We start from the raw sequence: 56,220 nt of genomic DNA on the forward strand, positions 1-56,220 counted from the left end.
GCGGGCGAGCGCCGCCTTGTCAAGCGCCGTCACCACGTCGCGGGCGGCGGCGAAGGAACGTTCGGTCCGGCTCAAGAGATAGCCGATGACCTCCTCGCCGACGGCAAGCTGGCAATCGTTGAAAAGCTTTACAAGAACGGCGGCAAAAAGCTGGTCATCGGGTGGGGCCAACCATACGGCCGGCAGCGCCAGCAGGCGCGAGCGGAGATCGGCGAGGCCGATCCGCCACCGCGCCGGCGGCTCACGGTCGGTCAGCAGCAGGTGCCCCTTCCGTTCGACAAGCGCGTTGTGGAGATGGAGAAGGGCCGTCTCGTCCGCCGCCGCGGCATCCTCGACGACGCAGGCCCGCCCTTCAGCCAGAATAGCCCGTGGTTCCGCCAGCGAGAGCCCGGCGGCCCGAAAGAACACCCCGTTTGCGCGCGCCAGCCAAACCTGGGCGAGATGCGTCTTGCCCGAGCCCGGCGGCCCGTAAAGAAAGAGGCCGGTTCCCGGCCAGTCCGGCCAGCGGTCGATCCAGTCAACCGCCGTCTTGTTCGAAGGGGCGACCAGGAAATCCTCATTGCCGAGCGCCGGCCGGTGGCCAAGGTCGAGAGGAAGCTGCCGTTCCGGCCTCATTCGCCTGACCCGTCGCCGTCCGCACTTCGGTAATACGCGCTTGCCAGATAGCGCCGAATTCCAAAGCGCGCCATGACGCCAAGGATCGCCGCGATCGGTATCGCCAGCAGCACGCCCAGAAACCCGGCCACCGCCCCCCCCGCCAGCAGGGCAAAAATGACCCATACCGGGTGCAGCCCGATACGCTCGCCGACCAGTCTCGGCGTCAGGAAATTCCCTTCGATCCCCTGGCCCAGCAGGAAGATGCCGGCCACGATGGCGACCGGAAGCCAATCGGAAAACTGGAGTAACGCGAGGGCAATCCCGACCGCGAATCCGATCAGCATGCCAAAATAGGGAATGAACGAGATGAGGCCGGTGCCGATCCCGACGAGAAGGCCGAAATCAAGACCGGCCAGCGCCAGCCCGACCCCGTAAAAGACGGCAAGCAGCAGGCAAACGATGGCCTGGCCGCGGACAAAGCCGGAAAGCGTGCGATCAATCTCGCAAAGTTGTTCGCGGATCACCCCGGCGTGCGCCCGCGGCAACCAATCGTTGACGCGGTTGATAAGCTTGTCCCAATCGCGCAAGAGATAAAAAATAACGATGGGGGTGAGCAGGGCGAGCGAGACCAGGTTGAAGACCGCAAGGCCCCCACTCCACAACCCCTCGGCGATCTGCCCCATCCAAGCCAGCGCCTGCCCCGTTTCGGCGCCGGCCGCGGCCTTGATTTCCGCGACCAGTTCCGGCGAAAGCCCGGCCAGAAGATCGGTGAGCGCGGGCACCAGCCTTTCCCGGATTTCCTGCAAATAGCCGGGTGCGCGTTCGGCAAACGCCGTGACCTGGTCCGCCAGCACCGGCCAGAAAAGCAGGAAGAAAGCCAGCAGGGCAAGGTAGAAGGCGGCCATGGCAAAGACCGTGGCAAGGGTGCGCGACCGCAGGACTCTTTCGAGGCGATCCGCCATCGGGTCCAGGAAATACGCGGCCGCCAAGCCGACGACGAAAGGCAGCAAGATATCGCGGAAAAGATAGAGCAGACCGACGAAAAGAAGCAGGCCAATGCCCCAAAAACGCAACGACCGTTCCATGCCGGCTAACCCTCCAACTCGGCCGCGCGTTTCGACCAGACGACAAGGTAACAGCCACCCGAAAAGACGACCGTCGCCGCGACAAAGTAAACAAGGGCGGTGGTCGCCGTGGCAAGCGGGATTCCCAGGCTAAGCCCGGCCAGGACGACGCCGGCCAGCAGAATCTGGGCAAGCGTGTTGAGCTTGCCGCTCATCAAGGGCTGCATTTCAAGTCTACCGGTAAGGCCCAGAAACAGCGCGGCGCCGCCGACGATCATGAGGTCGCGGAAGATGGTAAAAACGACCAGCCACATCGGGAGATAGCCGGCCAGGCCAAGGGTGACATAGACTCCCATCAGAAGCGCCTTGTCGGCAAGGGGATCGAGATAGGACCCGACTACCGAACGGGAATTGAACCGTTTGGCGATGTAGCCATCGACGCCGTCCGAAACGCTCGCGACGAGAAACAACCAGAAGGCCGGCCCGTAGTTGCCGTCGAGCAAAAGCCACAGCATCAACGGAACGACCAGAAGCCTGAGCAGGCTGATGGCGTTGGGCAGCGTGGCGGCTTCCTTCATCCCCTCAGGCATCTTCGCGTTTCATGGCTCGCCCTTCGTCGCATCTTCGAGCTTCAGGAGGAGGACGTGCTCTCCCCGATAGGATTGGAAGGAAAGCACCAGGTCGCTTTGCAGAAGCGCCCTTTGCAGCTGCATGCCCCCTCCTTGGAAACGGAGCCGCGCCTGCGCCTCTTCGCGGGAAAGATAGACAAGCCGGCTTTCAAGGACGGAGGGAATGCGCCCGAGGCGCTTTTCGATCGCCAGCCAATCCTCCAATCCCTGCAACGGGATAACGACCGTCACCTCGCCCTCTTCCCCCGATTGCAGGAGATTGTCAAGCTTCCAGCTCTCCTCGATCCGCTGCACGGTCTCTTCCACCGCCTGGCGGAACAAACTTTCAAGCGTCGCGTTGGCGGCACCGGTGAAACTCGCCACGTAGACATCGCCCCACGCCCCCGCCCCATAACGGCTCAGGCTTAAATAGGCGGCCGGCAAACCGAGGTCGTTTCGGACCGTCGAGCGCACCTGGGCAACGAGGGTCGCCGTGGCGTTATAGCGCCGCGCAATCGTGTCCAACTGATCTTGCTCGCCAAGCGCCGCTTGGGTCGCGTCAATCGTTGTGACGTCCTCAAGATCGCCAAGCGGCAGGACAAACGGCACAAGCCCGTCGCGCGGTGTCAGGGCGGCCCAGGCGTCCCGCCACGGGTTTGGATCCCGCCAAAGGGTCCGCTCTTCGCTGGAATCAAGCACCGGCAATACAAGGACAGGCTTGCTGCGGGTCGTCGCATAGGGAACGTCAAGCGTTTGGAGAAATTTTAGAAATTCGTCGCCCTTGAAGCGAACCGTCAGCTTGGCGAGGTAACGAATACCGGAGGTTTTTTCATCCCGCACTTCGAAAGCATGAATGAAATTGGAAATGTCCTCCGGCTTTAAATGGGGAAGACGCGGGATATCCTGCCGCAAGGCCAACCGATGGAACAGCCGGACAAACGCCTCGTACTGACCCTCGGCCAAGGCAATTTTGCGGGCCTCGTCGGCGGTACGCGCGGTCGCGTCCACGGCCACATCTTCCACCGTGAATACGTCCGCCGCCGCCGCGGGCACGGCCCCTGCCGCGACGGCAAAACCAAGGGCGAATGCGGCCATCAAGGCAACCGCACGGCACCACATCAAGCAAAGGGCCATTGCAAACCGTCGGCGATCAAGTATCTTCAACGTCACGGGGTGAGCTTGGACCTATATTATTACCACCACTACTACCACGGGCGGAAAGGCCATTAACAGCCGCACGTACAAAGAGGCGGGCGTCGACATCGAAGCCGGCGCCGCGCTCGTTGAAGCCATCAAGCCGCTGGCGCGCCGCACCGCGCGGCCCGGCATGCTTGGCGGCTTGGGCGGATTCGGCGGGTTGTTCGACCCGGCGGCGGCTGGCTTTCGCGACCCCATCTTGGTTGCTTCGACGGACGGCGTCGGCACCAAGCTCAAGCTTGCCATCGCAACCGGCCGCCACGAAACGATCGGGATCGATCTTGTGGCGATGTGCGTCAACGATATCGTCGTGCAGGGCGCGGAACCGCTTTTCTTTCTCGATTATTTCGCCACCGGCAAGCTCCGCCTCGACATCGCCGAACGCGTGCTAACCGGCATCGCGGAAGGGTGCCGGGAGGCCGGCTGCGTGCTGCTCGGAGGCGAAACCGCCGAGATGCCCGGTATGTACGGAGGGGCGGATTACGATCTCGCCGGTTTTGCGGTCGGCGCCGTCGAGCGCGACCGGCTGCTCACCGGTGAAAACGTGGCGGAAGGCGATATTCTCCTTGGTCTTTTGTCGAGCGGGCTTCATTCGAACGGCTATTCCCTTGTCCGCCGGATCGTCGAGGAGGCGGGGCTCGGTTACGACGCCAAAGCCCCCTTCGACCCCGACAGAACCCTTGGCGAAGCGCTTTTGCAGCCGACCCGTATCTATGTGAAAAGCGTCCTTGGCGCGCTCGGCTTGGGAAAACTCAAGGCGCTGGCCCACATCACCGGCGGCGGTCTCCTCGAGAACCTGCCGCGCGTCCTGCCCGAGAACCTGCGCGCCGAGGTCGACGCCGCGGCCTGGCCCTATCCGGCGGTCTTCCGCTGGCTTGCCGAGCAAGGCCGCGTGACGACGCACGAGATGGCGCGCACCTTCAATTGCGGGGTCGGCATGGTGGCGGTCGTGGCGCCGGAAGACGCCGCGCGGCTGGAAAATCACTTCCGAGAGGAAGGGGAAACCGTCCATCGCATCGGCCGCATCACGAAAGGCCGGGGGCCGGCCACGGTCAAACTGGAGGGAACCGAAAAGGCATGGGGCGGGTAAAGGTCGGCGTTCTTATTTCCGGCCGCGGCAGCAACCTACAGGCCTTGATCAAGGCCTGCCGGGCCCCGGACTATCCGGCCGAGATCGTCCTTGTCCTTTCAAACGTCGCCGGGGCCGGAGGGCTTGCCCTTGCAAAAAAAGCCGGCATTCCCACCGCGGTGATCCCGCACAAAGACTTCGCCGCGCGCGCCGCCTTCGACGCCGCCCTCGACACGCGTCTTCGCGAATTCGGGGTTGAAATCGTATGTCTGGCCGGCTTTCTGCGCCTTCTGGGAAGGCAATTCACCGAGGATTGGCCGGACCGCATCCTGAATATCCACCCCTCCCTGTTGCCGGCCTTTCCCGGCCTGGACACCCATCGCAAGGCACTGGAAGCCGGGGTCAAGATCAGCGGCTGCACCGTCCATGTCGTGCGGCCGGAGCTCGACGACGGACCCATCCTCGTGCAGGCCGCCCTACCGGTCGCCGACGACGACACGCCCGAAACGCTGGCCGCCCGTGTCCTCAAACTCGAACACCGCTGCTACCCCCTTGCCCTTCGGCTGCTCGCTTCCGGCAAGGTCCACATCGCGGGAAAGGTGGCGCACGCCTCGGGAACGACGACGCCAAGAACAGGCTTTCTCAACCCGCAAGAACCGGCGAAACGGGACTAGGGTCGGCGGGGCGTCCCGCGCGTTCGGGGTGTTCCCAAACGGCATGATCTGCGCTATACCTGCGGCGCAATGCCCTTCCGGTACGTAGGGAAATAAGGAGAAGGAGAGGACGAGATGGCCAACAATTCCGACCTGCAAGCCCACCGCGATGTCTGGACCGGTTTCCTGAAATTGGTTTGGATTTCGGCGACTGTCACGGCTGGTGTCCTCGCCCTGATGGCGATTTTCCTGGTCTAAGACGGGAAGTCGTTTGCTTCCGCCGTTCTAGCCGACAATCTCATTGTCGCGAAAGAAGAACGCGATTTCCAGCTTCGCGTTCTCGAGCGAATCCGAGCCGTGCACCGAATTCGCCTCGATCGATTCGGCAAACGCCTTGCGGACGGTGCCCGGCTTTGCCTCCGCCGGGTTCGTAGCCCCCATGATCTCGCGGTTTCTCGTCACCGCGTTCTCGCCTTCGAGAACTTGCACGACGATCGGACCGGACATCATGAAGGCGCATAGGCTTTTGAAGAAGGGCCGCTCGGAATGCACGGCGTAAAACGCCTCGGCCCGCTCCTTGGTGAGCCGGAGGCGCTTCTGGGCGACGATCCGCAAGCCCCCCTCCTCAAACATCGCGTTGATTTTACCGGTCAGGTTGCGCCGCGTCGCGTCCGGCTTGAGGATGGAAAGTGTGCGTTCCGTCGCCATGATTATTCTACCCTTTCTTTTTTTCCCAGCCGCCCGCTGGCGTCTGCTGCCAATAAATAAGTTCGTGACCTTCGGTCTGGTAACGACGCCAGCGCTCGCGCGCCGCCGCAACCGCGGAGGGGTCTTGCCCATCGAAGAGATCAAGGCACCGTTCATACTCCCCAAGGCGCTCGGAACTCCTGCCGTCCGTCAGCACAAGGACGGAGGCTTGATTCGGATTCTCGTCCTCCGTCGTCAGCCACACCGGCTGGTCTTCCGCGTGCCCGTCCCGGCAGCTGCCGTGCGGGAGAAAGCCCCCCGGCGGCGCCACCCACAAGGCCGCGCTCAAGGCCTCGACGCGCTCTTCCGAACCGGCCAGCACGACAGCCCGCGTCCGACCGGCCGCTGCCTTTTCAAGCAGCTGCCCCAACGCCTGCTCCAGCGTGCTGCGTTGCAGGTGATAGAAATTGATCGCCGTCATCGCACCGGTCGCTATTTGCCTTCGTAGTTGTCGGCGACGAACCGGTTGAGCAGGCGCACGCCGAACCCGGTACCACCCTTCGGAACGGTCGGTTTCGGCTTGGCCGTCCACGTGACGCCGGCGATGTCGAGATGGGCCCAGGGAACGTTTTTGACAAAACGCTTCAGGAAAAGAGCCGCCGTGATACTGCCGGCGCCGCGATCGGAGCCGACGTTTTTCATATCGGCGATCTCGGATTTGATGTCTTCCTCGTAACTCGCCTCCAGCGGCAGGCGCCAGATGCGCTCGCCCTCGCGTTCGCCGGCGGCGGTCAATTGGGCGGCCAAGCCGTCGTCGGAGGCGAAAAGACCCGCCACCTCCGTTCCAAGGGCGACGATAACCGCACCGGTCAGCGTTGCGAGATCAACAATAACTCTCGGCTTGAAGCGGTCCTGGCAGTACCAAAGTGCATCCGCCAGGACAAGCCGGCCTTCCGCGTCCGTGTTGATGACCTCGATCGTCTGGCCCGACATCGAGGTTACGACGTCGCCCGGCCGCTGGGCGGTGCCCGACGGCATGTTCTCGACGAGACCGACGATACCGACCGCGTCTACGCGCGCCTTGCGCGCAGCCAACGCGTGGAAAAGCCCGAGCACGACGGCGGACCCACCCATGTCCCACTTCATGTCCTCCATGCGAGCGGCGGGCTTGATCGAAATGCCGCCGCTGTCGAAGGTGACGCCCTTGCCGACGAAGGCGATGGGGCGGTTTCCCTTGCCCCGCACCGGGGCCCCCTGCCAGCACAGGACGACAAGGCGAGGCTTGCGGGTGCTGCCTTGGGCAACGCCCAGAAGCGCCCCCATTCCGAGCTTGCGGATTTTCTTCTCGTCGAAAATCTCGACCTTGACGCCGAGACGGCGAAGCTTCGTCGCCTCCTTCGCCAAAGTTTCCGGGTAGAGGACGTTCGCAGGCTCCGATACGAGGTCGCGCGTAAAGAGGACTCCGTCGGCGACCTTGGCAAGGGGATCAAACCGGCGACGGGCCTGAGCGGCGCCCTTCACTCGGACGGAAAGCTGCTGCAGGGTTGCCGGCTTCCGATCCTCGCTTTCCTTCTTCTTCCAGTATTTGTCGAAACGGTACCCCCCGAGGCGCGCACCATAGGCGATCTCGGCGGCGATTTCCTGCGGTTTCAGCTTGCAGCCGGGCAACCGGTCAACCGCGATTGCGCCGCTTTCTTCCTGTGCCGCGTTCAGCTGGCCGACGATGTCGCCGCCAATTTTCTGGAAATCGAGTCCGGAAAGGTCCTCGGCGGCGCCCAACCCGACCAGCACGATCTGGCTGGCCTTGATGTTCGCGGGCGCCAGAAGCTTCAGGAATTTCCGGCGCTTGCCTGTAAAGCGCCCAAGCTTGATCGCGCGCGTAATCCCGCCGCCAGTTGCCTTGTCGAGGGCGTCCGCCGTCGGGCTCAGGCGATTGCCCTCCAGCACGCCGACGACGATGGCGCCGGATGCCGACAGCTGCGGCTCGGAAAAATCGATTTTCATGTATGGGCCCTTTCCTTTTCTTCCATCATAGGCCTTGGCGATCGCTTGGCCCCCCACTCTACCGATTCGAGGGACAAAGGAAAATCGTCCTTAGCCCGTGCAAATCCGGCCCCCGCAGGCCCGGATGCCAAAGCGCCAGCCCTTCCCTCGCCGCCCGGAAACCAGTAAGACGGTTAAAGATTGTCTGCCCGGTCGCGGGTGGCGAAACTATAATCTGGCTCGGAAAATGAAGAAAACGGCTTTTCTCTATGTTTTCCGGCAACTTGCCTGGGCGACGGCCCTCGTCTGCGCGGGCCTGACCTGCGTAATCTGGCTCACGCAGTCGCTTGGCTTCGTCGATCTCATCGTCAACCGCGGCCTCGAACTGACGGCGTTCGTTTCGCTGACATTGCACCTGCTGCCCACCTACCTTGTCATCGTCATCCCGATCGCGTTCTTCGCGGCTTCGCTGTTTATCTACAACAAGCTGACCATGGATAGCGAACTGATCGTCCTGCGTGCGGCCGGGTTTAGCCCGCGGAATCTGATGGCGCCGGCGTTCCTGTTGGCGGCAATACTTACTCTCGTTTGCTACAGCATCACGATCTACTTTCTGCCAACGTCCTTCCGGACGTTCAAGGACCTGCAATTCCTCTTCCGGCATAACTATTCCTCCATCCTGCTGAAGGAAGGCGTGTTCAATACGCTTGGCGACGGGCTAACCGTCTACGTACGGGAGCGGAGCGGAAACGGCGAGCTTTATGGAATCCTGATGCACGACAGCCGCAATCCGGTCCAGACCATAACAATCCTGGCCGAGCACGGAAAGTTTGTCCGCACGGACACCGGCCCCAAGCTCATCCTCGTGAATGGCAACCGCCAGGAGATCGATAAAAAGACGAGCCGCCTACAGCTTCTCTATTTCGATCGCTACACGGCCGACCTTGGAACTCTCGGTGAAGCGCCGGGCTATCGGTGGCGTGAGCCGCGCGAGCGCTATCTCCACGAACTGTTTTTCCCATCCGATTCGGCAGACGATCAGAACAACTGGGGCAAGCTGGTCGCCGAAGGGCATCAGCGCCTCGTCTCCCCCCTCTATAACTTCGTCTTCCTATACCTCGCATTGGCCGTGCTGCTTTCGGGAGACTTCAACCGCCGCGGACAGAGCGTCCGCATCCTCGCCGCCATCGGCCTTGCGGTCATGGTGGAGTTTTTCAGCATCGGCCTCAATAACCTTGCGGCGAAAATACCGACAACGATTCCGCTCATGTATCTTAACGTCCTCTTACCGACCATCATCGGCCACCACGTGCTGATGCGAGGCGGCTTGAAAATTCGCCTGTTTCCACCAGCCGCGCGCGGCGCGTCGGAAGTCCAGTAGGAGAGGCCGTGCAGCTTCCGACCACCCTCTCCCGTTACCTGGGCCGCCAATTCTTATTCGGCTTCCTTGCGATGCTCGGGCTGCTTGTCACGCTGGTCGTGATGGTGGACATCGTCGAGCTTCTTCGGCGCGCCGCCGCGCGGCCCTCCGTTCTAGGCATCGATATCTTCGAAATGACCCTTCTGAAAATACCGGAGATGGCGCAACAGCTTGCCCCCTTCGCCGTTCTTTTCGGCGGCATGTTCATCTTCTGGCGCCTGACGCGACATCACGAACTCATCGTCATCCGCGGCGCCGGTATCTCGGCCTGGCAGTTCCTGTTGCCGATTTTGCTGGTCGCCGTCTTCATTGGGGTTTTCAAAATCGCCGTCTTCAGCCCCCTCGCCTCCGCCATGCTTTCGCGCTATGAGTCGCTGGATAATAAGCTGTTGCGGGGCCGAGCCAGTTTGCTGGCACTTTCCCCGACCGGGCTTTGGCTGAGGCAAGCGGACGAAACCGGCCAATCCGTCGTCCATGCCCAACGGCTGTCCCAGCACGACATGACGCTTGAGGACGTCACCATCTTTCTTTTCGAAGGCACCGATCACTTTACCGGCCGGATCGACACCAAGAGCGCCCGCCTGGAAAATGGGCATTGGCAGCTGGAGCAAGCCTGGTTCACGGCGCCGGATCGGCCGGCGACCTTCCGGGGAAGCTATCAGGTGAAAACCGACCTTACGATCGAGAAGATCCAGGATAGCTTTGCCTCGCCGGAGACCCTCTCCTTCTGGGAACTGCCGGCCTTCATCCAGACGCTTGAGAAGGCCGGGTTCTCGGCGCGACGCCATCGCCTATACTGGCACTCCTTGCTGGCGGAACCCCTGCTGTTTTGCGCGATGGTGCTGATCGCGGCAACGTTCATGCTTCGGCGAAACCGCACGACGAACACGGCCACCTTGTTAACCATGGCGGCGATGGCCGGCTTTCTTCTCTATTTCCTTTCCGACATCGTTCATGCGCTTGGCCTGTCGGAAAAATTGCCCGTCATTCTCGCGGCTTGGACACCGGCCGGCGTCGCCACGCTGCTCGGTCTCACCATGCTGCTGCACCTCGAAGACGGCTAAGGGCATGCATGCGTGGAAAGCCTTCGGGCTGGCAGCCGGCTGTTGCCTTCTCGGTTCTCTGCCTGCGTTGTCCGCGCCTATGGCCGAATCGGCGGGGGATGACCCGCCGCTTCTGTTGCGCGCCGATGAGGTGCGCCATGACGAGGAGCACGGCGCCATCATCGCCCACGGGCACGTCGAAATCACCCAAGGTACACGCGTTCTCCTTGCCGACACCATCACGTACAACCAACGCGCCGACCTCATCACCGCCACCGGCAACGTGACGCTGCTGGAGCCGACCGGGGAGGTCGCCTTCGCCGACTACATGACGCTGACGAACGACATGCGGGAAGGCATCGTTCGACACTTGCGCATCCTGCTCGAGGACGATTCGAAGCTTGTCGCCGCTTCCGGAAACCGCACGAAAGGCGTCTTCACCGAGTTTCGGAAAGCCGTCTTTTCGCCCTGCGATCTTTGCAAGGAGGACCCGACGCGGGCACCCCTGTGGCAGTTGAGGGCGATGGAAGTCCGGCACGATCGGATCACCAAAGATATCGAATACAAGGACGCCTTTCTCGAAATATACGGTGTCCCGGTCGCCTATACGCCCTACCTTTCCCATCCCGACCCCAGCGTGAAGCGGCGAAGCGGCTTCCTGATGCCTTCTTTTGGAAGCTCGACCGAGCTCGGCCTCCGTACGCAGGTGCCCTATTATTTCGACATCGCGCCCGACAAGGACGCAACCCTTGCTCCGATTTTCACGTCAAAAGAAGGCGTCGTACTCGCTGGCGAATATCGCCAACGCTTTGAGCACGGCGAGGTCGAGATCGCCGGCAGCGTGACGGAAGCCGACGAACGGCAAAACGGCATCAAGGTCTCTGGCGAGAAAGAGATGCGCGGTCACGTGAAAAGCCGCGGGCGCTTCGATCTGGGCCCAACATGGCGGACCGGCTTCAACGCCTTCCGATCCTCGGACGACACGTACCTTCGGCGCTACAAGCTCGGCAACGATAGCACCCTGTTTGGCAACGAGAATACCTTGACGACCAACGCCTTCCTCGAAGGCTTTCGCCGACGCAATTACATAGGCGTGAACACCTACCTCTTTCAGGGACTCCGCGAGACGGACGATCCCAGCGCCACGCCGCTTATCCTGCCGATGATTGAATACAGCCACATCGGGGATCCGAATCGTCTGGGCGCGCGCTGGAGTTTGGATGCAAACCTGCTTAGCCTTACCCGCAAGGAAGGAACGGACAGCCAGCGCGCGTCCCTCCAGACAGGCTGGCAACTGCCCTACACAGCGCCGGCGGGCCATGTGACGACCGTTTCGGCCACCCTGCAAACGGATGGCTATTTCGTCAACGACGTCGCGGACCTTGCCGACCTCAACCGGGAAAGAGGAGACGGCTTTATCGGCCGCGCCTTTCCGCAACTTATGATCGACTGGCGCTATCCCTTCGTTCGGGAGGGAGAACAGCTTCACCATCTGGTGGAGCCGGTCTTTTCGATCGCCGTCGCGCCGAACGGAGGCAATCCCTCGAAGATTCCAAACGAAGACAGCCAGGACTTCGAATTCGACACAACGAATCTGCTGACCGGGAATCGCTTTGCCGGACTTGACCGTGTCGAAGGCGGCCAGCGCGTGAACTACGGCCTGCGGATGGGAGTGTTCGGCGACGGCGGCGGAAGCACGACCGTCTTCTTCGGTCAGAGCTACCGCCTCCGCCGAGACAGTACCTTCGCGGTGGGTTCCGGACTCGAAGACCACACTTCCGACTTCGTCGGCGAAGTGGCCGTGTCACCGCTTTCCGATCTCAACGTCCTTTACCGCACCCGGCTGGACAAAGACAGCCTGCGGGCGGAACGAAGCGAGGTCGAGTTCGGCGCCGGGCCGCCTGCCCTTCACGTTAGCGCGAACTATTTTTTCATCCGGGAATTGGCCACGAACCCGGAATTCGCCAACCGCGAGGAATTGACCACGGGGCTGAGTTCGCAATTCACGAAAAACTGGTCTTTTTCGGCCTTCAACCAACGGGATCTCGAGCTCAACAACACCATTTACTGGGGGCTGGGGGCCAACTACGTGGACGAATGCGTGACCCTTCAATTTACCTTCCTCCGCAGTTTCACCCAGGACCGGGACATCAAGCCGTCGGACACCTTTTTCCTGCGTATTATTCTCAAACACCTTGGCGGAACTAGCACTTGATCCGTATAATGGGTTCGTGAGGTTTTCCCCTTTGCTAGACGGCCGGTCGATCGCTATGTAAGGGCCTCTTGGATCGCAGAAAAGATCCCGAGCAAAGAACGGAATTCGGTATTCCATGAGATTTTTTTCGTTTGTCGTACTGCTGATCGCGCTGACGGTAAGTTTCGCGCGGGCAGAGGAAACCCGCCGCATCGCCGCCGTCGTCAACGAGGAGGCAATTTCCGACCTCGATTTGGACGCTCGGCTGCGGCTTATTGCCTTTACGGCGAATCTTCGCGAATCCACCGACGTTCTTCAGCGCATGGTGCCGGAGATTCTGCGCACCTTGATCGACGAAAGGCTGAAGATCCAAGAAGCCAGCCGCCTCGAGATTAAGGTTGAGGACGAGGAACTGGAAGCGGCGAAGCGGGGAATTGAAAGCCGGAACGGCATTCCCGAAGGCACCCTCGACGACGCCCTGCGCACCGAGGGCATCCCCCCCTCGACCATCGCCACGCAGATACGCGCATCGCTGGCGTGGGAAAAAATCGTCCGTAACCAACTTTACCCGCGGGTGTCCGTCAGTGAAGACGAGGTGGACGAACACATCGTCCGGCAAAAACAATACAAGGGGACGATAGAGTACCTTGTTTCGGACATTTTTATGGCGGTCGGCGAGGCGGCCGATGAAGACGCCGTCTTTCAGACCGTCAAACGGGTGGCGGAAGCATCGCGCACCGAGGGAAATTTTGAACGCTTCGCGCAAGAATTCTCCCAATCCATTACGGCGCTTTCCGGCGGCGACCTCGGGTGGGTCCGGGAAGGCCAGCTCGCAAACAAGATGAACGAGGCCCTGCATGGGATGAAGGGCGGGGATATCTCGGACCCTATCCGCACGGAGGACGGCTACCATATCCTTTGGCTTCGCGATCAGCGGCACGCGGGCGAGGCGGCGGGCAGCGATTCCGTAAGCCTGAGCCAGATCCTGTTTCCGCTGAAGCCCACCGCCCCTCAGGATGAGGTCGCCGCGGCGATGACAAAGGCGCAAAACGAACGGAAGAATTTGAGCGGCTGCGCGGCCATGAATCGGGCGGCCGAGCTGTTGAAGACCCCGATGTCCGGCCATATCGGGACGATGTCCGTTTCGGACCTGCCCTTTCCATTGCGCGAACCGGTCAGGCAGCTTCCTGTCGGACAACCAAGCGAGCCGCTTCAAACGGAGTCGGGCATTCATTTACTGATGGTCTGCGACCGCCCCGATTCCCAAGGACCCACGGAAGACCGTCAGCAGGTCCAGCTGAATCTGCTGTTGGAAAAACTCGACCTTCTCGCGCGGCGTTATCTCCGCGACCTTCGCCAGACGGCGTTTGTCGACGTCCGCTTATGACCGCAACGTCGAAACGCCTGCCGCTCGCGCTCACGATGGGAGAGCCGGCGGGTATCGGCGGCGAAATTGCGCTGAAGGCCTGGGCAAAACACCATCAAAGCTTGCCGCCGTTTTTTCTGCTCGACGACCCGGCCCGACTTAAGCGGCTCGCTGCCGACCTCCGTCTCGCGGTGGGCATCACCCCGATCGGAAGCCCGGCCGAGGCAAGCGCGGCTTTTGACCTGGGCCTGCCCGTCCTTCCTCTGACCGTCCCCGCGTCGGCGGCACCGGGAAAGCCGCAGCCGGAAAACGTCCCGGCCGTGCTCGAAGCAATCCGCCGGGCGGTCGCTTGCGTCGAGGAAGGCAGGGCCGCCGCCCTCGTCACCAACCCGATTCACAAGGCGACGCTTTCGGCGGCAGGCGTTCCCTACCCCGGCCACACGGAGTTCCTGGCCAAGCTTGCCAGCAGCCGGCACACCCCCGTCATGATGCTGGTGATCGAGGACCTTCGCGTCGTACCGGTCACGATTCACATCGCCCTCCGTGACGTGGCCGGGGCACTCACGACCGAGCGGATCGTTGCCTGCGGCAGAATCGTTGCGGACGCCCTCGTGCGCGACTTTGGCATCGCACGGCCGAGGCTTGCCGTCGCCGGCCTCAACCCCCACGCCGGCGAGAAGGGCAGCTTCGGTTCCGAAGAAATGACGGTCATCGCGCCGGCCATCGAGGCGCTCATCGGCCTTGGAATCGTGGCACGCGGGCCGTTTCCTGCCGACAGCCTGTTTCACGCCGGAGCGCGCCAGGCATATGACGCCGCACTTTGCATGTACCATGACCAGGCCCTGATTCCGCTCAAGACGATCGACTTCAAAGGCGGCGTCAATGTGACGCTCGGCCTTCCCTTCGTGCGAACCTCGCCCGATCACGGCACCGCCTTCGAGATCGCGGGCCAGGGAATCGCGGACGAGACGAGCCTTGTCGCGGCGCTGAAACTGGCCCGCGACATCGCGGACCGTCGAGCCATCGCCTGATATGTCCGGCGGCCTTTTCACGCGCCCGCCGCTTGGCGATGTGATCCGGCAATACGGTCTCGACGCCGACCGCCGTCTCGGCCAGCATTTTCTGCTCGACCCGAATTTGACGCGCAAGATTGCAAGGGCGGCCGGCGACTTGCACGCGTGCACCGTTATCGAAATCGGTCCCGGCCCGGGGGGGCTGACGCGCGCGTTGCTGGATGCCGGCGCCAAACGTGTCGTCGCGATCGAACTCGATCCGCGCTGCGTTGTGGCTCTCGAAGGTCTCGTTCGGGAAAGCGACGGCCGGCTTACGGTTCTCGAGGGGGACGCCCTCACGACCGAACTGGCCGGGCTGGCGCCGCCGCCCTGGCGCATCGTTGCCAACCTGCCCTATAACGTTTCCACGGCCCTGCTTCTGAAATGGCTCCATTCCGAGAACAAGCCAGAGGAAATGGTCCTCATGTTCCAGAAGGAGGTGGCGGCACGGCTTTCCGCGAAGCCGCGTACGAAGGCATACGGCCGGCTTTCCATTCTCGCCCAGTGGCTCATGGAAATTACCCCGCTTTTCGACATCGGCCCGAAGGCCTTCGTGCCGCCGCCGAAAGTTTCCTCGACCGTGCTTCGCTTCCACCTGCGAGGCAGCCCTCTGGCGCCGGCCGATATCGCTTTCTTAAGCCGGGTGACCCGAGCCGCCTTCGGCCAGCGGCGGAAAATGCTGCGGGCGAGTTTGAGGGGGTTGGGGGTGGAGACCGCCGACCTTCTCGCCGAGGCCGGGGTTTTGCCAACCGCCCGTGCCGAGGAGCTTTCAGTCGAAGAGTTCTGCGCACTCGCCCGGGCGCTGGCGAAACAAGCGGCTTAGCTTTTCCGCGATCGGCAGACGAAATCCGGAAGGTCGGTCTGGCGCGTCCGGCGCAGCCGTTCGGCTTTCAAGATTGCGTGAACGGCTTCCACGCTTTCTTCAAGGTTCTCGTTGACGATGAGGTAGTCGAACTCGTCCCAGTGGCTGATCTCGTCTTCCGCCCGGGCCATCCGCTTGCGGACGACGTCTTCCGCGTCCTGGGCCCGCGCCCGCAGCCGGTGATCGAGCGTCTCCATCGAAGGCGGCAGGATGAAGACGCTGACAAGATCGTCTCCGACAAGTTTTTTCAAAGCCCGATTGCCTTGCCAGTCGATGTCGAACAGAAGGTCGCGGCCGGCTTTCAGCGCGTTTTCCACCGCCACCTTCGGCGTACCGTAACGGTTGCCGAAGATTTTGGCGTGCTCGAGAAAGGCTCCTTCCCTTGCCTGACGATCGAAGGCCGTCTCGTCTATGAAATGGTAGTCCCTGCCTTCCTTTTCTTCGGGCCGCTTCGGCCGTGTCGTACAGGAAACCGACATCGCGATCCCGGAATCGCGCCCAAGCAGAGCGCGCGCGATCGTTGTCTTTCCCGCCCCGGAAGGCGAAGAGAGCACCAGCATCAATCCGCGACGGGGGATTTTCAACTCCGGCATGTCGGCTACATATCCGCAAACCCAGTCCTCCGGCAAGGGATTCATGGGCTCGGCGCGAACACCGCCGGAAAGGTGGAAAATGGGTTGATATTCCGCCAATTTTACGATTGCGAAGGCTTCTCGGAAGACGCATGATGGCGGGCTAAAGACGGATGCCCTGACAGAAAAAACCGCAGCGTCGGCGGAAGGCGCCGCAAAAAAAGTATCGCTCAAGAGAGGAAACACCCATGCAAATCACTGCCGCCGTTGCGCGCCAGCCCAACAAGCCCTTCACGGTCGAGAAAATCGAGCTTGACGAGAATATCCGGGACGACGAGGTGTTGGTTCGCGTCGTCGCCGCCGGCATGTGCCACACGGATATCGTCTGCCGGGACCAATACTACCCGGTCCCTCTTCCTTTCGTTCCCGGCCACGAAGGCGCCGGCGTCGTCGAGAAGGTCGGAAAGCGCGTGGCGAAGGTTGTGCCCGGCGATCACGTCGTCCTCACGTTCAACTTCTGCGGACACTGCCCGAGCTGCCAGGAAGGCGACCCCGGCTACTGCCACAACCTTTTCGGGTACAATTTCGGAGGCGCCCGCCCGAACGACGGATCGGGCACGCTGAAGAAGGGCGGCGAATTGATCCACGGTTATTTCTTCAGCCAATCCTCTTTCGGTGAACACGCGATCGCGACGGAACGCAACGTCGTGAAGGTCCGCAAGGACGCGCCGCTCGAACTCTTGGGCCCGCTCGGTTGCGGCATCCAGACCGGCGCCGGCGGCGTCATGAATTCGCTCCACCCGCGGGCCGGCACCAGCATCGCCGTCTTCGGCGCCGGCGGGGTGGGCCTGAGCGCCGTCATGGCGGCCGCGGTGGTCGGCTGCACGACGATCATCGCCATCGACGTCAAACCGGGCCGGCTCAAGCTCGCCAAGGAACTGGGGGCCACCCACACGATCGATGCCTCGAAGGCGAACCCGGTCGAGGAGATCCAGAAGATCACCGGCGGCGGCGCTAATTACAGCCTTGAAACAACGGCTCTGCCGCAAGTGCTGCGCCAGTGCGTCGATTCGCTGACCCTCCGGGGCGTGTGCGGCGTGATCGGGGCGGCACCCCTTGGAACGGAAGTCAAGCTCGACATGAACACCATCATGTTCGGCCGGACGATCCGCGGCATCATCGAGGGCGACAGCGTACCGGACATCTTCATCCCGCGGATGGTGGACCTCTTCATGCAGGGCCGCTTCCCGATCGACAAGCTGATGAAGAAATACAAGCTCGCCGACATCAACCAGGCCGTCACCGACTCGGAAAAAGGCACGGCGATCAAGCCGATCCTGATGATGTCCTAAAGCCGCCCACCCGTTCCGAACAAACCCGCGGCCATGAGGGGTTCCCCTTCATGGCCGCAGGCTTTTCAGGCTAGTTCTTCCGGATGCGTTGCCAGCGGCGGACGTTCTTCCGATGTTCCGCAAGCGTCCGCGCGAAGACATGGCCGCCGTTCCCATCGGCGACGAAGTAAAGTTCGTCCGTCGCCAAGGGATGAAACGCGGCCTCGATCGCGGCGCGGCCAGGATTGGCGATCGGTCCGGGCGGCAGACCTTCCACCCGGTAGGTGTTGTATGGATGGCTGGTTTCAAGGTCGGCCGTGGCAAGCGGCCGGCCAAGCGCCCCGCTTCCCTTCGTGAGCGCATAGACGACCGTGGGGTCCGATTGCAGGCGCATGCCCCGCTTGAGCCGATTGAGGAAGACGGCGGCGATGCGCGAGCGCTCTTCCGGAACGGCCGTTTCCTTTTCGATCAGGGAAGCCAAGGTAAGCGCCTCAAGGGGGGTCGCAAAAGGCAGACCTTCGTCCCGGCCTTCCCACAGGGCAAGCAGCGTTTCCGCCATCGCCTTTTGCATGCGAAGCACGAGGGATTCCCGCGTTTCCCCCCAGGTATAGGCATAGGTTTCCGGCAAGAGTTCGCCTTCCAAAAGCGGCGTTTGGAGTTCGCCTTCCAGCCCTTCCGCCCCGCCGAGGACCGTCATCACCTCGGCCGTCGTCAGCCCCTCGGGCACCGTGAGTTTGTGCAGGACCGTTTCGCCCTCTATGAGGATCGTCATCGCTTCATGGGTCGAGACAAAAGCCGGGAAGGCATACTCGCCGGCCCGCAGGGCGCGATCGTTGCCGCTCAAGCGCACGCCGAGCCGGAAGAGCAGGGCATGTCCCACCACGTCGGCTGCCTCAAGGCGCTTGGCAATCGCTGCCACGCCTTCGCCCCTCGGGATGAGGAGAACAAGCGGCTCGTCCAGGGGACCGGGCTGATGAAACCGATGAACGCCATAGGCAACAATCCCGCCCAGCGCCAACGTCAGGATGACGAGAATAAGCCCAAGCCGGAGCAGAAGCCGCCCCATGGACCTAGGCACGCCGGTTAGGGAGCGGAAGTGAAAACAAGCGAGGCGTTCGTTCCGCCGAAGCCAAAGGAATTCGAGAGTACGGCTTTCACTTCCCGTTCCTTCGCCTGGTGCGGCACCAGATCCATGTCGCAGCCTTCCGACGGGTTATCGAGATTAAGGGTCGGCGGCACGACGCCGTCCCGCATGGCAAGGATCGTAAAGATCGCTTCCGTGCTGCCCGCCGCGCCCAGCAAGTGCCCGATGGAAGATTTCGTCGAAGACATGGAAACCTTGTTGGCGGCGTTTCCGAAAAGCCGTTTGACGGCGCCGTGCTCAATCTCGTCGCCGAGGGGGGTGGAAGTGCCGTGGGCGTTGATGTAATCGATGTCCCCGGGCTCCATCTTTGCACTGCGAAGCGCGTTCCGCATCGCGCGGTAGGCGCCGGCGCCATCCGAGGCCGGCGCCGTCACATGATGGGCATCCCCGGACATGCCGTAGCCGACGAATTCCGCATAGATTTTCGCGCCGCGTTTCCTTGCATGCTCGTATTCTTCGAGGACGACCACCCCGGCCCCTTCCCCTATGACGAAACCGTCGCGGTCGCGGTCCCACGGACGGGACGCTTTCTCCGGCGTTTCGTTGAAATGGGTCGAAAGCGCCCGCGCCGACGCAAAGCCCGCCACGCCGAGCCGGCATACAGCCCCTTCGGCGCCGCCCGCGACCATAACGTCGGCGTCCTCGCGCTGAATCATGCGCGCCGCATCCCCGATCGCGTGCGCCCCGGTCGAGCAGGCGGTAACGACCGAGTGGTTCGGACCGGTAAAACCGTAACGGATGGAAACGTGACCGGAAACCAGATTGATCAAGGACGCCGGAATGAAGAAGGGGCTTACGCGGCGCGCCCCTTTCTCATGAAGGGTGACGGACGTATCGTAAATCCAAGAGAGGCCGCCGATCCCGGAACCGATTAGGACCCCCGTGCGTTCCCGGTTTTCCTCGTCTGTCGGCTTCCAGCCCGAATCCTCGATCGCCTGAACGGCGGCGACGATCCCGTAGACGATAAACGCATCCACCTTCCGCTGCTCCTTCGGCAGCACCCAGTCGTCCGGGTTGTATTCGCCGGGGCCGGTACCGTGCGGAAGGAGGCCGGCAATCTTCGAGGAAAGGTCCGAAATGTCGAACCTGTCAATTTTACGAATACCGGATTCGCCGCGGACAAGGCGTTTCCACGTTGCCTCCACTCCACAACCGAGCGGGGTAAGCAGCCCTAGTCCGGTAACGACGACTCGCCTCATGCAAGCGATTTTTCCGTTCCGATGATTGGCGCAACCGATGGGATGGTTCGGCGAACCGCCCGCACCCGAAGCCCTAGGAACTCGCACTCTCGATAAAGTCTACCGCGTCTTTGATGGTAACGATCTTCTCGGCGATGTCGTCCGGAATCTCGACGCCAAATTCTTCCTCGAAGGCCATGACAAGTTCGACCGTGTCAAGGCTGTCGGCGCCAAGATCATCAATGAAGCTTGCGTTGCTGACGACTTTTGCTTCATCGACGCCAAGATGTTCAACAACGATCTTTTTTACGCGTTCCGCGACGTCACTCATATCGGCTTTTCCTTCGGAAGGTTCGTTCACGTTCGGGTGTTGAGAATCTAACCGGGCTTCCCCACCGAATTGGCTTGACGCCTTGCCCAGCCGGGGGTTGCGTCGTTTCCTAACATACTTTCTAACCCTTGGCCAGCGACGCCGGACCAAGCTATATCATGGCCATGCCGCCGTTGATGTGCAAGGTCTGCCCGGTGACGTAACCGGCTTCCTCGCTGGCAAGAAAGACGACGCCGGCGGCGACGTCTTCCGAACTCCCGAAGCGGCCGCTTGGGATGCGGGTGCGCAGCGATTCTTTCTGTGCATCCGAAAGCGCCTCCGTCATGGCGGTCGCGATGAAACCGGGCGCCACGCAATTGACGGTGACCCCGCGCGAGGCAACTTCCGCCGCCAGCGACTTCGACATCCCGATCATGCCGGCCTTCGAGGCGGCGTAGTTCGCCTGGCCGGGGTTGCCGGTGACACCCACGATCGACGCGACGTTGACGATTCGCCCCCAGCGCGACTTCATCATTCCGCGGAGACAGGCGCGGCTCAACCGGAACGCGGCCGTAAGGTTCACGTCGAGAACCTTCTGCCAGTCCTCGTCCTTCATGCGAAGCACGAGACCGTCGCGGGTGAACCCTGCGTTGTTGACGAGGATGTCGATCCGGCCAAGCTTCGCTTCGGCGGCTTTCGCCAGAAAATCGGGGGCGGCCGGGTCGGTGAGGTCCGCGACGATGGGATGGACGCGTTCGCCAAGCGCTTCCGCCAACGCCTTCAAGGCCGCCTCGCGTGTGCCGGAAAGCGCCACGCTTGCCCCCGCCCCGGCCAACGCCCGCGCGACCGCACCGCCGATGCCGCCCGAGGCGCCGGTTACGAGCGCCCCTTTCCCGGTGAGATCGAACATTGCCTTCCCCCCTCTTACTTTCCCGCGAGATACGCCTCGATGTCCCCCGGCGTCCCGATCGCCGTGGCGGCAAGTTCGCGATCGATGCGGCGGGCGAGGCCGCATAGCACCCGGCCGGCGCCAAGCTCGATCAGGTCCGTCGCCCCCATCTCTTTCATCTCAAGAACGGATTCACGCCAGCGCACCATCCCCGTCACTTGCTGAACCAGAAGGCGGCGGATGGTTTCCGGATCGCTAACCGGCTTCGCCGTCACGTTTGCGATCAATGGCACGACCGGAGGCCGGATCGCGACACCGGAGAGCGCTTCCCGCATCGCGTCCGCGGCTGGTTGCATCAAGGAACAATGGAAAGGCGCGCTTACCGGCAACCGCACGCTTTTTTTGGCGCCCCGTTCGGCCGCCAGTTCGATGGCCCGTTCGACCGCCGCCCTTGCCCCGCTCACGACGGCCTGGCCGGGCGCGTTGTCGTTGGCGGTCGCGCAGACGCCGCCGGTTTCGCCGGCCGCCAGCGCCGCGATCTCGGAAGCCGCCTCAAGGTCAAGGCCAAGCAGCGCCGCCATAGCACCTTCGCCAACCGGGACCGCCTTCTGCATTGCCTCTCCGCGCGTTTTCAAAAGCCGCGCCGTAACGGCCAGTTCCAGGCCGCCCGCCGCCGCCAGCGCCGAATATTCTCCCAGCGAGTGACCGGCGACACACCGCGCCGCCTCGCCGAGTTTAAGCCCGCCTTCCTTTTCCAGCACGCGAAGAACGGCAAGGCTCATCGCCATCAACGCCGGTTGCGCGTTCTCGGTGAGCGTAAGCTCGGCCTCCGGCCCCTCGAACATGAGGCGGCTCAAACCTTGGGAAAGCGCTTCGTCCACCTCCCCGAACACGTCACGGGCGGCGGAGAAGGCCTCCGCCAGCGCCTTTCCCATGCCGACGACCTGCGAGCCCTGGCCCGGAAAAACGAACGCCCTTGTCACGTGCGGATCCTTTCTTGTCTTGCCCGGATACCCTGGCCCCGATGTAAGGGCCAGTGATAGCGCCTTGTTTTTTCCTGTCAAGCGGGCTTGCAGGACCTATGGTTTTGTGTATCATGCGGCGCTTTCTAACTCCTTGCCGGCAAAAGCCGGCTAGGGCCGGGCAGCTAGGCTGAAGGCCGTAGCGCCGGACCGCAAACAGCCAGAAGGGGTCCCAACGCATGCCTCTTTACGAGCATGTCTTTATTGCGCGCCAAGATATTTCCACAGCGCAGGTCGAAAGCCTCGCGGGCCAACTCGCCGAGGTCGTCAAGGAACAAGGGGGCACAGTCCAGAAGACGGAACACTGGGGCCTGCGCACGCTTGCCTACCGGATGAAGAAGAACCGCAAGGGCCATTACGTGCTCTTGAACCTCGACGCCCCCCCAGCCGCCGTCCGTGAACTCGAACGGCAGGAGCGCTTGAGCGAAGACGTGCTGCGCCATCTGACGATTCGCGTGCAGGAACTCGAGCCAGGCCCTTCCATCGTATTGCGGAGCCGTTCCGACCGGGACGATTCCCCGAGAGAGCACCGGGAATTCGACCGGAACGAAGGACGGGACAGAGGCTACGGAAGTCGGCGCGGGAAAGAAGAACGCGAGAGCTTCGAGATCCCCTCGCGCGAATCGGCAGACGAAGAGGAGGTAGCGTAAGAAATGGGAGCCCCCCCACCAAGCCCTGGAGAAGGCCGCCGGCCATTTTTTCGCCGGAGGAAGAGCTGCCCGTTTTCCGGGCAGGGCGCGCTTAAGATCGACTACAAGGACGTGAGGCTGCTGCAACGCTTCCTTTCCGAGCGCGGCAAGATCGTACCAAGTCGAATCACTATGGTGTCCGCCAAGAAGCAGCGTGAGCTTGCGCAAGCGATCAAGCGCGCGCGCGAACTTGCGCTTCTGCCGTTCATCATCAAGTAACGAAACGGCGGTTCCTCCGTCCACAGCGATGTCGAAATCGATTTTCCTTGCCCTTGGCGCAGGCCTTCTTGCGGTGCTCTTTTACGCTTCGGTCGCGACCGGACGGGAGGAAACGCTTTTTCTGAGCTTTTTCACCCAACTGCCGCTTTTCCTGGCCGGTCTAGGCCTGGGCTACCCGGCGGTTGTGGTTGCAGCCATCGCCGGTGTCGCTTTTTGCCTCCTGCTGGTCAGCGTTTCCTACGGCGTCGCCCTTGTCCTCGCTCTCGCCTTCGCGTTTCTTCACGCGGGGCCCGTCATCCTTTTCGTTCGCCAAGCCCTGCTCAGCCGCACCGACGCCGAGGGCAACCGCGAATGGTATCCGCTTGGGCACCTCGTCGCCTGGGTCGCCGGCACCGGTGCCGCTTTTTTCCTCGTCCTGTTTTTCGTTCTCGCCGGCGGTGAACAGGGGATCGAGGCCGTCGTTCGCGGATTTCTGTCGGAGATGCTCACCTCCATCCTGCAAACGCCGACGCCGCAAGCCGAGCGCCTCGTCGAAGCGATCGCGCCCTTCTTTCCGGCCTTCGCGATCGGCTGGTGGCTGTTCATGGTCATCGCAAACGGCGCGCTGGCGCAAGGGCTGCTTGTCCGCTTCGGCCGAAACGTCCGGCCTTCCCCGGACTTTGCCAAGATGAAACTTCCGGATTGGCTGACCTACACAACAGCGGGTGCCGCTCTCGTGCTGATCGCGGCCGAGCCGGGATCGGTCAAGTTCTTCAGCCGCAATCTCGTCCTGATCCTGTGCGTTCCTTTTTTCCTGCTGGGACTTGCGGTTGTGCACACCATGGCCAGGACGTACGTTGCCTATCCGCGTTGGGTGCTGATCCCGTTTTATTTTTTGTTTATATTGTTCGGCGGGTTTGCCGCTGCGATCGTGACGGGGTTCGGGTTTGTTGAGCAAGCGATTGGAATCCGCCGTCGCCTGCCCGTTTCGGTCAACGCCGGGGAGAAATAATCATGCAAGTGATCCTGCTGGAACGGATCGAGAAACTGGGACAAATGGGCGACGTCGTTGACGTCAAGGCCGGCTATGCCAGAAATTGGCTGCTGCCGCAGAAAAAGGCGCTGCGCGCAACCAAGGAAAACCTTGCCGACTTCAAGACCCGAAAACAACAGCTCGAGGCGGAAAACCTTACGCTTCGGAAAGAGGCCGAGACGATCGCCGAGAAAATGGAGAAGCTCGAAATCGTTCTTCTGCGGCAGGCCAGCGAAGCGGAGCATCTCTATGGCTCCGTCACCAGCCGCGACATCGAGGCGGCCGTGAAAGAAGCCGGTTTCCGCATCGGGCGCAGGCAGGTCCTGCTGGATCAGCCGCTGAAGACGCTCGGCCTTCATCCCGCGCGCATCGCCCTTCACCCCGAAGTGATCGTAAAGATCAAGGTCAACGTGTCGCGGTCGGCGGAAGAAGCCGCGCTGCGGTCGGCCGGGAAGACGGCAAAGCCAGCCGTCGAGGCGGCCCCTTCGGAAGAAACCCCCTTCCAGAAGGCGGAGGAAATCTTCGAGGAAAGCGTGCTCGAAGAAATGACCGCCGAGGCTTCCCCCGAGGAAGACGCGGAAAAATCGGCCGAATCCTGAGGCGGGCCGACCGGGGTTTACAGGCCCGGAAGACCGCCCCCCGCCCGCCTTTCTCCCTTTGCAAGCCGCAAAGGCTTCCGTTTAAACTATGTCTCCGGTCTTCAAAGCCCGGGGCCGGGACAAAACGGGTATAAGGACCGGGAAAAACGGGCGTTTGGGTGCTGCAAATGGTATTGCGGCTTCTTTTTAAACCCCTCATCCGTATAGGGACATTGCGCGTCGTCGACGCCGACGGCAACGTCGAAGAATTCGGGGGAACCAACGGCCCCCGGGTCACCATCCGCCTGCACGAGAAAACGCTTCCCTACAAACTTCTCCTGAACGCGGGCTTGTATGCGGGCGAGGCCTACATGAACGGCACGCTCACGATCGAGGAAGGCACGGTTCGCGACCTGATCGATCTCTATGCCATGAACCTGAAAGCAGCGCCGCCCAATTTCCTCGATCGCCCGCGGCAATTGCTTCGCTTCATGTTCCGCGCCTTGCAACAGTACAACCCCGTTTCCCTGGCGCGCAAACACGTTGCCCATCACTACGATCTTTCCGGTGCGCTTTACGATCTCTTCCTGGACAAGGACAAGCAATATTCCTGCGCCTACTTCACGAACGAGAAGGAAAGCATCGAGACCGCCCAGGAAAACAAAAAGCGCCACATCGCAGCGAAGCTGCGGATCGAGCCCGGCATGCGGGTGCTCGATATCGGCTCCGGCTGGGGCGGGCTTGCCCTTTACCTGGCCGAGGCTTGCGACGCCGACGTGACCGGTATCACCCTCTCGAGCGAACAGCATCGCATCTCGAACGAACGGGCGAAGAAGACCGGACTCGAGAACCGGGTGCGCTTCTTCCTGCGGGACTACCGGGAAGAAAAGGGGAAATACGACCGCATCGTTTCCGTTGGCATGTTCGAGCATGTCGGGGTCCGCCACTACAAAGCCTATTTTGCCAAGATGAACGAACTTCTGGCCGAAGACGGCGTCGCGTTGCTTCATTCCATCGGCCGCATGGAACCGCCGGCCGCCACCAACCCCTGGCTGCGGAAATACATCTTTCCAGGCGGCTATTCCCCCGCCCTTTCCGAGGTCATCCAAGAGATTGAGAAGATCGGGCTGTACATCACCGATATCGAGATCCTGCGCCTACACTACGCCGAGACCCTGAAGCACTGGTACCGGCGCTTCCAGGCGAACCGGAAACAGATTGCCGCCATCTACGACGAACGGTTCTGCAGGATGTGGGAATTCTATTTGGCCGGTTCGGAAGCCGCCTTCCGCCACCAGGGTCACATGGTTTTCCAGATGCAGCTGGCCCACAAGCAAGACGCCGTGCCCCTTACCCGCGACTATGTGACGGAGTGGGAACGCGCTCGGCCAGGCTTCCGAAAATCCGCCGCATAAGGCAATTATCCCCGCTTCTCACATAGCGGTTTCATCGTGTTCCACAGGACCCGAAGCGGAAAGCCCTACATTTTCCGCTAGCGCTTCTGCTATGCTCCGCCCATGGAAGCGTCCGGGTCCAACACGAAAATCACCCCTTTAAGGGAAAGCCACGAGCAACCGAGGCTTCGCACCCCGCCGCGCAACACCGAAGTCGAACAGGCGCTGCTTGGCGCCATCCTCTATGAAAACAAGGCCTACCTGAAAGTCGCCGACTTTCTGCAACCCGACCATTTCGCCAACCCCGTACACGGCCGGATCTATGCCGCCACCGCGCACCTGATCGAACGCGGGCAGCTTGCCGACCCGATGACGCTCAAGGCCTATTTCGAGCAGGACGACGCGCTGACCGAGATCGGCGGCGGCGCCTATCTGGCCCGGCTTGCCACCGCCGCCATCACCATCTTTAACGCCGAAGACTACGGCCGGACCATCCACGACCTCTACCTCCGCCGCCAACTGATCATCCTTGGCGACGAAATGGCCGAAACCGCCCAGCGTTCCGAGATCGAAGTCACGGCAACCGATCAGATCGAAGCAACCGAACAGCAGCTCTACGACTTGGCGACGAGCGGCCGGATCGGCGGCGATTTCCGCCCCTTTCGGGCAGCACTTGGCGACGCCGTCGCCGCGGCCGAAGCCGCCTACAAGCGCGAAGGGACGCTGACCGGCATCGCCACCGGCTTCATGGACCTCGACAAGCAGCTGGGCGGGCTGCACACCTCCGACCTCATCGTGCTTGCCGGCCGCCCCTCGATGGGGAAGACCGCGCTTGCCACCAACATCGCCTTCCACGCGGCAAAGTCGCGGGCGAAGGACACGCGGGTGCCGGCGATCGACGGCGCCGTCGTCGGCTTTTTCTCGCTTGAAATGTCGGCCGAACAACTGGCGACGCGAATTCTGGCGGAAGAGGCCCAGGTGCCTTCCGAGAAGATCCGTCGTGGCGAGCTTAGTCACGGCGATTTCGAAAAAGTGGCGATGGCGGCCCAGGACCTGGCCAACGTTCCCTTCTACATCGACGATACGCCGGCCCTGACCATCGGCGCGCTTCGCACCCGCGCCCGGCGATTGAAGCGCCAGCACGGCCTTTCGTTGATCGTTGTCGATTATCTGCAACTCCTTGGGTCCTCGGCTTCCCGCTACGACAACCGCGTGCTGGAAGTCGCGGAAATCACGCGCGGGCTAAAGGCGCTTGCCAAGGAGCTCAACGTGCCGGTGCTGGCCCTTTCCCAGCTTTCGCGCGCCGTCGAACAGCGCGAGGACAAGCGCCCCCAGCTTTCGGATTTGCGCGAATCCGGCGCCATCGAGCAGGACGCGGACGTCGTGGTCTTCATCTACCGCGAGGAATACTACCTTTCCCGCCAGCAGCCGCCGGAAGGAACGGACAAGCACTTCGAGTGGCAGGAGCAGATGAACAGGGTCCACAACGTTGCGGAAATCCTGATCACCAAGCAACGCCACGGCCCGACCGGCAAGTTGGATCTGTTCTTCGACGGCCGCTTCACGAAATTCGCCAACCTGGACAAGGACGTACGGCTTCCGGATGCCTCCTTCTAGCCGCGCCGACGCCGTTCTCACCATTGATCTCGACGCCATCGCGACCAACTACCGGCGGCTCGGCGAGCGGCTGAAGGGGGCTGGCCTGCACGCGGTCGTCAAGGCGGATGCCTACGGCCTTGGCATGAAAAGGGTCGCGCCTTTGCTTGCCTCACAAGGCTGCAAAGATTTCTTCGTCGCCACGCCGGACGAGGGGGTGGCGCTTCGCGCCCTTTTGCCGGAAGCCGAGATCGGCGTCTTCAACGGCGTACTCGCCGGCGAGGAAAGCACCTTTCGCGCCCACCGATTGATCCCCTGTCTGAACGACCTCGGCCAGATTGAACGCTGGGCGAAAGAAGGTGGCGGGGCCTGGGCGGCGCTTCACGTCGATACGGGCATGACGCGGCTTGGGCTTTCGGCAAACGACGTCGAACGCTTGTCCCGGGAACCGGAACGCCTGGCCGGCGTCCGGCTTCGTTATATCCTTTCCCATCTCGCCTGCGCCGACGCACCAGCCCACCCCAAGAACGCGGAACAGCTGACCCGCTTTCGAGACCTCCGCCAAAAACTTCCCGCCCTTCCCTTAAGCCTTGCGAATTCGAGCGGCGTCTTCCTGGGGCCGGAGTACCACTTCGATTTCGCCCGCGCAGGGGCGGCGATCTACGGCATCAACCCGCAGCCGAATCTTCCCAATCCGATGATGCAAGTCGTTACGTTGCAAGGAAAAATCCTGCAAGTCCGTGACGTTGACAGCCCCGAGACCGTTGGCTATGGTGCGACCTATCGTGTCGATGGGCCTGGTCGAATCGCAACGCTGGCTGTTGGGTACGCCGACGGATTTTTGCGCGCACTTGGCAATCGTGGAAACTGTTTCGTCGGTGACCGGCGCGCACCTGTCGTTGGACGTGTTTCAATGGACCTCATCACGATCGACGTCACGGAGATGCCGTCGCAACTAGCAACCCCTGGCACGTTCGTGGAACTTCTCGGCTCGCATCATTCGGTTGACGACCTAGCGGCGGAAGCCGGAACGATCGGCTACGAGATTCTGACCACGCTCGGGCGTCGCTGCCACCGCACCTACACCGGGACATCCGCGTAAACCCCATGGCCACCCTAGACATCCTTGCCCTCCTCGGTCGCACCTTCCTCGGGTTTTTGGAAGCGACCGGCAGCCTCGCCCTGTTCGTCTCGAAAGCCGTCCTTCACAGTTGGCGGCCGCCCTATTATTTCCGTGCCATTGGGCGGCAGATGATCGATATCGGCTATTATTCGCTGCCTATCGTCGGCCTTACCGCTATTTTTGCCGGCATGGTGCTGGCGCTTCAAAGTAACGTGGGACTCGCCCGTTTCCAAGCGGAAGCCCAAATTCCGGAAATCGTCGCCTTTTCGATCACCCGCGAACTGGGGCCGGTGCTGGCCGGTCTGATGGTGGCCGGGCGAATTGGGGCATCCATGGCGGCCGAGCTCGGCACGATGCGGGTCACCGAACAAATCGACGCTCTCGTCACCTTGGCGACGGACCCGTTCCGCTACCTGGTTTTTCCCCGCCTGCTCGCCGGCATCCTTACGCTGCCCCTCCTCGTCCTTATCGCCGACGTCATCGGCATTTTCGGCGGCTTCATCGTCAGCGTGCAGACCTTCGATTTCAATCCGGCAAACTTCATCCAGAAGGTTTGGGACTATCTGGAATGGGACGACGTCTTCAACGGGCTGGTAAAGGCTTCCGTCTTTGGATTCATCATAACGCTGATGGGCTGCTATCAAGGCTTCCGGTCCCGCGGCGGCGCGGAAGGGGTCGGCCGGGCGACGACGAACGCGGTTGTCGCCGCCTCGATCCTCATCCTGGTCACCGATTACTTCCTTTCTGCAATCATGTTCGGCAAATGACGACCGGCCAACCGAAAATCCGCATCCGTAACCTGCACAAATCCTTTGGATCAAACCGGGTTCTGGCGGGACTCAACCTCGATCTCGCGATCGGCGAATCGGTCGTCGTTATCGGGGGCTCCGGCAGCGGAAAGTCCGTGTTGCTGAAATGCATCCTGGGCCTTCTCGAGCCGGAGGAAGGCAGTATCCAGATCGACGGTGTCGAGGTTGTCGGCATAAAGGAAAGAGAGCGCCAGGAAATTCTCAAGCAATTCGGCATGCTGTTCCAGGGCGGCGCCCTTTTCGACAGCCTCAAGGTCTGGGAAAACGTCGCCTTCGGGTTGATCCAGGCCCATGGCGTGCCGCGCAAGAAGGCAAAGCACATGGCCCTTGAGAAGCTCGCCTCCGTCGGGCTGGACGCCCGGGTGGCGGAGCTGTTTCCGGCCGAACTTTCCGGCGGCATGAAGAAGCGGGTTGGCCTCGCGCGCGCCATCGCGGCGACGCCGAAGGTGATCTTCTTCGACGAGCCAACGACCGGGCTCGACCCGATCATGGGCAGCATCATCGACCGCCTGATCGTCCACAGCGTGAAGGAACTTCAGGTAACCGCGCTTTCCATCACCCATGATATGGCGAGCGCCCGGCGCATCGCCGACCGGGTCGCCATGCTCTATAAGGGCCAGATCATCTGGGATGGGCCCGTCGCCACCATCGATGAAACCGACAACCCTTATGTCGAGCAGTTCATTCACGGCAAGGCCGAGGGCCCCATCAAGATGGAGGTCCGGCGGTCTTAATTTAATTGGACCGGCCAATTTCCGACCACCAGAGAACGCAAACCTTGGCCCGAAACGCGGCCCGTTACGTCTGCCAGACCTGCGGCGCCAGCTTTCCGAAATGGAGCGGGCGGTGCGACGCCTGCGACGCGTGGAATTCGATCATCGAGGAGGCCGCGCCGGCGCCCGTGCCCGGCGGCCTTGGCAAGGCCGGCGCAAAACGCAGGTGCGAAAAACACATCGATTTTGTCGGCCTCGAGGGCAGCGAACCACCCTTGCCGCGCCTGAAAACCGGCATTGCGGAGTTCGACCGCGCCTGTGGGAGCGGCATGGTGGCGGGTTCCGCCATTCTGATCGGCGGCGACCCCGGCATCGGAAAATCGACCCTGCTGCTCCAGGTGGCCGCCGCCGTTACCGGCCAAGCATACGCCGCCTACATTTCCGGCGAGGAAGCGGTCGATCAGGTGCGCTTGCGGGCAAGCCGCCTCGGCCTGGGCGGCGCCAAGGTCCACCTCGCCACGGCGACCAACGTCCGCGATATTCTGGCCAGCCTCGATAGCGAGGAAGGGCCGGATCTTGTCGTCATCGATTCGATCCAGACGATGTACGTGGACTCGCTCGACTCCGCCCCCGGCACGGTCGCCCAGGTGCGGGCCTGCGCGCAGGAGCTTATCCGACTTGCAAAACGCCGCCGGATGACGCTTCTGCTGGTGGGCCACGTCACAAAGGAAGGGATGATCGCCGGCCCCCGCGTGCTTGAGCACATGGTGGACACCGTTCTTTATTTCGAAGGCGAACGTGGCCACCAGTTCCGCATTCTGCGCGCCGTAAAAAATCGCTTCGGACCGACGGATGAGATCGGCGTCTTCGAGATGACGGATGGCGGCCTGATGGAAGTCCCGAACCCTTCCACGCTCTTTCTTTCCGAGCGCTCCGGCCAGGTAAGCGGGGCGGTCGTGTTCGCCGGCATGGAAGGCACGCGCCCTGTCCTCGTCGAGATCCAGGCTTTGGTGGCACCTTCCTCCTTCGGTACGCCGAGGCGTGCCGTCGTCGGCTGGGACGGGGGACGGCTAGCGATGGTCTTGGCCGTGCTCGAAACGCGCTCCGGCTGCGCCTTCAGCGGTCAGGACGTTTACCTGAACGTCGCCGGGGGACTAAGAATTACGGAACCGGCCGCCGACCTTGCCGTTGCGGCGGCGCTGATTTCGGCCTTTCGTGATACGCCTTTCCCCAGCGAGGCCATCGTCTTCGGCGAGATCGGCCTTTCCGGCGAAGTGCGGGCCGTAAGCCAACGGGATGCCCGCCTCAAGGAGGCGGCGAAGCTGGGTTTCCGCGAGGCGTTTCTGCCACCGGCCCGGAAAGCCGCCAAGGCGGAAGCCAAGACCCCGCTTCGCCTGCAGGAAATCCGCCTCCTGTCCGAACTTCCCGCCTGCTTTCACGGTGGGAAATCCCGCGGCGGACGGCCGGAGAAACCGGAAAAACCACACCCTTGAACGACGAGGCGGCATGGACAACTTTCCCCTGAACACGCTTGATCTCGCGATCCTCGGCGTTCTTTTCCTTTCCGCCCTCTTTGCCTGGGGCCGCGGCCTCGTCCGCGAGCTTTTCTCGCTCCTCGCCTGGGTGGGAGCGGCTCTCGTCCTGGTCCATGGCTTCGGCCCGGCACGGCCCTTCGCCCACGACGTTCTTGCGGTACCGGTTCTGACGGACGTCGGGCTGGCGATCGTACTTTTCATCGGCGCCCTCCTTCTTTTTTCCTTCATCGGCCGCCGGGTCGCCGGGCGCGTAAAGGAAAGCAAGCTCAAGCCGATTGACCGTGGGCTCGGCCTTTTCTTCGGGCTGGCGCGAGGGGTTATCCTGGTCTCGTTTCTCTACCTCCTCTTCGGCTGGATGGTTCCGCCCCGCGACCAGCCGGGCGCGCTTGGCAATTCGGTCCTGCTGCCCTTCGTCGGCTTCGGTGCCAGCCTTCTTTCCGACCTGGTGCCGGACGCGCAGGAAAAAGAAGGGAGAGAGGCGATGGAGGCGGCCAAGGAAAAGACCGAGGAAACTATCGTCTGGGGCCGGGTTCTGCGCTTCTTCGATTCGAAATCGACTGAAGCGAAAGGTGAATCCGGCTATACTGAACAAGATCGAGGCGCGATGGAACGCCTGATCAAAAACCTGCAGTAACTCTGGATTGGACGAACGGGATGCGTGGAACGAACCCCTTCGATGACGACCACTTTCACGAAGAGTGCGGGGTGTTCGGCATTTACGGCCACCAAGACGCCGCGGCGCATACGGCACTTGGCCTGCATGCGCTCCAGCACCGCGGCCAGGAGGCAGCCGGGATCGTCACCTTCGATGGCTCCCACTTCCATAATCACCGGGGACTCGGCCTGGTCAGCGATAATTTCAGCAGCCGAAAAATCATCGAAAGCCTGACGGGCTACGCCGCCATCGGTCACAACCGCTATTCGACGTCCGGCGAGACGGTACTCCGGAACGTTCAGCCGCTGTTCGCCGACTTCGAATCGGGCGGCTTCGCCATCGGCCACAACGGCAACCTCACGAACGCGCGCCTGTTACGCCGCCAGCTCGTGCGGCGGGGCTGTCTTTTTCAATCGACGACCGACACCGAGGTCATCGTTCACCTTATTGCGACAAGTCTCTATTCCACCGTCGTCGACCGGCTGATCGACGCCCTGAAGCAGGTGGAAGGCGCCTACTCGCTCATCGCGCTTACGAACGAAATACTTATCGGCGCGCGGGACCCTTATGGGGTTCGGCCCCTGGTTCTTGGAAAGCTGGACGGCGCCCACATACTGGCGTCGGAAACCTGCGCGCTTGACATAATCGGCGCCGAATTCGTCCGCAATATTGACGCGGGAGAGATCGTCATCATCAACAAAGACGGTCTGAAAAGTATCAAACCCTTTCTTAAACAACACCACCGTTTCTGCATCTTCGAACATATCTATTTTGCAAGGCCTGACAGCGTCGTCGAAGGCACAAGCGTCTACGAGGCCCGCAAGCGCATCGGCGCCGAACTTGCCCGTGAAAGCCGAGTGGACGCCGACGTCGTTATTCCGGTGCCCGACTCGGGCGTGCCGGCGGCGATTGGCTATGCCGCGGAAGCCGGCATTCCATTCGAGCTCGGCATCATCCGCAACCACTATGTCGGCCGCACTTTCATCGAGCCCAGGGACCAGATTCGCCACCTTGGCGTCAAGCTGAAGCACAACGCGAACACCCCCCTCATCCGCGGCAAACGCGTAGTCCTGATTGACGACAGCATCGTTCGCGGAACCACTTCCACGAAAATCGTCGAGATGGTTCGCCATGCCGGCGCCAAGGAAATTCATATACGGATCGCGAGCCCGCCAACGATGCATTCCTGCTTCTATGGGGTGGACACGCCGGAACGCGACCAGCTTCTGGCCGCCCAGAAGAGCATCGCGGAGATGACGAAGCTGATCAAGGCGGACAGCCTCGCTTACCTCTCGATTGACGGTCTCTACCGGGCGATGGGCGAGACCGCCCGCAACGCGGAATTTCCGCAATATTGCGACGCCTGCTTCACGGGTAACTACCCCATCCGGCTCACGGACCAGGAAGGCGGGGACGTCTCCGCCCAGCTCTCGCTGCTGGCCGAACTCGGCTGACCCGTTCGTGGCGGTTTTTTCTTCTCCGCGCCTCGAAGGCCGCATTGCACTGATCACGGGCGCCTCCCGCGGGATCGGCGCGGCGGTCGCCAAACGCTTCGCGAGCGAAGGGGCCCACGTCATTCTGGTCGCGCGCAGCACGGCCGGTCTCGAAGCAACCGACGATGCGGTTCAGGCCAGCGGCGGCACGGCGACGCTCGTCCCCCTAGATCTCATGGAATTCGCGGCCATCGAGCCGATGGCCGCGGCGATTGCAAAGCGTTTTGGAAGGCTCGATATTCTGGTGGGAAACGCCGCGACCTTGGGCATGCTATCGCCGCTCGGACATTTTGAACCCGCCGTGTGGGACGAAACCTTCGCCGTAAACGTCACCGCGAACTGGCGCCTGATCCGCGCCTTCGATCCTCTGCTTCGCGCCTCGCCTTCGGGCCAAGCGATTTTCGTCACGTCCGGCGTCGGAAGCCACCCCACCCCCTATTACGGCGCCTATGCGGCCAGCAAGGCGGCCCTCAACATGATGGCGCTGGTCTACGCCGCCGAGGTTGCGAAGACGAACCTAAGGGTGAACCTCCTCGATCCGGGAATTATCCGCACCGCCATGCGGGCCCAGGCTTTTCCGGGCGAGGATCCGGCGCAACACCCGCCGCCGGAATCGGTAACGGAAGCCTTCGTGCGGCTGGCCGAAGCCCCTTCGCGCACCCACGGGGAAATCATCCAGGCTTAAGCGTTAGGCGTACGGATTTTCTCCCTTGCGCAAGCGCAAGCGAATCGGCGTGCCGTCGAGGGAGAACGCTTCCCGAAGATCGTTCACGAGATAACGAACATAGGCTTCCGGCAGGTCGTCCGGCCTTGAAGCGAATAGCGCGAAGGTCGGCGGCCGCGATTTAACCTGCGTCAGGTAACGAAGCCGGATCGGCTTCCCCTTGACGGCAGGCGGGGGGTGCCGTTCGACGGCATCGGCCAGCCAACGATTCAGCCTCGCCGTCGGCACGCGCCGGTTCCAGGTTTCATAGAGCTTCAGCACCGCCGGCATCAGATGTTCGACACCACCGCCGGTCTTTGCGGAAATAGGCACGCAAGGAAGCCCGCGCGCTTGGGGGAGCGAGCGTTCGAGCCGTTCTTCGATCTTGGCCAAGGTGACCTTCGGCGTCGCCACGCGATCCCATTTGTTGGCCACAACGACCAGCGCCCGGCCTTCCTCGAGGGCGGTGCTGGCGATGGTGAGGTCCTGTTTTTCAACGCCTTGCTCCGAATCCAGGACAAGGATAACGACCTCGGCGCGGCGGATGGCTTTCTGGGTCGCCGCGCTCGAAAGCTGTTCAACCGTTTCCGTCACCCGCGCCTTCCGCCGCAGGCCCGCCGTATCAATCAAAAAGAAAGTTTTTCCCGCCACTTCCCAGCGAACGGGAACCGCGTCCCTGGTCGTGCCGGCCTCCGGGCTCGTAAGCAAGCGCTCCTCACCGATCAGGTGGTTGGCCAGCGTGGATTTCCCGACGTTCGGCCGACCGACGATGACCAGCGAAGGCCCCCGCTCCGCGGCCGTTTGCGGCGATGGTTCTTCTTCCTCCTGTTCCATAAAAGGAAGGAGGCGCTCGTAAAGTTCGGCCATGCCTTCGTTGTGCTCGGCGGAAAGCGCCACCGGTTCGCCGAAGCCAAGTTTGAAGGCGGCGTAGTAGCCCGCCTTTCCAGCGGTCCCTTCGCATTTGTTGACGGCCAGAACGATCGGTGTGTTCTGCTTGCGAAGCCAGCTCGCGAAATGCGCGTCGAGCGGCGTAATGCCGACTCGCCCGTCCACCAAAAAGAGGGCGATATCGGTCTTGGCAAGCACGCGCTCCGTCTGGGCGCGCATTTTCGCCTCCAGCTCCTTGCGGGCCTCGCCCTCGAAGCCGGCCGTGTCAATGACGTTGAAAAGAAGGCCGCCGAGGGAGCCTTCCCCCTCGTGCCAGTCGCGCGTCACGCCGGGCGTATCATGGGTAATCGCCTGCCGGGCGCGGACCAGCCGGTTGAACAGCGTCGATTTGCCGACGTTTGGCCGGCCGACTATGACGACCGTCTTCTTCATGGCTTTTTATCCGAACACTCAGCGAAACGCGACGAGATCGGCGTCGGTCGTCAGCAGATAGATCGTGCCTTGCGCCACGACAGGGGCCGTGATCACGCCGTCGTCCAGCTTGATCTGGCTGACGACCGTTCCCCGGTAGGGGGAAACGGAAAGGACAACACCGTTCGAGTTCGCGACAAGAAGCCGGTCGCTTGCCAACACCGGCCCGTACCACACGATCGGATTCTCCTTCTCGGCCATATCCCCATAGTCGGGCAGCCGCAGAATCCAGAGGATCTCGCCCTTCTCCCTTGAAAGGCAGATAAGCTCGCTTTCGCTCGTGATCAGGTAGAGATATTTCCCCGCAACCCAGGGCGTCTGAATGCCGCCGATTTCTTTTTCCCATACCGTCTCGCCGGTGCCCGAATCGATGGCCACGATTCGACCGCTATGGCTGATGGCGAAGATACGGTCGCGATCAATGACCGGGTTGCCCCGAATATCGGCAATCGAGGAAATCACGTCGTTGCGCCGAAGCGACGCCAGCGAATAGGACCACATGATCCGCCCGTTGCTGGCGAGCATGGCGAAGATTTCCCCCGACGAGTAAGGCACGACAACGACGCCGTCAGCGATGGCGGGGCTGGCGCCGCCCAGGATGGCAGCCGTTTCCTCGAACCCCTGGTGGTTCCAAAGCATCTCGCCATCCCTCGCGTCGAGGACGAATAAGCGGCTATCGACCGTCGTCACAAAAACCCGACCGTCGCTGACGGCCGGGGCCGCCCGCATCGGCGAAAAAACGCTGCGGCGCCATATCACCTCGCCGGTGGCGGCATCGAGAGCGACCGCCTCGGCAAAACCGGTGCTGACGAAGAGGCGGCCATACGCATAGGCAATGCCGCCGCTGAACGGCACATCTTCCTGGTCCTCCGGCGTCAAATCCACGCGCCACAGCCGGTCGCCGTTTTCGACGTCGTAAGCCGAGACCCGCCCACTTACGTCCGCGACGTAGGCCCGGCCGTCGGCGATGACCGGCTCGGAAATAAGCCTCCTGTCGCTGCTGTCGCCGCGGCCGACACTCGAAGACCAAACTTCCGCCGGCGCATCGGCAATCGCCAGGTGGTGCATTGCGTGGCTTGGATAACCGCCGGATTGAGGCCAGGAGGCATTGACCTGCGGCGGCGGCAGCTGGATAGATGCCCCGTCAACCTCCGGTTTGCGTTCGCTTTCGAGAAAAAGAATCGGAATCCGCTCGCCGGGAATTTTTGCTTTTTTGGAATCGAAGATGGATTCCGAGCAAGCTCCCAACAGCGCGCCGACAACGAAGAGGAGAAGAACCTTGCGCATATTTCTCCTCAGGATTCTTCGCTGAGCGCCGTTGCCATTTGTTCGGCCCGCTGGCGAAGCATCCTTGGCGCTTCGGGGTCCGTCGCAAGTTTTGTGTAAATTTCTCTCGCCTTGCCGATTTCACCGGCACGAATTGCGACCAGGGCGGTGATTTCAAGGGCGGAGTGCCTCCAGGGATTTTCCATCCCCGTCAACGGCGCCAACTCACCGACAAGGGTCTCCGGGTCTTCCCGATCAATCCGCCGAAACGCGCTTAGGATACGCGCGAGGCTGCGAAGCGAATCCGGCACGCTGTTATCTCCGGCGATCGCCTGATAAATCCGGATAGCGCCTTCGGTATCGCCCTGCGCGGAAACGATGGCGGCCTCGTGAAGACGGGCAAGCGTCACATAGCCCCCGCGGCCATCCTCGGCAAGCGCCGCGAAAGCCGCGCGGGCGGCGTCTTCATTTCCCTGCCTCAGAAGTTCCGTCGCGACGTGGTAACGGAGCCCATCCGCCAGCGCCTGCCGACGGTTGTATTCGTCCCAGCCCGTCTTCCCCGCCACCACGAGAACAAGCGCGACCGCACCGCCAATCACCAGGCGGCCATACTTCCGCCATAGGGCGAGAAGCCGGTCACGCCTGAGTTCCTCGTTAATTTCGCGGAAAATAGTATCGTTCACGGATGCTTCCTTGGCGCTTTCCCCAGCCGGCCGGCGCCACCATACCCCCCGGCGAAAGCGAAGGCAAACGGGCGGAACAAGCCGAACTCCGCAATCAGCCTTCTTCCCGCCACTTGATGGAACAACCCATGCTCGGAACCTGCTCGGCCGGCCCTTCGCCGGTCTTGGCGATCCTTGCCATGGCCTCGAAAAGCTCGCGCCGGGCCCCTGCCTTTTCCTCGCGGCCGCCCGCGTCAATCCGCCCCCGGTATTGAAGTTCGAGTTTGCGATTGAAACCGAAAAAGTCCGGTGTGCAGACGGCGCCATAGGCCCGGGCGACCGCTTGCGTCTCATCCATCACATAGGGAAAAGAAAACCCCTGCGCCCTGGCAAAGGCTTTCATGTTCTCGAAGGAATCTTCCGGATAGGCAAGTGTGTCGTTCGGCATGATGGCGATCGCGCCCACGCCATGCTCTTCCAGTTCCCGGATGTCACGGACGATCCGTGCAATCGCCCCCTTCACGTAAGGGCAATGGTTGCAGATGAACAGGACGAGGGTGGCGTTCGCACCTTGCACATCGGCAAGGCGGTATGTTCTGCCGTCAATCCCGGGAAGGGAAAAATCAACCGCCTTCCATCTGAACTCGCAGACAGGCGTATGCAGAAGCGCCATACCGACTTCCTCCGGAAAAGCACAGAAACAAAACGCGAATCGAAACCGCAGAATATCAGGAAGCGGGCGGTTCGGGCGTGTTTTTCTGAATTACCGTTACGGGAAATGCCCCTCGTTCAAAATTCGAAACCGACTTTTCCCGCCTTTGATCCCGCTTGGAATGGCCGCCCAACCGACGTCGAGATAAACGAAAAATCAAAGAATCGAGGCGTAAGATTTCTTCGCCAACCCTATTCCTACGGACAAGACGCGATGCCAGAATTGTACAACATGGAAAAACCGACCGTACCCCCGGCCGCTTCACCCCCGGCTGGCGAAACCCGAAGCGGGCGGCAAGGAAAACGGCCATCCTCCGGTATGCCGTTCGCATCGGACGGGTGGTTGCAACGCCTTGAAAAAACAGACCTTCCAGGCAGAAGTTTGGACCGGGGGAACGGCTTCGTGATAGAATGACCGCCGGTTTGCGCCGGAAAGAGCGCAAGCCGCCGGAGGCAGACATCCAGGGAACGCCCATGGACTATAACCGATGCTTTGCAGAAGCCCTCGCCGACCTCAAAGCGGAAGGTCGCTACCGCGTCTTCGCTGATCTTGAACGCTTGCAAGGTTCCTTCCCGCGGGCCTTCAACCGCCTGAAGGACGGCCGGACGAAAGAAGTCACCGTCTGGTGCAGCAACGACTATCTCGGCATGGCCCAACACCCGACGGTGCTGGCAGCGATGCGCGAAGCCTTGGCGACCCACGGCGCCGGCGCCGGCGGTACGCGCAATATCTCGGGCACCCATCATCTCCACGTCCTGCTGGAAGAAGAACTCGCCGACCTTCACGGCAAGGAAGCGGCCCTTCTCTTCACCTCCGGCTACACCTCAAACGAAGCGGCGCTCAGCACGATCGCGAGGCTTCTGCCCGGCTGCGTCATTTTCTCCGACCAGTTCAACCATGCCTCGATGATCCAGGGTATCCGCCACAGCGGCGCACAGCGAAAAATCTTCCGCCACAACGACGCCGGCCACCTGGAGGCCCTGCTGCGTGAAACGGAACAGGGAAGGCCGAAACTGATTGTTTTCGAGTCCGTCTATTCGATGGACGCCGACATCGCGCCAATTGCGGCCATTTGCGACCTTGCCGAAAAATACGGGGCCATGACCTATCTCGATGAAGTACACGCCGTCGGCGCCTATGGACCGCGCGGCGGCGGGATCACGGAACGGGAAGGCATCATGGATCGGGTAACGGTCATCGAGGGAACGCTTGCCAAGGCGTTCGGCGTCATGGGCGGCTACATCGCGGCCTCGTCGCCCATCGTGGACGCCGTCCGCAGTTTCGCGCCAGGCTTCATCTTTACGACGGCGTTGCCGCCGGTGGTCGTGGCCGGCGCCTTGGCCAGCGTCCGCCATCTAAAGGCAAGCGATGTCGAGCGCAAGCGGCACCAGGAACGCGCCGCCACCTGCAAGCGCCTGCTGGCAAAAGCCGGGCTTCCCATCCTGCCCACCGAAAGCCATATCGTGCCGCTCGTGGTCGGCGATGCGCGACTCTGCAAGCAGGCAAGCGACATACTGCTGGAGCGTCACGGCATTTATATCCAGCCGATCAACTACCCGACCGTGCCGAAGGGGACGGAACGTCTTCGCATTACGCCCTCACCGTTGCACACGGACGTGATGATGGCCCATCTTGTCGAATCGCTTCTCGACGTATGGAACCGGCTCGAACTTAAGCTTGCTGCTTAAGGCCGGCGTGGCGTGTGAAAAAAAACGGCCGGTGATCGCCGGCCGTTTCCGCTTCGGCTACTTCGTCGCACCGATTGCTTCAAGCAAGCGCCACTTGTCCCAATAACTGCGGATCAAAACGGTACCGTCTTTACCGACCCTGATCACGTCGATCCCGTGCACTTGCAGTGCCTTGTTGGTCGCGGGTTTATCGCCAAAGGGCCCGGTATGGGTGGCGGTCCACGTCCATTCCCAATAGACGACTCCGTCGTCCGTGTACTTTACATGGTCATAGGAAAATTTGCTGTTTGGGAAGGCCTTGAAAAGGCCAGCCGCGTATTCGCGTAATTTGTCCCCGGTGATGCCTTCCGCTGGCAAGGAAGCGTCCCAATAGGTCCCGTTTTTTACGGTGGCCACGATAGAATCCAGATCGCCCGTGTTCCAGCCCCTGGACCAATTCCCCATGCTTGCCTTCGCCACCTTGGCAGGATCGCTATCCGGCCGCGGCCCACCCGCAGCAAGGGCGGCTGTCCCGTTGCCAACCAGAACCAATACCAGCGCCAGCGCCAAAAGCGACCACGTGGATTTCGACAGGCATGCAATCAACCGTTGGGTCATGTTCTTCCCTATTTCCGTTCCAGCAAACGACACGTACGCAAAGCATAGCAAGGCCATGCCGGCAAGGCAAAACCGCGCCCGCCAAGCGTCCTACCCACGCCCATCCGGCAAGCCCAGCAAGACCCGCAGCCACTTGCCCGGCACGCGGCGCGGCGGCGGGTAGTATGGCCGGTATTCCATGGCCCCCTGCGGGTCCTCGTGAATGATGATCTCGGCCGCTGGAAAGGCCTTGGCGACTTCCATTTCGACTTCGTCGGAGATCCGGTGGGCCTCCCTCAGTGTCATGTCGCCGTTGAGTTCGAGATGAAACTGGATAAAGGCCATCGTACCGGATTGCCGCGTGCGAAGGTCATGCAGGTCGCGAACCTCCGGGTGCGCGCAGGCAATCGTGCGGATGCGGCTACGATCCTCTTCCAGCAACTCGCGGTCCATCAGGGGATCGACGGAAGCGAAGGCGATACGGCCAGCCGTCCGCAAGAGGTAGAGCGCGATCACAATTCCGAAAAGCGGATCCATGAACGCCAAGTCGAAGCTCGTGGCCAACACAAGGGCCAGGATTACGCTGCCGTTGATCAGCACGTCGCCCGTGTAGTGAAGGGAATCGGCGCCGATGGCGATGGACCCCGTCTTTCGGACGACGTAACGCTGGAAGTGGACGAGACCGACCGTGGCGACGATGGAGAAAACCATGACGGCGATCCCGGTCCCGCCATATTCGATCGCGTGCGGCCGGGCGAAACGGCCAGCCGCCTCAATCAGCAGGAAGCCAGCCGAACCGGCGACAAAGGCCGCTTGGCCAAGGCCGGCCAAGTGCTCGGCCTTGCCGTGCCCAAAACGGTGTTCGTAGTCGGCGGGCTGCAAGGAATGGCGCACCGCCAGCAGGTTGATGAGCGACGCCCCGACATCGAGCAGCGAATCGATGAGGGAAGACAGCAGGCTCACCGAATCCGTCAACCACCAAGCGCCCGCTTTGATGACGACGAGAAGCGTCGCCACGGCCACGGCGGCGTTTGTAGCAAGCCGCATCAGGCGCGCGCTTGCAGCCGGAACCGTCACTGCTTTCGAGGGGATCTCGACCAAGAAAACTCCCGCCTATCAGGGGTAGAGCCGCTCCACCCGCCAGCCCATTGCTTCCCGAGCATACACCAAGCGGTCGTGCAGACGGAACGCGGCCTGGCTCCAGAATTCCATTCGCCGCGGCACGACCCGATAGCCGGACCAGAAGGGCGGCCGCGGCACCTTGCCCAGGCCGAACTTGACCGTGAATTCGGCGATGCGTTTCTCAAGCTCGTGCCTGCCTTCCAGGGGACGCGACTGCCTCGATGCCCAGGCGCCGATCTGGCTTAAACGATCGCGAGTCGCAAAATAGGCGTCCGCCTCCGCCGCGCTCACCGGCTCGACGGCACCCGTGATCCGCACCTGGCGATCGAGCGTCTTCCAGTAGAAGCAGAGAGCCGCCCGCGGATTTTCCCGAACCTCGCCGCCCTTCCCGCTTTCCAGGTTCGTGTAAAAAACGAAGCCACGCGCATCCACGCCTTTCAGCAGCACCATCCGGTTCGACGGCATGCCGTCCCCGTCCACCGTCGCCAGCGCCATGGCGTCGGGGTTTTTGGGTTCGGCCGCCTTCGCCTCGGCAAACCATTTTTCGAAAAGGGCGATGGGATCCTTTTCGGGGGTTTCAAACATGGTGACGGTTCACTCGTTTTTTCGAAGCGCCCAAAGGTGAAAGCGCCGTTCGCCTGGTGCACGTCAAGAAGGCTCGCCCGCACCCTTCCGCCAATCCCCGGCTGAAGCAGCAACTAGCCCGCCCACCAACACGGCAAGCCATGAAATATACATCCAGATAAGGAAGATCGGAATCGCCGCAAGCGCCCCGTAAATTACTTGATAGGTCGGAAAATACGTCAGGTAAAGCCCAAAGCTCTTTTTCGCCGATTCGAAGAGAACGGCGGCAACAACCCCACCCACGAGCGCATCCCGCCAAGGCACCTCGCGATTCGGAATGACGATGTAGAGAAGCGCTAACCCCGCCGTCTCGAGAAGAAAGGGTACGAAGCGCACGAAATCGCGAATCCCTGCTGCACGTTCGCTCCCGAACCATTCCGTTGCCGCGAAAAGATAGCCGGAAATGGAAAGCCCGGCTCCGATAAAGACCGGCCCCAACGTCATCACCGCCCAATAGGCCAACAGCCGCGGCACCAGTTTTCGCTGCGTTCGCACGTTCCAGATATAGTTGAACGTCTTTTCGATCGTAGAAAGCAGCAAGACCGTCGTTACGAAAAGGAAAAGCGTACCCACCGCCGTAAGCCTGCGCGCCTTTTCGGCGAAAGCGCCGAGTTGGCTGCGGATCACCTCTTCCATATGGGGGGCGAAATTCTTGAAAAGAAGACTTGAAACCGCGTCTCTCGATTCCTCAAGACCGGGAAAAATGGCAAAAACCGTAAACCCGATCGCCGTCGCCGGGACGAGCGCCAGAAGCGAGGTATAGCTAAGCGCCGCCGCCGCCTGGGCGCAGCGATATTCCGAGAACCGGCGGAGAAGAAAGCCAAAAAAGGACCACAGCCGCACGGTCTTGCCTGTGAATGTGTTCATCGGGTAAGCATAGGCGGCTTCCGCCCGGCGGAAAAGCCGCGATCTCCCCGCCCGCCTCGGCTTGGAGCGTCCCCGCCTTTCGTGTAGGATGCCGTGAATCTGGGTCCCTTCCTTGGACCCTTTTCTTGTGGCCGTAATCTAAGAACCCGTAAATACGATGGGGAAAAAGCAATGAGCAGCAACACCCCGATTATGGCGGGGAAAAAGGGCATCATCTTCGGCGTCGCGAACGACCGTTCGCTTGCCTGGGGCATCGCAAAGGCGGCTTCCAGCCAGGGCGCCGAGCTTGCTTTCACCTACCAGGGAGAGGCGCTCGCCCGCCGGGTCGAGCCCTTGGCTAAATCCTTGGGCTCGGATTTCGTGCTGCCATGCGACGTAACGGACGAACCCGGCATCGACCGCGTGTTTGCGGCGATCAAGGCGCGATGGGGAAGGCTCGATTTCGCCGTTCATGCTATCGCCTATTCGGACAAGGAAGAGCTGAAGGGCCGCTTTCTCGACACGACGCCGAAAAATTTTGCGACGACGCTTGCAATCTCCTGCTACTCCTTCACGGCGATCTGCCAGCGTGCCGTGCCGCTGATGCGGGAGGGCGGCAGCCTGCTGACCCTAAGCTATTCCGGCGCCGAGCGCGTCATGCCGCACTACAACGTCATGGGGGTGGCAAAGGCGGCGCTGGAGGCAAGCGTGCGCTACCTCGCCGCCGACCTGGGAGCCCAGAATATTCGCGTCAATGCCATTTCCGCCGGGCCCATCAAGACGCTGGCCGCCTCCGGCATCGGAGACTTCCGATACATCCTGAAATGGAACCAGTACAACGCCCCACTGCATCGGAACGTAACGATCGAGGACGTCGGAGGGGCGGCCCTCTACCTCCTGAGCGATCTTTCCTCCGGTGTCACGGGAGAAATCCACCACGTCGACAGCGGCTACCATATCGTCGGGATGAAGGCAATCGACGCGCCGGATATCTCTACCGTCTAGGATCAGGCCATGTCTGGAAACAGCTTCGGAACGCTCTTTCGCTTCACGACTTGGGGCGAAAGCCACGGCCCTGCCATCGGTGGCGTCGTGGACGGCGTGCCGTCCGGGCTTGCCTTGAGCGAGGCGGACATCCAGGTCTGGCTCGACAAGCGGCGGCCGGGAAATTCGCGCTTCACGAGCCAGCGGCGTGAGGCGGACGCGGTCCGCATCCTTTCCGGCGTCTTCGAGGGGAAGACGACGGGGGCTCCGATCAGCCTCCTCATCGAGAACACGGATACCCGGCCGAAGGATTACGACGCCATCAAGGACGCCTTCCGACCAGGGCACGCGGATTACACCTATTTCAAGAAATATGGCATCCGCGACTATCGGGGCGGCGGCCGCGCCTCGGCGCGAGAGACCGCGGTCCGTGTGGCGGCCGGCGCCATCGCCAGAAAGATCCTGGGCCCCAAGATCGTAATCCGGGGCGCCCTCATCCAGATTGGCCCCCATCGGGTGGAACCTTCGCGCTGGGATTGGGAAACGGTGAACGCCAATCCCTTCTTCTGCCCCGACCCCGTCGTGGCGAAGGAATGGGAGATTTATCTCGACGGTATCCGGAAAAGCGGCAATTCCATCGGCGCCGTCGTCCAGGTCGAGGCTTCCGGCGTCCCAGCCGGCCTTGGCGAGCCCGCCTACGACAAGCTGGACGCCGACCTTGCCAAGGCGATGATGGGCATCAACGCCGTGAAGGGGGTTGAGATCGGCGCCGGCTTCGGCGCGGCCGCCCTCCTGGGCGATGCAAACGCCGACGAGATGCGCATGGAGAAAGGCGAGGTCCGCTTCCTTTCGAACCAGGCCGGTGGCGTCCTGGGCGGCATCTCGACCGGGCAACCCGTTGTCGTGCGGTTCGCCGTAAAACCGACGAGTTCGATCGCCATCCCGAAAAAATCCGTCAACCTGCATGGTGAGGATATTCTGGTTGCGACGAAGGGCCGTCACGACCCCTGCGTCGGTATCCGCGCCGTGCCGGTGGGGGAAGCAATGCTCGCCACCGTGCTGGCGGACCATTTGCTTCGCCATCGGGCGCTCGCTGGCTGAGCCTTCCTAACCCGCGTAGCGGGCGTAGATCAGGAATTCCTTGTTGCCTTCGGGGCCCAGGATCGGGCTTTCCACGATGCCATGCACCCGCCAGCCGGGAAGCCCGTCGAGCCAGTCTTCGATACGCTTGCAAACTTGCGCATGCAGGGCGGGGTCGCGCACGACGCCTTTCTTGCCGACGCGCCCCTTGCCGACCTCGAATTGCGGCTTGATGAGGGCGAGCAGTTCCGCCCCGGGAGCAGCCAGCTTCAGGGGCGCTGGCAGGACCGTTTCGAGGCCGATGAAACTCGCGTCGCAAACAATCAATTCCACCGGTTCGGGGATTTCCTTTGCCGTCAGGTAGCGGGCGTTCGTGCGTTCGAGCACGCAAACGCGCGGGTCGTTGCGAAGCCGCCAGGCGAGCTGGCCGGAGCCGACATCCACCGCATAGACCCGCTGCGCGCCCCGCTTCAGCAGAACGTCCGTGAAGCCGCCATGGGCGGCCCCGATATCGAGGGCCGTCTTTTCCGCGGGCTCGATCCCGAAACGATCCAACGCGGAGGCAAGCTTCACACCCCCGCGCGAAGCCCAGGGGTGATCGGGGCCGCGAACCTCGATCGGGGTTTCGGGCGCAAGCAGCGCGCCGGCCTTCTCCAAGCGGCGCTCACCGCTGAAGACATGGCCAGCCAGCACGATCGCCTGGGCGCGGGTCCGGCTTTCGGCAAGGCCGAGGCGCACCAGAAGTTGATCGAGGCGGATTTTCTCCGCCTTCTGCGTCATGAATCAGGCGCGGGCGGAAACGGAGTTGTGGCCGAGGGCGGCAAGAGCCGTGTTCACGATGTGCCGGGCGTCGAGACCGGCCTGCTCGTATTGTTTCTCGGGCTTTTCATGGTCGAGAAAGACATCCGGCAGCACCATCGGCCGCACCTTCATCCCGGCGTCCAGCAACCCCGTCTGCGCCAAATACTGGAGCACATGAGCCGCGAACCCGCCGACGGAACCTTCCTCGATCGTGATCAGGACCTCGTGCTCAAGGGCCAGCGTACGGATGAGCGCCTCGTCGAGCGGCTTTGCGAAGCGGGCGTCCGCCACCGTCGCCGACAAGCCCCTCGCCGCCAGTTCGTCAGCCGCCTTCAGGCATTCCTGCAATCGGCTGCCGAACGAAAGCAGGGCGACCGTCGTGCCTTCCCGCAGGACCCGGCCGCGGCCGATTTCGAGCGGCACGCCGCGGCTCGGCATCTCCACGCCCACCCCCTCGCCGCGCGGGTAGCGGAAAGCGCATGGCCGGTCATCAATCGCGGCAGCCGTCGCCACCATGTGGACGAGTTCCGCCTCGTCGGCGGCCGCCATCACAACAAAGCCGGGCAGACAACTCAAATAGGTGACGTCGTAAGAACCGGCATGGGTCGGCCCATCGGCGCCGACCAGGCCGGCGCGGTCGATCGCAAAACGGACCGGCAATTGCTGGATCGCCACGTCATGGACGACCTGGTCGTAGGCGCGCTGCAGGAAGGTCGAATAGATCGCGGCAAAGGGCTTGAATCCTTCCGTCGCAAGACCGGCGCAGAACGTCACCGCGTGCTGCTCGGCGATGCCGACGTCGAAACACCGCTTCGGAAATTTCTCCGCGAAGAGATCGAGGCCCGTGCCGGACGGCATGGCGCCCGTAACGGCGATGATCTTTTCGTCCTTCTCCGCTTCCTGGATCAACGCCTTGGCGAAGACCTTCGTGTAACTCGGCGCCGTGGCCTGGGATTTCACCTGGGCACCGGTGACGGCGTCGAACTTGCCGACGCCGTGGTACTTGTCGGCGGAAGCCTCGGCCGGCGGGTAGCCATGTCCCTTTTGGGTCACGACATGGACGAGGACGGGCCCCTCCTCGGGGTCGTCGCGAACGTTCTTGAGGACCGGCAGCAGATGGTCGAGGTTATGGCCGTCGATCGGGCCGACGTAATAGAAACCGAGCTCCTCGAACAGGGTGCCGCCGGTCACAAAGCCGCGGGCGAACTCCTCGGCGCGACGGGCGGCGATCTCAAGCTGGCGGGGAAATTTCTTGGCGATCATGCTGGCCAGGTGGCGGATCGACCGATAGGGCTTCGACGAGATCAGCCGCGAGAGATAGGCGCTCATCGCCCCCACCGGCGGCGCAATCGACATGTCGTTGTCGTTCAGAATGACGATAAGCCGGCTGGCCATCGAACCGGCGTTGTTCATCGCCTCGTATGCCATGCCGGCGCTCATCGCGCCATCGCCGATGACGGCGATCACGTTGTTCTTGCGCCCCTCGAGATCGCGCGCAACCGCCATGCCGAGGGCGGAGGAGATCGACGTCGAACTGTGCGCCGCCCCGAAAGGGTCGTATTCGCTTTCGGAACGTTTCGTGAATCCGGAAAGACCGCCGCCCTGCCGAAGCGTGCGAATGCGATCGCGCCGGCCGGTAAGAATTTTGTGAGGGTAGCACTGATGGCCGACATCCCAGATCAGCCGGTCCTCGGGCGTATTGAAAACGTAATGAAGTGCAACGGTTAACTCGACGACACCAAGCCCCGCGCCCAGATGGCCGCCGGTGTTGGAAACCGCGTCGATCGTTTCCAAGCGCAGTTCGTCCGCCAGCTGGCGAAGCGCCTTCTCCTTCAGCTTGCGAAGGTCCGCCGGGACGGTGACCGTATCCAGCAGTGGCGTTTTCGTGTTCGCTTTCGATTCAGTTTTTTTCAACAACGCTCTCTCGCTTCGCCCCTTGGGCTTTTCCTTCAATGTCGCCGCGTGACGACGAAATGGGCCGCAAGCGCTAATAACTCCGCCTTTTTCCCGAAAATATCAAGGTGCGCAACGGCTTGATCGGCTAAAATTTTAGCTTGTTTCCGGGCGCGCTCGGCGCCGAGAATCGAGACAAACGTAGCTTTTCCGGCGGTTTCATCCTTGCGGACGGCCTTGCCCGTTGTTGCCGCGTCCCCCTCTATGTCCAAGAGATCGTCCTGAATCTGGAAGGCCAACCCAAGATCGTGGGCATAGGCATGAAGGGCGTGACGCTCGGTGTCTCTAGCCTCGCCGAGAACGGCGCCCGATTCACAGGCAAACGCGATGAGCGCCCCCGTCTTCATTCGCTGAAGCCGGGTGATGGCGCCGATATCCATCGTCATATCCTCGGCTAAAAGGTCCATCATCTGACCGCCGACCATGCCGGCGGCGCCGGCGGCCGACGCCAGCAAGCGAACAAGCTCGCACCGCACGCGCGAGGTGGGATGCGTTTCGACGGTGGCAAGCAGCTCGAAGGCAAGGGCCTGCAAGGCGTCCCCGGCGAGGATCGCGGTCGCCTCGTCGAAATGGACATGACAGGTCGGCTGCCCACGCCGCAGCGCATCGTCATCCATCGCGGGCAAATCGTCGTGAACGAGGGAGTAGCTGTGCACAAGCTCGACGGCGGCGGCCACCCGAAGGGCGCGCGGTCGCGGCACATCAAAAAGATCCGCGCTTGTCATCGCCAGGAAGGGGCGGAACCGCTTGCCGCCGTTCAACACCGCATAGCGCATCGCATCGCAAAGCCGGTTCTCCGGGCCGTCGCTTGTCGTAAGCAAACGATCCAGAAGCCCGGCCACCGCGTCGGCCGTTTCTGTCAAGGCGATTTCCAGCGAACGCGTATTCAGCTTATTCAACGTCGACTTCTTCCAGACCGACTGCCCCATCCTCTCCAAGCTGGATACGGCTCACCTTCGTCTGTGCCTCGCGAAGTTTCGCCTCGCAATGGCGCTTGAGGGCAGCACCGCGCTCATAGGACGCGATCGCCTCGTCCAGTTTTCCCTGGCCGGATTCCAGCCGTTCGACGATGGCCTCCAATGCGGCCAACGCCTGTTCGAAGCTCATTACCTGGATATCCTTCGAGATTTCCGGTTTTCCCATAGAATCGGCCCGTTTTTCAAAGAGTTTCCAAGTTACCGCAAGCCCTTCCCGGAAGGCAAGCGGTCCCATTGCTTGAGTATATAATTGCAAAAAAATATTTAAAACTGCATTGAAAAATACTACCGTTAGCTTGCTAATGGATCGGTCCGGCCATGCCCAGTGAACAGAAACTCGAACGCGCCTTCGACTGCATCGTCACCGATACGGACCCGAAAGATCGAAGGCTAAGGCGCGTGGACTTGACACCAAGAGCAAGACCCGTCGCACAGGAGTTGCGCACGATCGCAAGGGACATGCGCGAAGAGACGCTCGCCGGGATCGGAAGCGACAGACACGAACAGCGGATTGACCTGCTGCTGCGAATCAAAGCAAACATGCTGGTGGCTGAGCCGGTGACCCCCTCGGGCAAACGCGCGCCCGCCCGGAAAAGCCGTTGAGTGGAAAAGAACATGGATCGGTGGAAAAGCAAGAAACGCAAAGAAACGAACGGTTACAGTCGGAAAAACCGGCCGGCCGCCTGGCGCGGGGCTCTCTTTGTGTTCGCGCTCGGCCTTCTCGGGATCGCGGCGGTTTTTCAACCGACGAAAGCCCAGCCGGCAAAGGCCCCGGAAATGCCGCCCAGCCTGGTTGTCGTGGATGCCGTGCGCGCCGAAGAAACGGCCCAGACACTGCCGGTAATCGGTCGGCTCGTGGCGCTCCGCGCCGGCGAAGTGGCGACCCGAATCGACGGTCGCGTCGGCCAATTCCTTGTCGAGGTGGGGGATCGGGTAAAGAAAGGCGACGCGGTGGCCGTCCTTGACAGCGACCGGCGGCAGCGCGAACACCAGCAACGCCTAGCCGCTGTCGCGGAAAGCAAGGCGGCGCTCGACAGCGCGAAGGCCACCCTCGCCATCGACGAGCAGGAATTGCACCGCCTCCAATCCTTGCGCGAATCGACCGCCTTTCCGAAGGCGCGCTATGAGGACAAACAGCAAGAGGTGGTGCGCGCACAGAGCGCGGTTGCACAAGCCGCGGCGGCCGTTGAAAACGCGACCGCCCTCTTGCGCCTTGCGGAGCTTACGTTGGAGGATGCAAAAATCCGCGCGCCCTACGATGGGGTCATCAGCCTTCGCCACATCGAGGTCGGCGCCTATGCGAAAAGCGGCGCCCCGATCGTTTCGATGGTGAACGACACCAATCTCGAAATCGAGGCCGATGTGCCCGCCCAACGCCTGACCGGGCTCCAGCCGGGCACCCTTATAAAGGTCGAGTTTGACAACCAGAAAACGGGCTTCGCCGCGGTGCGCGCCATCGTCCCCGAAGAAAATCCGCTGACCCGCACGCGACGCGTACGTTTCGTACCGGACCTTGATACGCGCAAAGCAAGCTACGCGGTCGGTCAAAGCGCCATCCTGCAACTTCCGGTCGATCGGCCGCGGGAAGTCGTCACCGTTCACAAGGACGCCATCGTAAAGCGGGCCGGCGCTACGCTCGTCTTCGTCATAGCCAATGGTCAGGCGCAGATACGGCCCGTCGCCGTCGGCAAGGAAGTCGGCAACCGTTTCGAAGTCCTGAGCGGCCTGAAAGCGGGTGAGGCCGTCGTTATCCGCGGCAACGAGCGCCTGCTCCCCGGCCAGAAGGTTCTCTTCGAGGAAAAATCTTAAGGATGGACCTGATCCGCCTATCGCTCGACCGGCCGATCGCCGTCATCGCGGCGGTTTTGATGGTCGTCCTGTTCGGATTTGTGGCGCTTAAGCTTATCCCCATTCAACTGACGCCGGACCTTCGCCGACCGATCATCACCATCACCACCAACTGGCCGGGCGCCGCGCCTGCCGAGGTCGAGCGCGAGATCATCGTCCAGCAAGAAGAGGTGCTGAAGGGCCTCGAAGGGCTCAAGGAGATGGTCAGCAAATCCCAGGACGGCCGAGGCGAAATCACGCTGGAATTCACCCTCGGACAGGACATGAATCTCGCCCTTCTTCTGGTCGCCAACCGACTGGACCGGGTGCCGTCCTATCCGGAGGAAGCGGACGAGCCCCTTCTGCAAACCGCCTCCTCCGAAGACAACCCCATCGCCTGGTTCATCTTAAGCCCGCTTCCAGGCAATGCGACGCCGATCGAAAGCTATGGCGACTACGTGGAGGATGTCATCCAGGATCGTCTGCAACGCATACCGGGCGTATCCCGCGTTAACGTTTTCGGCGGCAGCGAACGTGAACTGCAAATCATTGTCGATCCGGAAAAAATGGCCCGCTACGGCCTCACCGTGCCGGAAATCGCCACCAAGCTGCGGGCCGAAAACGCTTCGATCTCGGCCGGCGATGTCGAGGAGGGCAAGCGGCGTTATGTCGTCCGCACGGAAGGCGAACTCGTCACCATTGACCGCGTGCGCGAAGTCGTGCTGCGAAGCGACACCGACCCGCAATCGGGAAGATTGGGACGGGTAACGGCGGGCGACATCGCCGACGTTGTCTTCTCTTATCGCGAACCCATCGCCTATATCCGCCACATGGGCCGTCCGGCGCTGGCGTTCAACGCCGTTCGCGAGAAAAGCGCCAACGTCATCGAAACGATGGCGGGTATTCGCGCGGTTACTGCCGAGCTTCAGCGCGACGTTCTGCCGGAGAAGCAACTTTCCCTGAAGCAGGTATACGACGAAACCGTTTACATCGACTCGTCAATCCAGCTCGTCACCCAGAACATATATGTCGGCGGCATCCTGGCCATCATCGTCCTGATGCTGTTCCTGCGTTCCGCCATGGCGACACTGATCATCGCGCTCTCCATTCCCGTTTCGGTTATCGGCGCCTTCGTCGCCATGGCGGCGATGGGCCGCACGATCAATGTCATCTCGCTCGCCGGAATCGCGTTCGCCGTCGGCATGGTCGTGGACGCGGCGATCGTCGTGCTCGAAAATATCTTCCGGCTCCGGCAAAAGGGCCTGCCGCCGATGGAGGCCGCCTACAAGGGCGCCAAGCAGGTGTGGGGGGCTAACCTTGCTTCCGCGCTGACGACCGTTTTCGTCTTCATGCCCATTCTCATCATGGAGCTTGAGGCGGGGCAGCTTTTCCGCGACATCGCGGTGGCAATTTCCGTCGCCGTGCTGCTTTCGCTTTTGGTTGCGATCACCCTGATCCCGGCCCTGGCCAATCACTTGCTGAAGGATATCCCGGACCCAAAAAAACGGCGTATTTTCGCCCTCGACCGCTTCGCCCGCAATTTCGTTGCCACCTTCGTCAAGGGCGCCCGCCGGATTTTGGGCCGTAGGAAACGCGCCGCGGCACTGGTCGGCGGCATATGCGGTGGCGCGGTGCTGGCCACTGCCCTGCTGCTTCCGAAGCTTGAATACCTGCCGGAGGGCAACCGGAATCTTATCTTTGGAATCATGATGCCGCCGCCCGGCTATAACCTCGAAACGATGATGAAAATCGCCGAACGAATCGAAGAGCAGGTGAAACCCCTTTGGAAATCGCCTTACGAGGAAGATTCAAACAGCCAGGCCGGAGCGCGCGATAGCGATCCGGCGCTTCCAAAGATCGATAACTTTTTCTTCGTTGCCATGAGCGCCCAGACGTTTCTCGGCGCAACCAGCGCCGACCCTTCCCGGGTGCGCGAGCTGATTCCGATCCTGCAAAAACCGATGTTCGAGGAACCCGGCACTTTCGGACTGGTGACCCAACCCTCGTTGTTCGGCCGAAATATCGGCGGCGGCCGTCAGGTCGACTTGAATATTTCCGGTGCCGACCTCGAGGAAATTCTCGCCGTTGCCAACCGGGCAACGCTGCTTGTCTTGCAGGCATTTCCCTTCAGCCAGGGCAACCAGTTCCGTCCCATTCCGGGACTTGAACAGGGGGCGCCGGAAATCCGGATCACCCCGGAACCGGTCCGCCTGGCCGACAACGGCCTCACGACGCGCGACCTTGGACTGACGGTCGACGCCTTCAACGATGGCCTCCGCGTCGCCGAGATCACGGTCGACAACCGGCGCATCGACCTCATGCTGATGGGGCCAAGGAACGTCATTTCGCAAACCCAGGGGATTCGGAATTTGCCGGTGGTGACGGCCTCCGGCCTGATTCTGCCGGCAGGGTCTCTTGCCAATATCGAAGTGACGACCGGACCGACGGAGATTCGCCATATCAATCGCGACCGTACGATCACGCTGGAAATCCGGCCAAGCCCCGTCGTGCCGCTCGAGGCCGCGATCGAAAGGCTTCAGACCGAGGTGATCGACAAACTAGCCGCGCAAGGCCTGCCGAAAGGGGTGAAGCTTGACCTCTCCGGCACGGCGGACGAACTCACGCGGACCTGGGAGGCGATGTCCTGGAATCTTCTGTTGGCAGTGGTGATTGTCTATCTTGTGATGGCTGTCCTGTTCGAGAGTTTTCTTTACCCGCTCCTGATCATCTTTTCGGTGCCGCTGGCAACCGCAGGCGGCGTGCTGGGGCTTGCCTTCCTGAATCTTTTTACTTACCAGCCCCTCGACATGCTGACGCTGCTCGGCTTCATCATTCTGATCGGCATCGTCGTCAACAACGCGATTCTGCTCGTTCACCAGACAATCCACCATCAGCGGGAAGAAGGGATGAGCCCCAATCACGCCATCCTGCGGGCACTGCAAAACCGTATGCGCCCGATCTTCATGTCCACCCTGACTTCCGTCTTCGGGATGCTGCCGCTTGTCTTCTTTCCAGGCGCCGGTTCCGAGCTTTACCGAGGCCTTGGCTCGGTCGTCGTGGGGGGACTTTCGCTGTCTGCCGTCCTGACCCTGATGATCATTCCGCCGCTCCTGGCGATCGTTGGACAAGACAAACGCCCTCAAAATCTGCTAGTTTCACCCCCAAGATAGTTCTGCTTAAAAATTGGACAGCTTGAGATATATGGCTAAATTTTAGGCGGTTATTTGGGAAATCCTTGAAACTCTCATTTGGTTTCGACCCAAAAATAGAAGGCAACCCACATATTTTACTTACTTTTTTTCAGGTGCCCGCAAACTAGGGCCGATGGCACAGCTTTTGCGACAACAAAACCAGATGCTGGCTTCACAAGCTTAGAAAAGGAAAGCCTATGAAGAAAATACACCTCTTTGCCCTGACCACCGTTTGCCTGGCCGCCGGGTCCGGCATGGCCCTCGCCCAAGAGGAATCGGCGGCGGAGAAAGCCCCCTATAATTTTTCCGCTAACGTGGCACTGGTTTCCGAGTACATGTTCCGCGGCCTTTCCCAGACCGACGGCCAGCCGACGATCCAGGGCGGTATAGATTTCACGTACGACACGCCAAGCCCGGTGGACGTGTATCTCGGCATTTGGGGTTCCGGCGTAAACTTCCAAACACCGACCGCCGGTGACGACGCGACGACGGAATTCGATCTCTATGGCGGCTTAACCGGTGAGATTGAGGGCGTCACGTGGGACTTGGGCGGCATCTGGTACACCTACCCCGGCGCCAACAGCACCCTCAACTACGACTATGCCGAGGCGGCCGTTTCGTTCGGCTATGACTTCGGACCCGCCGCGGCTTCCGTCGGGTTGAACTATTCGCCGGAGTTCTTCGCCAACAGCGGGGACGCCTTTTACTGGTCGGGCGCGGTGGACGTGCCCTTGCCGGAAGGGTTCACGCTGGGCCTCCACCTCGGCTACCAGAGCATCAAGAACAACGCCGCCTTCGCGCTTCCGGACTACACCGACTGGAGCGTGGCACTCTCGAAGGAATTCATGGGCTTTGGCTTCAGCCTCGCCTATATCGACACGGACCTTTCAGAAGGCACTTGCGCGGACGTCTGCGCGACGAAGGTCGTCGGGACGATCTCGAAGTCATTCTAGCCAATCGCCAGAGGCGCGGGCAGCTTCCCCAAGCCTCGTCCCTAGGGACACGAACCCCGTCACCTCTTATGGGTGACGGGGTTTTGCATGCGCCGAACAAACCAAACTAGAAACCGATGAACCTGGAAAAATCGGAAAGGGCGGCGCGTTCCGTCTGTAACTGGTTTTCCGGCGCCGCTTCATCCATATAGCCGAGCGCCATGCCGCAGACGATCGCCTCGCCTTGCGGAATGCCGAGATGTTCCCGGATAATATCGTGAAAGACCGGCCACGAGGCCTGCGGGCAGGTGTGCAGCCCCTTGGCGCGCGCCACCAGCATGACGTTCTCGACAAACATGCCGTAGTCGAACCAGCTGCCGATCTCAAGCCGCTTGTCGATGGCAAAAAACAGACCGACGGGGGCGCCAAAAAATTCGTAATTGCGGCCTTGCTGCGCCCGCATGCCTTGCATGTTTTCTTTGGTCAGGCCCAACAGGCTATAAAGATCCAATCCGACCTTCTTGCGCCGCGACGTGTAGGGCTCGAACCATTCGTCGGGGTAGTATTTGTATTCCGGCGCATGCTTTCCGGTTTCCGTTTCCCGGCGGGCAAGCGTTTCCTTCGTCAGCGCCTCTTTCACCGCCCCGGTCACGACATAGACCTTCCAGGGCTGCATGTTCGTCCCGCTGGGTGCGCGGGCCGCGCACTGCAAAATTTCGACGATCTTCTCCTTCGGCACCGGGGTCGGAAGAAACGCCCGAACCGATCGCCGCGTTTGGATGGCCTCGATCACGTCCACGCCGTTCCTCCCGCCTGAAAATTTCCTACCGACGCGCCGGCACCGCCCGCGCCAGCGCCGA

Annotated in this window: 57 protein-coding genes and 1 pseudogene (2 of these 58 running past the window's edge); 31 read left to right on the top strand and 27 right to left on the bottom strand. The window is 61.8% G+C overall.

Annotation, left to right across the window (positions count from 1 at the left end; genetic code table 11):
• The 4 genes in view from AB1781_03340 to AB1781_03355 are tightly spaced (at most 9 nt apart) and all read right to left on the bottom strand, a layout consistent with a single transcriptional unit that may run on beyond the window.
• Positions 1–615 carry the 5' portion of a DNA replication protein gene (locus AB1781_03340; protein MEW5703605.1) on the bottom strand. Its footprint begins 54 nt before the window's first position, so 615 of the gene's 669 nt are visible here — the first part of the coding sequence; its start codon is at positions 613–615; the stop codon falls past the left edge of the window.
• A complete protein-coding gene (locus AB1781_03345) occupies positions 612–1,682 on the bottom strand; it encodes an AI-2E family transporter (GenBank protein ID MEW5703606.1) in 1,071 nt (356 codons plus the stop codon). Before AB1781_03345 ends, AB1781_03340 begins: the two co-directional genes overlap by 4 nt.
• Before the next feature lie 5 nt (positions 1,683–1,687).
• A complete protein-coding gene (locus AB1781_03350; protein ID MEW5703607.1) occupies positions 1,688–2,251 on the bottom strand; it encodes a CDP-alcohol phosphatidyltransferase family protein in 564 nt (187 codons plus the stop codon).
• Between the two features lie 9 nt (positions 2,252–2,260).
• Positions 2,261–3,364, bottom strand: coding sequence for a DUF2066 domain-containing protein (locus AB1781_03355; GenBank protein ID MEW5703608.1), 1,104 nt, complete (start codon positions 3,362–3,364; stop codon positions 2,261–2,263).
• A gap of 97 nt (positions 3,365–3,461) precedes the next feature.
• On the opposite strand from AB1781_03355, the gene purM reads away from it, so the two are divergent.
• The 3 genes from purM (at position 3,462) to AB1781_03370 (ending at position 5,446) form a co-directional block, all read left to right on the top strand.
• Complete coding sequence (purM, locus tag AB1781_03360; GenBank protein ID MEW5703609.1) at positions 3,462–4,556, top strand: phosphoribosylformylglycinamidine cyclo-ligase; 1,095 nt, start codon at positions 3,462–3,464, stop codon at positions 4,554–4,556.
• Positions 4,544–5,209 carry a phosphoribosylglycinamide formyltransferase gene (purN, locus tag AB1781_03365; GenBank protein MEW5703610.1) on the top strand — a complete coding sequence of 222 codons (666 nt, stop codon included), beginning with the start codon at positions 4,544–4,546 and terminating at the stop codon, positions 5,207–5,209. The genes purM and purN overlap by 13 nt, the downstream gene beginning before the upstream one ends.
• A gap of 114 nt (positions 5,210–5,323) precedes the next feature.
• Positions 5,324–5,446, top strand: coding sequence for an aa3-type cytochrome c oxidase subunit IV (locus AB1781_03370; GenBank protein MEW5703611.1), 123 nt, complete (start codon positions 5,324–5,326; stop codon positions 5,444–5,446).
• Positions 5,447–5,473: 27 nt separating this feature from the next.
• Here AB1781_03370 and ndk read toward each other — a convergent pair whose 3' ends face one another.
• From ndk to AB1781_03385, 3 genes are read right to left on the bottom strand one after another with little or no spacing between them, the layout of a single operon-like run.
• On the bottom strand, positions 5,474–5,896 hold the full coding sequence (gene ndk / locus AB1781_03375; protein ID MEW5703612.1) for a nucleoside-diphosphate kinase: 423 nt from the start codon (positions 5,894–5,896) through the stop codon (positions 5,474–5,476).
• A gap of 7 nt (positions 5,897–5,903) precedes the next feature.
• Positions 5,904–6,356, bottom strand: coding sequence for a DNA polymerase III subunit chi (locus AB1781_03380; GenBank protein ID MEW5703613.1), 453 nt, complete (start codon positions 6,354–6,356; stop codon positions 5,904–5,906).
• Between the two features lie 11 nt (positions 6,357–6,367).
• Positions 6,368–7,879, bottom strand: a complete 1,512-nt coding sequence (locus AB1781_03385; GenBank protein MEW5703614.1) for a leucyl aminopeptidase — start codon at positions 7,877–7,879, stop codon at positions 6,368–6,370.
• Positions 7,880–8,105: 226 nt separating this feature from the next.
• Here AB1781_03385 and lptF point away from each other — a divergent pair, with 226 nt between their 5' ends.
• The 6 genes from lptF (at position 8,106) to rsmA (ending at position 15,756) form a co-directional block, all read left to right on the top strand.
• The gene (gene lptF, locus AB1781_03390) at positions 8,106–9,239 is read left to right on the top strand and encodes an LPS export ABC transporter permease LptF (protein ID MEW5703615.1); all 1,134 of its coding nucleotides are present in this window, start codon (positions 8,106–8,108) and stop codon (positions 9,237–9,239) included.
• Positions 9,240–9,247: 8 nt separating this feature from the next.
• On the top strand, positions 9,248–10,342 hold the full coding sequence (gene lptG, locus AB1781_03395) for an LPS export ABC transporter permease LptG (GenBank protein MEW5703616.1): 1,095 nt from the start codon (positions 9,248–9,250) through the stop codon (positions 10,340–10,342).
• Positions 10,343–10,346: 4 nt separating this feature from the next.
• On the top strand, positions 10,347–12,536 hold the full coding sequence (gene lptD / locus AB1781_03400; protein MEW5703617.1) for an LPS assembly protein LptD: 2,190 nt from the start codon (positions 10,347–10,349) through the stop codon (positions 12,534–12,536).
• Between the two features lie 115 nt (positions 12,537–12,651).
• On the top strand, positions 12,652–13,902 hold the full coding sequence (locus AB1781_03405; GenBank protein ID MEW5703618.1) for a peptidylprolyl isomerase: 1,251 nt from the start codon (positions 12,652–12,654) through the stop codon (positions 13,900–13,902).
• Positions 13,899–14,912, top strand: coding sequence for a 4-hydroxythreonine-4-phosphate dehydrogenase PdxA (gene pdxA / locus AB1781_03410; protein MEW5703619.1), 1,014 nt, complete (start codon positions 13,899–13,901; stop codon positions 14,910–14,912). The genes AB1781_03405 and pdxA overlap by 4 nt, the downstream gene beginning before the upstream one ends.
• 1 nt (position 14,913) lies before the next feature.
• The gene (gene rsmA, locus AB1781_03415) at positions 14,914–15,756 is read left to right on the top strand and encodes a 16S rRNA (adenine(1518)-N(6)/adenine(1519)-N(6))-dimethyltransferase RsmA (GenBank protein ID MEW5703620.1); all 843 of its coding nucleotides are present in this window, start codon (positions 14,914–14,916) and stop codon (positions 15,754–15,756) included.
• Here rsmA and gmk read toward each other — a convergent pair.
• Positions 15,753–16,388 carry a guanylate kinase gene (gene gmk, locus AB1781_03420; GenBank protein ID MEW5703621.1) on the bottom strand — a complete coding sequence of 212 codons (636 nt, stop codon included), beginning with the start codon at positions 16,386–16,388 and terminating at the stop codon, positions 15,753–15,755. The two genes, rsmA and gmk, sit on opposite strands and share 4 nt — an antisense overlap.
• A 227-nt stretch (positions 16,389–16,615) precedes the next feature.
• On the opposite strand from gmk, the gene AB1781_03425 reads away from it, so the two are divergent.
• The gene (locus AB1781_03425; protein MEW5703622.1) at positions 16,616–17,719 is read left to right on the top strand and encodes an NAD(P)-dependent alcohol dehydrogenase; all 1,104 of its coding nucleotides are present in this window, start codon (positions 16,616–16,618) and stop codon (positions 17,717–17,719) included.
• Positions 17,720–17,789: 70 nt separating this feature from the next.
• Here the strand turns inward: AB1781_03425 and mltG are convergent, their stop codons facing one another.
• The 5 genes from mltG to fabD all read right to left on the bottom strand — a co-directional run bounded on the left by mltG (position 17,790) and on the right by fabD (position 22,202).
• Positions 17,790–18,764, bottom strand: coding sequence for an endolytic transglycosylase MltG (gene mltG, locus AB1781_03430; protein MEW5703623.1), 975 nt, complete (start codon positions 18,762–18,764; stop codon positions 17,790–17,792).
• A gap of 17 nt (positions 18,765–18,781) precedes the next feature.
• Positions 18,782–20,041 carry a beta-ketoacyl-ACP synthase II gene (gene fabF / locus AB1781_03435; protein ID MEW5703624.1) on the bottom strand — a complete coding sequence of 420 codons (1,260 nt, stop codon included), beginning with the start codon at positions 20,039–20,041 and terminating at the stop codon, positions 18,782–18,784.
• A gap of 73 nt (positions 20,042–20,114) precedes the next feature.
• Positions 20,115–20,351, bottom strand: coding sequence for an acyl carrier protein (locus tag AB1781_03440; protein ID MEW5703625.1), 237 nt, complete (start codon positions 20,349–20,351; stop codon positions 20,115–20,117).
• Positions 20,352–20,502: 151 nt separating this feature from the next.
• Entirely contained in the window at positions 20,503–21,240 is a 738-nt protein-coding gene (gene fabG, locus AB1781_03445) for a 3-oxoacyl-[acyl-carrier-protein] reductase (GenBank protein ID MEW5703626.1), read from the bottom strand.
• Between the two features lie 14 nt (positions 21,241–21,254).
• Positions 21,255–22,202, bottom strand: a complete 948-nt coding sequence (gene fabD / locus AB1781_03450; protein MEW5703627.1) for an ACP S-malonyltransferase — start codon at positions 22,200–22,202, stop codon at positions 21,255–21,257.
• Positions 22,203–22,420: 218 nt separating this feature from the next.
• Between fabD and rpsF the strand changes: the two genes are divergently transcribed.
• From rpsF to AB1781_03520, 14 genes and pseudogenes are all read left to right on the top strand, one after another.
• Positions 22,421–22,891 (top strand): 30S ribosomal protein S6, encoded by a 471-nt coding sequence (gene rpsF, locus AB1781_03455; GenBank protein MEW5703628.1) that lies wholly within the window; start codon positions 22,421–22,423, stop codon positions 22,889–22,891.
• Between the two features lie 3 nt (positions 22,892–22,894).
• Complete coding sequence (gene rpsR, locus AB1781_03460) at positions 22,895–23,149, top strand: 30S ribosomal protein S18 (GenBank protein MEW5703629.1); 255 nt, start codon at positions 22,895–22,897, stop codon at positions 23,147–23,149.
• Positions 23,150–23,177: 28 nt separating this feature from the next.
• Complete coding sequence (locus tag AB1781_03465) at positions 23,178–24,140, top strand: DUF2232 domain-containing protein (protein ID MEW5703630.1); 963 nt, start codon at positions 23,178–23,180, stop codon at positions 24,138–24,140.
• 2 nt (positions 24,141–24,142) lie between these two features.
• A complete protein-coding gene (gene rplI / locus AB1781_03470; GenBank protein ID MEW5703631.1) occupies positions 24,143–24,760 on the top strand; it encodes a 50S ribosomal protein L9 in 618 nt (205 codons plus the stop codon).
• Positions 24,761–24,793: 33 nt separating this feature from the next.
• Positions 24,794–24,967, top strand: a pseudogene (locus tag AB1781_03475) (hypothetical protein).
• Positions 24,928–26,154, top strand: coding sequence for a cyclopropane-fatty-acyl-phospholipid synthase family protein (locus AB1781_03480; GenBank protein MEW5703632.1), 1,227 nt, complete (start codon positions 24,928–24,930; stop codon positions 26,152–26,154). The pseudogene AB1781_03475 and the gene AB1781_03480 overlap by 40 nt, the downstream one beginning before the upstream one ends.
• A gap of 102 nt (positions 26,155–26,256) precedes the next feature.
• A complete protein-coding gene (locus AB1781_03485) occupies positions 26,257–27,750 on the top strand; it encodes a replicative DNA helicase (protein MEW5703633.1) in 1,494 nt (497 codons plus the stop codon).
• The gene (gene alr / locus AB1781_03490) at positions 27,737–28,831 is read left to right on the top strand and encodes an alanine racemase (protein ID MEW5703634.1); all 1,095 of its coding nucleotides are present in this window, start codon (positions 27,737–27,739) and stop codon (positions 28,829–28,831) included. The genes AB1781_03485 and alr overlap by 14 nt, the downstream gene beginning before the upstream one ends.
• A 5-nt stretch (positions 28,832–28,836) precedes the next feature.
• Entirely contained in the window at positions 28,837–29,619 is a 783-nt protein-coding gene (locus AB1781_03495; GenBank protein ID MEW5703635.1) for an ABC transporter permease, read from the top strand.
• Positions 29,616–30,395: an ATP-binding cassette domain-containing protein gene (locus AB1781_03500; GenBank protein ID MEW5703636.1), complete on the top strand. Its 780-nt coding sequence runs from the start codon at positions 29,616–29,618 to the stop codon at positions 30,393–30,395. Before AB1781_03495 ends, AB1781_03500 begins: the two co-directional genes overlap by 4 nt.
• Before the next feature lie 44 nt (positions 30,396–30,439).
• Entirely contained in the window at positions 30,440–31,867 is a 1,428-nt protein-coding gene (gene radA, locus AB1781_03505) for a DNA repair protein RadA (protein ID MEW5703637.1), read from the top strand.
• A 13-nt stretch (positions 31,868–31,880) separates the two neighbouring features.
• Positions 31,881–32,543, top strand: coding sequence for a CvpA family protein (locus tag AB1781_03510; protein MEW5703638.1), 663 nt, complete (start codon positions 31,881–31,883; stop codon positions 32,541–32,543).
• A 20-nt stretch (positions 32,544–32,563) separates the two neighbouring features.
• Positions 32,564–34,018, top strand: coding sequence for an amidophosphoribosyltransferase (gene purF / locus AB1781_03515; GenBank protein ID MEW5703639.1), 1,455 nt, complete (start codon positions 32,564–32,566; stop codon positions 34,016–34,018).
• Positions 34,019–34,025: 7 nt separating this feature from the next.
• Positions 34,026–34,742 (top strand): SDR family NAD(P)-dependent oxidoreductase, encoded by a 717-nt coding sequence (locus tag AB1781_03520; GenBank protein MEW5703640.1) that lies wholly within the window; start codon positions 34,026–34,028, stop codon positions 34,740–34,742.
• A 3-nt stretch (positions 34,743–34,745) separates the two neighbouring features.
• On the opposite strand, the gene der is transcribed toward AB1781_03520, so the two are convergent.
• From der to AB1781_03540, 4 genes are all read right to left on the bottom strand, one after another.
• Positions 34,746–36,080, bottom strand: coding sequence for a ribosome biogenesis GTPase Der (der, locus tag AB1781_03525; GenBank protein MEW5703641.1), 1,335 nt, complete (start codon positions 36,078–36,080; stop codon positions 34,746–34,748).
• Between the two features lie 18 nt (positions 36,081–36,098).
• Complete coding sequence (locus AB1781_03530) at positions 36,099–37,406, bottom strand: PQQ-binding-like beta-propeller repeat protein (GenBank protein MEW5703642.1); 1,308 nt, start codon at positions 37,404–37,406, stop codon at positions 36,099–36,101.
• Positions 37,407–37,414: 8 nt separating this feature from the next.
• Positions 37,415–38,068 carry a tetratricopeptide repeat protein gene (locus tag AB1781_03535; GenBank protein ID MEW5703643.1) on the bottom strand — a complete coding sequence of 218 codons (654 nt, stop codon included), beginning with the start codon at positions 38,066–38,068 and terminating at the stop codon, positions 37,415–37,417.
• A 94-nt stretch (positions 38,069–38,162) separates the two neighbouring features.
• Entirely contained in the window at positions 38,163–38,720 is a 558-nt protein-coding gene (locus AB1781_03540; protein ID MEW5703644.1) for a thioredoxin family protein, read from the bottom strand.
• A gap of 512 nt (positions 38,721–39,232) precedes the next feature.
• On the opposite strand from AB1781_03540, the gene hemA reads away from it, so the two are divergent.
• The gene (hemA, locus tag AB1781_03545; GenBank protein MEW5703645.1) at positions 39,233–40,447 is read left to right on the top strand and encodes a 5-aminolevulinate synthase; all 1,215 of its coding nucleotides are present in this window, start codon (positions 39,233–39,235) and stop codon (positions 40,445–40,447) included.
• 57 nt (positions 40,448–40,504) lie between these two features.
• On the opposite strand, the gene AB1781_03550 is transcribed toward hemA, so the two are convergent.
• From AB1781_03550 to AB1781_03565, 4 genes are all read right to left on the bottom strand, one after another.
• Positions 40,505–41,044, bottom strand: coding sequence for an ester cyclase (locus AB1781_03550; protein MEW5703646.1), 540 nt, complete (start codon positions 41,042–41,044; stop codon positions 40,505–40,507).
• Between the two features lie 90 nt (positions 41,045–41,134).
• Entirely contained in the window at positions 41,135–42,070 is a 936-nt protein-coding gene (locus tag AB1781_03555) for a cation diffusion facilitator family transporter (GenBank protein MEW5703647.1), read from the bottom strand.
• A gap of 69 nt (positions 42,071–42,139) precedes the next feature.
• On the bottom strand, positions 42,140–42,730 hold the full coding sequence (gene pdxH / locus AB1781_03560; protein MEW5703648.1) for a pyridoxamine 5'-phosphate oxidase: 591 nt from the start codon (positions 42,728–42,730) through the stop codon (positions 42,140–42,142).
• Positions 42,731–42,793: 63 nt separating this feature from the next.
• Positions 42,794–43,636, bottom strand: coding sequence for a YihY family inner membrane protein (locus AB1781_03565; GenBank protein ID MEW5703649.1), 843 nt, complete (start codon positions 43,634–43,636; stop codon positions 42,794–42,796).
• A 171-nt stretch (positions 43,637–43,807) separates the two neighbouring features.
• Here AB1781_03565 and fabI point away from each other — a divergent pair, with 171 nt between their 5' ends.
• Together fabI and aroC are read left to right on the top strand one after the other, a co-directional pair.
• Positions 43,808–44,620, top strand: coding sequence for an enoyl-ACP reductase FabI (fabI, locus tag AB1781_03570; GenBank protein ID MEW5703650.1), 813 nt, complete (start codon positions 43,808–43,810; stop codon positions 44,618–44,620).
• A gap of 9 nt (positions 44,621–44,629) precedes the next feature.
• Positions 44,630–45,700 carry a chorismate synthase gene (gene aroC / locus AB1781_03575; GenBank protein ID MEW5703651.1) on the top strand — a complete coding sequence of 357 codons (1,071 nt, stop codon included), beginning with the start codon at positions 44,630–44,632 and terminating at the stop codon, positions 45,698–45,700.
• 6 nt (positions 45,701–45,706) lie between these two features.
• Here the strand turns inward: aroC and AB1781_03580 are convergent, their stop codons facing one another.
• Genes AB1781_03580 through AB1781_03595 form a run of 4 tightly spaced genes read right to left on the bottom strand, consistent with a single transcriptional unit; the run spans position 45,707 to position 49,576 of the window.
• Positions 45,707–46,459: a TlyA family RNA methyltransferase gene (locus AB1781_03580; protein MEW5703652.1), complete on the bottom strand. Its 753-nt coding sequence runs from the start codon at positions 46,457–46,459 to the stop codon at positions 45,707–45,709.
• A 3-nt stretch (positions 46,460–46,462) separates the two neighbouring features.
• Positions 46,463–48,394 (bottom strand): 1-deoxy-D-xylulose-5-phosphate synthase, encoded by a 1,932-nt coding sequence (dxs, locus tag AB1781_03585; protein MEW5703653.1) that lies wholly within the window; start codon positions 48,392–48,394, stop codon positions 46,463–46,465.
• A 35-nt stretch (positions 48,395–48,429) separates the two neighbouring features.
• A complete protein-coding gene (locus tag AB1781_03590) occupies positions 48,430–49,362 on the bottom strand; it encodes a polyprenyl synthetase family protein (GenBank protein ID MEW5703654.1) in 933 nt (310 codons plus the stop codon).
• On the bottom strand, positions 49,325–49,576 hold the full coding sequence (locus tag AB1781_03595) for an exodeoxyribonuclease VII small subunit (GenBank protein MEW5703655.1): 252 nt from the start codon (positions 49,574–49,576) through the stop codon (positions 49,325–49,327). Before AB1781_03595 ends, AB1781_03590 begins: the two co-directional genes overlap by 38 nt.
• A 152-nt stretch (positions 49,577–49,728) precedes the next feature.
• Between AB1781_03595 and AB1781_03600 the strand changes: the two genes are divergently transcribed.
• From AB1781_03600 to AB1781_03615, 4 genes are all read left to right on the top strand, one after another.
• On the top strand, positions 49,729–50,013 hold the full coding sequence (locus AB1781_03600) for a hypothetical protein (GenBank protein ID MEW5703656.1): 285 nt from the start codon (positions 49,729–49,731) through the stop codon (positions 50,011–50,013).
• A gap of 12 nt (positions 50,014–50,025) precedes the next feature.
• The gene (locus AB1781_03605) at positions 50,026–51,219 is read left to right on the top strand and encodes an efflux RND transporter periplasmic adaptor subunit (GenBank protein MEW5703657.1); all 1,194 of its coding nucleotides are present in this window, start codon (positions 50,026–50,028) and stop codon (positions 51,217–51,219) included.
• 2 nt (positions 51,220–51,221) lie between these two features.
• On the top strand, positions 51,222–54,407 hold the full coding sequence (locus tag AB1781_03610) for an efflux RND transporter permease subunit (GenBank protein MEW5703658.1): 3,186 nt from the start codon (positions 51,222–51,224) through the stop codon (positions 54,405–54,407).
• 218 nt (positions 54,408–54,625) lie between these two features.
• Positions 54,626–55,381, top strand: coding sequence for a TorF family putative porin (locus AB1781_03615; GenBank protein ID MEW5703659.1), 756 nt, complete (start codon positions 54,626–54,628; stop codon positions 55,379–55,381).
• A 106-nt stretch (positions 55,382–55,487) separates the two neighbouring features.
• On the opposite strand, the gene AB1781_03620 is transcribed toward AB1781_03615, so the two are convergent.
• Positions 55,488–56,159 (bottom strand): nitroreductase, encoded by a 672-nt coding sequence (locus tag AB1781_03620; protein MEW5703660.1) that lies wholly within the window; start codon positions 56,157–56,159, stop codon positions 55,488–55,490.
• A gap of 25 nt (positions 56,160–56,184) precedes the next feature.
• Positions 56,185–56,220 carry the 3' end of a DUF6691 family protein gene (locus tag AB1781_03625; GenBank protein MEW5703661.1) on the bottom strand. Its footprint extends 381 nt past the window's final position, so only the last 36 of its 417 coding nucleotides appear in the window; its start codon lies beyond the right edge, outside the window; its stop codon occupies positions 56,185–56,187.

The organism is Pseudomonadota bacterium, from assembly GCA_040752895.1.
In the GTDB taxonomy this organism is placed as follows: domain Bacteria; phylum Pseudomonadota; class Alphaproteobacteria.

Bases quoted from the DNA above. Each gene is read 5' to 3' on its own strand.
- AB1781_03345 (MEW5703606.1), bottom strand. From the start codon at position 1,682: ATGGAACGGTCGTTGCGTTTTTGGGGCATTGGCCTGCTTCTTTTCGTC.
- AB1781_03350 (MEW5703607.1), bottom strand. From the start codon at position 2,251: ATGCCTGAGGGGATGAAGGAAGCCGCCACGCTGCCCAACGCCATCAGC.
- AB1781_03355 (MEW5703608.1), bottom strand. From the start codon at position 3,364: ATGGCCGCATTCGCCCTTGGTTTTGCCGTCGCGGCAGGGGCCGTGCCC.
- purN (MEW5703610.1), top strand. From the start codon at position 4,544: ATGGGGCGGGTAAAGGTCGGCGTTCTTATTTCCGGCCGCGGCAGCAAC.
- AB1781_03370 (MEW5703611.1), top strand. From the start codon at position 5,324: ATGGCCAACAATTCCGACCTGCAAGCCCACCGCGATGTCTGGACCGGT.
- ndk (MEW5703612.1), bottom strand. From the start codon at position 5,896: ATGGCGACGGAACGCACACTTTCCATCCTCAAGCCGGACGCGACGCGG.
- AB1781_03380 (MEW5703613.1), bottom strand. From the start codon at position 6,356: ATGACGGCGATCAATTTCTATCACCTGCAACGCAGCACGCTGGAGCAG.
- AB1781_03385 (MEW5703614.1), bottom strand. From the start codon at position 7,879: ATGAAAATCGATTTTTCCGAGCCGCAGCTGTCGGCATCCGGCGCCATC.
- lptF (MEW5703615.1), top strand. From the start codon at position 8,106: ATGAAGAAAACGGCTTTTCTCTATGTTTTCCGGCAACTTGCCTGGGCG.
- lptD (MEW5703617.1), top strand. From the start codon at position 10,347: ATGCATGCGTGGAAAGCCTTCGGGCTGGCAGCCGGCTGTTGCCTTCTC.
- AB1781_03405 (MEW5703618.1), top strand. From the start codon at position 12,652: ATGAGATTTTTTTCGTTTGTCGTACTGCTGATCGCGCTGACGGTAAGT.
- pdxA (MEW5703619.1), top strand. From the start codon at position 13,899: ATGACCGCAACGTCGAAACGCCTGCCGCTCGCGCTCACGATGGGAGAG.
- rsmA (MEW5703620.1), top strand. From the start codon at position 14,914: ATGTCCGGCGGCCTTTTCACGCGCCCGCCGCTTGGCGATGTGATCCGG.
- gmk (MEW5703621.1), bottom strand. From the start codon at position 16,388: ATGCCGGAGTTGAAAATCCCCCGTCGCGGATTGATGCTGGTGCTCTCT.
- AB1781_03425 (MEW5703622.1), top strand. From the start codon at position 16,616: ATGCAAATCACTGCCGCCGTTGCGCGCCAGCCCAACAAGCCCTTCACG.
- mltG (MEW5703623.1), bottom strand. From the start codon at position 18,764: ATGGGGCGGCTTCTGCTCCGGCTTGGGCTTATTCTCGTCATCCTGACG.
- fabF (MEW5703624.1), bottom strand. From the start codon at position 20,041: ATGAGGCGAGTCGTCGTTACCGGACTAGGGCTGCTTACCCCGCTCGGT.
- AB1781_03440 (MEW5703625.1), bottom strand. From the start codon at position 20,351: ATGAGTGACGTCGCGGAACGCGTAAAAAAGATCGTTGTTGAACATCTT.
- fabG (MEW5703626.1), bottom strand. From the start codon at position 21,240: ATGTTCGATCTCACCGGGAAAGGGGCGCTCGTAACCGGCGCCTCGGGC.
- rpsF (MEW5703628.1), top strand. From the start codon at position 22,421: ATGCCTCTTTACGAGCATGTCTTTATTGCGCGCCAAGATATTTCCACA.
- rpsR (MEW5703629.1), top strand. From the start codon at position 22,895: ATGGGAGCCCCCCCACCAAGCCCTGGAGAAGGCCGCCGGCCATTTTTT.
- AB1781_03465 (MEW5703630.1), top strand. From the start codon at position 23,178: ATGTCGAAATCGATTTTCCTTGCCCTTGGCGCAGGCCTTCTTGCGGTG.
- rplI (MEW5703631.1), top strand. From the start codon at position 24,143: ATGCAAGTGATCCTGCTGGAACGGATCGAGAAACTGGGACAAATGGGC.
- AB1781_03480 (MEW5703632.1), top strand. From the start codon at position 24,928: ATGGTATTGCGGCTTCTTTTTAAACCCCTCATCCGTATAGGGACATTG.
- AB1781_03485 (MEW5703633.1), top strand. From the start codon at position 26,257: ATGGAAGCGTCCGGGTCCAACACGAAAATCACCCCTTTAAGGGAAAGC.
- alr (MEW5703634.1), top strand. From the start codon at position 27,737: ATGCCTCCTTCTAGCCGCGCCGACGCCGTTCTCACCATTGATCTCGAC.
- AB1781_03495 (MEW5703635.1), top strand. From the start codon at position 28,837: ATGGCCACCCTAGACATCCTTGCCCTCCTCGGTCGCACCTTCCTCGGG.
- AB1781_03500 (MEW5703636.1), top strand. From the start codon at position 29,616: ATGACGACCGGCCAACCGAAAATCCGCATCCGTAACCTGCACAAATCC.
- AB1781_03510 (MEW5703638.1), top strand. From the start codon at position 31,881: ATGGACAACTTTCCCCTGAACACGCTTGATCTCGCGATCCTCGGCGTT.
- purF (MEW5703639.1), top strand. From the start codon at position 32,564: ATGCGTGGAACGAACCCCTTCGATGACGACCACTTTCACGAAGAGTGC.
- der (MEW5703641.1), bottom strand. From the start codon at position 36,080: ATGAAGAAGACGGTCGTCATAGTCGGCCGGCCAAACGTCGGCAAATCG.
- AB1781_03530 (MEW5703642.1), bottom strand. From the start codon at position 37,406: ATGCGCAAGGTTCTTCTCCTCTTCGTTGTCGGCGCGCTGTTGGGAGCT.
- AB1781_03540 (MEW5703644.1), bottom strand. From the start codon at position 38,720: ATGGCGCTTCTGCATACGCCTGTCTGCGAGTTCAGATGGAAGGCGGTT.
- hemA (MEW5703645.1), top strand. From the start codon at position 39,233: ATGGACTATAACCGATGCTTTGCAGAAGCCCTCGCCGACCTCAAAGCG.
- AB1781_03550 (MEW5703646.1), bottom strand. From the start codon at position 41,044: ATGACCCAACGGTTGATTGCATGCCTGTCGAAATCCACGTGGTCGCTT.
- AB1781_03555 (MEW5703647.1), bottom strand. From the start codon at position 42,070: ATGCGGCTTGCTACAAACGCCGCCGTGGCCGTGGCGACGCTTCTCGTC.
- pdxH (MEW5703648.1), bottom strand. From the start codon at position 42,730: ATGTTTGAAACCCCCGAAAAGGATCCCATCGCCCTTTTCGAAAAATGG.
- AB1781_03565 (MEW5703649.1), bottom strand. From the start codon at position 43,636: ATGAACACATTCACAGGCAAGACCGTGCGGCTGTGGTCCTTTTTTGGC.
- fabI (MEW5703650.1), top strand. From the start codon at position 43,808: ATGAGCAGCAACACCCCGATTATGGCGGGGAAAAAGGGCATCATCTTC.
- aroC (MEW5703651.1), top strand. From the start codon at position 44,630: ATGTCTGGAAACAGCTTCGGAACGCTCTTTCGCTTCACGACTTGGGGC.
- AB1781_03580 (MEW5703652.1), bottom strand. From the start codon at position 46,459: ATGACGCAGAAGGCGGAGAAAATCCGCCTCGATCAACTTCTGGTGCGC.
- AB1781_03590 (MEW5703654.1), bottom strand. From the start codon at position 49,362: ATGGGGCAGTCGGTCTGGAAGAAGTCGACGTTGAATAAGCTGAATACG.
- AB1781_03595 (MEW5703655.1), bottom strand. From the start codon at position 49,576: ATGGGAAAACCGGAAATCTCGAAGGATATCCAGGTAATGAGCTTCGAA.
- AB1781_03600 (MEW5703656.1), top strand. From the start codon at position 49,729: ATGCCCAGTGAACAGAAACTCGAACGCGCCTTCGACTGCATCGTCACC.
- AB1781_03605 (MEW5703657.1), top strand. From the start codon at position 50,026: ATGGATCGGTGGAAAAGCAAGAAACGCAAAGAAACGAACGGTTACAGT.
- AB1781_03610 (MEW5703658.1), top strand. From the start codon at position 51,222: ATGGACCTGATCCGCCTATCGCTCGACCGGCCGATCGCCGTCATCGCG.
- AB1781_03615 (MEW5703659.1), top strand. From the start codon at position 54,626: ATGAAGAAAATACACCTCTTTGCCCTGACCACCGTTTGCCTGGCCGCC.